General features: G+C 59.0%; 56 protein-coding genes and 1 tRNA gene (2 of these 57 only partly in view). 46 read left to right on the top strand and 11 right to left on the bottom strand.

Features of this window, described 5'->3' with window-relative positions; genetic code table 11:
- The 11 genes from L6418_RS07985 to L6418_RS07935 all read left to right on the top strand — a co-directional run.
- Positions 1-993, top strand: partial view of a long-chain fatty acid--CoA ligase gene (locus L6418_RS07985; RefSeq protein WP_237246394.1) — the 3' portion only. Its footprint begins 816 nt before the window's first position; 993 of the gene's 1,809 nt are visible here — the last part of the coding sequence; the start codon falls outside the window, past its left edge; its stop codon occupies positions 991-993.
- Positions 993-1,400: an acyl-CoA thioesterase gene (locus tag L6418_RS07980; RefSeq protein ID WP_237246393.1), complete on the top strand. Its 408-nt coding sequence runs from the start codon at positions 993-995 to the stop codon at positions 1,398-1,400. Before L6418_RS07985 ends, L6418_RS07980 begins: the two co-directional genes overlap by 1 nt.
- A gap of 54 nt (positions 1,401-1,454) precedes the next feature.
- Entirely contained in the window at positions 1,455-2,747 is a 1,293-nt protein-coding gene (locus L6418_RS07975; protein WP_237246392.1) for an OmpP1/FadL family transporter, read from the top strand.
- A gap of 69 nt (positions 2,748-2,816) precedes the next feature.
- Positions 2,817-5,315 (top strand): 3-hydroxyacyl-CoA dehydrogenase/enoyl-CoA hydratase family protein, encoded by a 2,499-nt coding sequence (locus tag L6418_RS07970; RefSeq protein WP_237246391.1) that lies wholly within the window; start codon positions 2,817-2,819, stop codon positions 5,313-5,315.
- 22 nt (positions 5,316-5,337) lie between these two features.
- Entirely contained in the window at positions 5,338-5,781 is a 444-nt protein-coding gene (locus L6418_RS07965) for a hypothetical protein (RefSeq protein WP_237246390.1), read from the top strand.
- An 82-nt stretch (positions 5,782-5,863) separates the two neighbouring features.
- A complete protein-coding gene (locus tag L6418_RS07960; RefSeq protein WP_237246389.1) occupies positions 5,864-6,214 on the top strand; it encodes a GFA family protein in 351 nt (116 codons plus the stop codon).
- An 18-nt stretch (positions 6,215-6,232) separates the two neighbouring features.
- Positions 6,233-7,087, top strand: a complete 855-nt coding sequence (locus L6418_RS07955) for a tetratricopeptide repeat protein (protein ID WP_237246388.1) — start codon at positions 6,233-6,235, stop codon at positions 7,085-7,087.
- Positions 7,088-7,121: 34 nt separating this feature from the next.
- The gene (locus L6418_RS07950) at positions 7,122-8,321 is read left to right on the top strand and encodes an acetyl-CoA C-acyltransferase (protein WP_237246387.1); all 1,200 of its coding nucleotides are present in this window, start codon (positions 7,122-7,124) and stop codon (positions 8,319-8,321) included.
- 48 nt (positions 8,322-8,369) lie between these two features.
- Positions 8,370-8,930 carry a chalcone isomerase family protein gene (locus tag L6418_RS07945; protein ID WP_237246386.1) on the top strand — a complete coding sequence of 187 codons (561 nt, stop codon included), beginning with the start codon at positions 8,370-8,372 and terminating at the stop codon, positions 8,928-8,930.
- A complete protein-coding gene (locus tag L6418_RS07940; protein WP_237246385.1) occupies positions 8,923-10,167 on the top strand; it encodes a hypothetical protein in 1,245 nt (414 codons plus the stop codon). Before L6418_RS07945 ends, L6418_RS07940 begins: the two co-directional genes overlap by 8 nt.
- Before the next feature lie 138 nt (positions 10,168-10,305).
- On the top strand, positions 10,306-11,784 hold the full coding sequence (locus tag L6418_RS07935; protein WP_237246384.1) for an HD-GYP domain-containing protein: 1,479 nt from the start codon (positions 10,306-10,308) through the stop codon (positions 11,782-11,784).
- Between the two features lie 32 nt (positions 11,785-11,816).
- Here the strand turns inward: L6418_RS07935 and amrS are convergent, their stop codons facing one another.
- The 3 genes from amrS to amrB are packed head-to-tail and all read right to left on the bottom strand — an operon-like array spanning position 11,817 to position 14,272.
- Entirely contained in the window at positions 11,817-12,911 is a 1,095-nt protein-coding gene (amrS, locus tag L6418_RS07930; RefSeq protein WP_237246383.1) for an AmmeMemoRadiSam system radical SAM enzyme, read from the bottom strand.
- 1 nt (position 12,912) lies between these two features.
- On the bottom strand, positions 12,913-13,479 hold the full coding sequence (amrA, locus tag L6418_RS07925) for an AmmeMemoRadiSam system protein A (RefSeq protein WP_237246382.1): 567 nt from the start codon (positions 13,477-13,479) through the stop codon (positions 12,913-12,915).
- Positions 13,472-14,272 carry an AmmeMemoRadiSam system protein B gene (amrB, locus tag L6418_RS07920; protein ID WP_237246381.1) on the bottom strand — a complete coding sequence of 267 codons (801 nt, stop codon included), beginning with the start codon at positions 14,270-14,272 and terminating at the stop codon, positions 13,472-13,474. Before amrB ends, amrA begins: the two co-directional genes overlap by 8 nt.
- 231 nt (positions 14,273-14,503) lie before the next feature.
- Here amrB and L6418_RS07915 point away from each other — a divergent pair, with 231 nt between their 5' ends.
- The gene (locus L6418_RS07915; protein WP_237246380.1) at positions 14,504-14,896 is read left to right on the top strand and encodes a hypothetical protein; all 393 of its coding nucleotides are present in this window, start codon (positions 14,504-14,506) and stop codon (positions 14,894-14,896) included.
- Between the two features lie 71 nt (positions 14,897-14,967).
- Here the strand turns inward: L6418_RS07915 and L6418_RS07910 are convergent, their stop codons facing one another.
- Positions 14,968-15,960, bottom strand: a complete 993-nt coding sequence (locus L6418_RS07910; RefSeq protein ID WP_237246379.1) for a malate dehydrogenase — start codon at positions 15,958-15,960, stop codon at positions 14,968-14,970.
- 185 nt (positions 15,961-16,145) lie between these two features.
- Between L6418_RS07910 and sdhC the strand changes: the two genes are divergently transcribed.
- From sdhC to L6418_RS07860, 10 genes are all read left to right on the top strand, one after another.
- The gene (gene sdhC / locus L6418_RS07905; protein ID WP_237246378.1) at positions 16,146-16,520 is read left to right on the top strand and encodes a succinate dehydrogenase, cytochrome b556 subunit; all 375 of its coding nucleotides are present in this window, start codon (positions 16,146-16,148) and stop codon (positions 16,518-16,520) included.
- The gene (gene sdhD / locus L6418_RS07900) at positions 16,514-16,861 is read left to right on the top strand and encodes a succinate dehydrogenase, hydrophobic membrane anchor protein (RefSeq protein ID WP_237246377.1); all 348 of its coding nucleotides are present in this window, start codon (positions 16,514-16,516) and stop codon (positions 16,859-16,861) included. The genes sdhC and sdhD overlap by 7 nt, the downstream gene beginning before the upstream one ends.
- On the top strand, positions 16,861-18,624 hold the full coding sequence (gene sdhA, locus L6418_RS07895; protein WP_237246376.1) for a succinate dehydrogenase flavoprotein subunit: 1,764 nt from the start codon (positions 16,861-16,863) through the stop codon (positions 18,622-18,624). The genes sdhD and sdhA overlap by 1 nt, the downstream gene beginning before the upstream one ends.
- 61 nt (positions 18,625-18,685) lie before the next feature.
- Entirely contained in the window at positions 18,686-19,381 is a 696-nt protein-coding gene (locus L6418_RS07890) for a succinate dehydrogenase iron-sulfur subunit (protein ID WP_237246375.1), read from the top strand.
- Positions 19,378-19,611: a succinate dehydrogenase assembly factor 2 gene (locus L6418_RS07885; RefSeq protein WP_237246374.1), complete on the top strand. Its 234-nt coding sequence runs from the start codon at positions 19,378-19,380 to the stop codon at positions 19,609-19,611. Before L6418_RS07890 ends, L6418_RS07885 begins: the two co-directional genes overlap by 4 nt.
- An 18-nt stretch (positions 19,612-19,629) precedes the next feature.
- Positions 19,630-20,916, top strand: coding sequence for a citrate synthase (gene gltA / locus L6418_RS07880; protein ID WP_237246373.1), 1,287 nt, complete (start codon positions 19,630-19,632; stop codon positions 20,914-20,916).
- Between the two features lie 47 nt (positions 20,917-20,963).
- Positions 20,964-23,801, top strand: coding sequence for a 2-oxoglutarate dehydrogenase E1 component (locus L6418_RS07875; protein ID WP_237248714.1), 2,838 nt, complete (start codon positions 20,964-20,966; stop codon positions 23,799-23,801).
- Positions 23,788-24,984 (top strand): 2-oxoglutarate dehydrogenase complex dihydrolipoyllysine-residue succinyltransferase, encoded by a 1,197-nt coding sequence (gene odhB, locus L6418_RS07870; RefSeq protein WP_237246372.1) that lies wholly within the window; start codon positions 23,788-23,790, stop codon positions 24,982-24,984. Before L6418_RS07875 ends, odhB begins: the two co-directional genes overlap by 14 nt.
- 1 nt (position 24,985) lies before the next feature.
- Positions 24,986-25,981: an oxidoreductase gene (locus L6418_RS07865; RefSeq protein ID WP_237246371.1), complete on the top strand. Its 996-nt coding sequence runs from the start codon at positions 24,986-24,988 to the stop codon at positions 25,979-25,981.
- Positions 25,982-26,031: 50 nt separating this feature from the next.
- Positions 26,032-26,116: transfer RNA gene (locus L6418_RS07860), tRNA-Leu, on the top strand.
- A 142-nt stretch (positions 26,117-26,258) separates the two neighbouring features.
- On the opposite strand, the gene L6418_RS07855 is transcribed toward L6418_RS07860, so the two are convergent.
- Positions 26,259-29,069 carry a DNA methyltransferase gene (locus tag L6418_RS07855; protein ID WP_237246370.1) on the bottom strand — a complete coding sequence of 937 codons (2,811 nt, stop codon included), beginning with the start codon at positions 29,067-29,069 and terminating at the stop codon, positions 26,259-26,261.
- Between the two features lie 550 nt (positions 29,070-29,619).
- On the opposite strand from L6418_RS07855, the gene L6418_RS07850 reads away from it, so the two are divergent.
- From L6418_RS07850 to L6418_RS07780, 15 genes are all read left to right on the top strand, one after another.
- Positions 29,620-29,898 (top strand): hypothetical protein, encoded by a 279-nt coding sequence (locus L6418_RS07850; protein WP_237246369.1) that lies wholly within the window; start codon positions 29,620-29,622, stop codon positions 29,896-29,898.
- A complete protein-coding gene (locus L6418_RS07845) occupies positions 29,898-30,356 on the top strand; it encodes a hypothetical protein (RefSeq protein ID WP_237246368.1) in 459 nt (152 codons plus the stop codon). Before L6418_RS07850 ends, L6418_RS07845 begins: the two co-directional genes overlap by 1 nt.
- Positions 30,353-31,192, top strand: coding sequence for a hypothetical protein (locus L6418_RS07840; RefSeq protein ID WP_237246367.1), 840 nt, complete (start codon positions 30,353-30,355; stop codon positions 31,190-31,192). Before L6418_RS07845 ends, L6418_RS07840 begins: the two co-directional genes overlap by 4 nt.
- Before the next feature lie 329 nt (positions 31,193-31,521).
- A complete protein-coding gene (locus tag L6418_RS07835; RefSeq protein ID WP_237246366.1) occupies positions 31,522-31,968 on the top strand; it encodes a hypothetical protein in 447 nt (148 codons plus the stop codon).
- A 47-nt stretch (positions 31,969-32,015) separates the two neighbouring features.
- Entirely contained in the window at positions 32,016-32,243 is a 228-nt protein-coding gene (locus tag L6418_RS07830; RefSeq protein ID WP_237246365.1) for a hypothetical protein, read from the top strand.
- Complete coding sequence (locus tag L6418_RS07825; RefSeq protein WP_237246364.1) at positions 32,240-32,542, top strand: hypothetical protein; 303 nt, start codon at positions 32,240-32,242, stop codon at positions 32,540-32,542. Before L6418_RS07830 ends, L6418_RS07825 begins: the two co-directional genes overlap by 4 nt.
- A 252-nt stretch (positions 32,543-32,794) precedes the next feature.
- Positions 32,795-33,004 carry a hypothetical protein gene (locus L6418_RS07820; RefSeq protein WP_237246363.1) on the top strand — a complete coding sequence of 70 codons (210 nt, stop codon included), beginning with the start codon at positions 32,795-32,797 and terminating at the stop codon, positions 33,002-33,004.
- On the top strand, positions 33,005-33,730 hold the full coding sequence (locus L6418_RS07815) for a hypothetical protein (protein WP_237246362.1): 726 nt from the start codon (positions 33,005-33,007) through the stop codon (positions 33,728-33,730).
- Between the two features lies 1 nt (position 33,731).
- Positions 33,732-34,142: a hypothetical protein gene (locus L6418_RS07810; protein ID WP_237246361.1), complete on the top strand. Its 411-nt coding sequence runs from the start codon at positions 33,732-33,734 to the stop codon at positions 34,140-34,142.
- A gap of 139 nt (positions 34,143-34,281) precedes the next feature.
- Positions 34,282-34,710, top strand: a complete 429-nt coding sequence (locus L6418_RS07805) for a hypothetical protein (protein ID WP_237246360.1) — start codon at positions 34,282-34,284, stop codon at positions 34,708-34,710.
- A gap of 51 nt (positions 34,711-34,761) precedes the next feature.
- A complete protein-coding gene (locus L6418_RS07800) occupies positions 34,762-35,307 on the top strand; it encodes a hypothetical protein (protein WP_237246359.1) in 546 nt (181 codons plus the stop codon).
- 45 nt (positions 35,308-35,352) lie between these two features.
- Complete coding sequence (locus L6418_RS07795) at positions 35,353-36,279, top strand: hypothetical protein (RefSeq protein ID WP_237246358.1); 927 nt, start codon at positions 35,353-35,355, stop codon at positions 36,277-36,279.
- A gap of 127 nt (positions 36,280-36,406) precedes the next feature.
- Positions 36,407-36,736, top strand: coding sequence for a hypothetical protein (locus L6418_RS07790; protein ID WP_237246357.1), 330 nt, complete (start codon positions 36,407-36,409; stop codon positions 36,734-36,736).
- A complete protein-coding gene (locus L6418_RS07785) occupies positions 36,736-37,674 on the top strand; it encodes a hypothetical protein (RefSeq protein WP_237246356.1) in 939 nt (312 codons plus the stop codon). Before L6418_RS07790 ends, L6418_RS07785 begins: the two co-directional genes overlap by 1 nt.
- Before the next feature lie 94 nt (positions 37,675-37,768).
- Positions 37,769-38,056 carry a hypothetical protein gene (locus tag L6418_RS07780; RefSeq protein WP_237246355.1) on the top strand — a complete coding sequence of 96 codons (288 nt, stop codon included), beginning with the start codon at positions 37,769-37,771 and terminating at the stop codon, positions 38,054-38,056.
- A gap of 252 nt (positions 38,057-38,308) precedes the next feature.
- On the opposite strand, the gene istB is transcribed toward L6418_RS07780, so the two are convergent.
- Both istB and istA read right to left on the bottom strand, forming a co-directional pair.
- Complete coding sequence (gene istB, locus L6418_RS07775) at positions 38,309-39,112, bottom strand: IS21-like element helper ATPase IstB (RefSeq protein ID WP_237246354.1); 804 nt, start codon at positions 39,110-39,112, stop codon at positions 38,309-38,311.
- The gene (istA, locus tag L6418_RS07770) at positions 39,105-40,601 is read right to left on the bottom strand and encodes an IS21 family transposase (protein WP_237246353.1); all 1,497 of its coding nucleotides are present in this window, start codon (positions 40,599-40,601) and stop codon (positions 39,105-39,107) included. The genes istB and istA overlap by 8 nt, the downstream gene beginning before the upstream one ends.
- Before the next feature lie 318 nt (positions 40,602-40,919).
- Here istA and L6418_RS07765 point away from each other — a divergent pair, with 318 nt between their 5' ends.
- Both L6418_RS07765 and L6418_RS07760 read left to right on the top strand, forming a co-directional pair.
- The gene (locus tag L6418_RS07765; protein WP_237246352.1) at positions 40,920-41,363 is read left to right on the top strand and encodes a LexA family transcriptional regulator; all 444 of its coding nucleotides are present in this window, start codon (positions 40,920-40,922) and stop codon (positions 41,361-41,363) included.
- A 1-nt stretch (position 41,364) separates the two neighbouring features.
- A complete protein-coding gene (locus L6418_RS07760) occupies positions 41,365-42,639 on the top strand; it encodes a Y-family DNA polymerase (RefSeq protein WP_237246351.1) in 1,275 nt (424 codons plus the stop codon).
- Positions 42,640-42,707: 68 nt separating this feature from the next.
- On the opposite strand, the gene L6418_RS07755 is transcribed toward L6418_RS07760, so the two are convergent.
- The 4 genes from L6418_RS07755 to L6418_RS07740 form a co-directional block, all read right to left on the bottom strand.
- Entirely contained in the window at positions 42,708-43,151 is a 444-nt protein-coding gene (locus tag L6418_RS07755) for a hypothetical protein (protein ID WP_237246350.1), read from the bottom strand.
- A complete protein-coding gene (locus L6418_RS07750; RefSeq protein WP_237246349.1) occupies positions 43,148-43,321 on the bottom strand; it encodes a hypothetical protein in 174 nt (57 codons plus the stop codon). The genes L6418_RS07755 and L6418_RS07750 overlap by 4 nt, the downstream gene beginning before the upstream one ends.
- Before the next feature lie 63 nt (positions 43,322-43,384).
- Positions 43,385-44,386: a site-specific integrase gene (locus L6418_RS07745; protein ID WP_237246348.1), complete on the bottom strand. Its 1,002-nt coding sequence runs from the start codon at positions 44,384-44,386 to the stop codon at positions 43,385-43,387.
- Positions 44,323-44,694 carry a hypothetical protein gene (locus L6418_RS07740; RefSeq protein WP_237246347.1) on the bottom strand — a complete coding sequence of 124 codons (372 nt, stop codon included), beginning with the start codon at positions 44,692-44,694 and terminating at the stop codon, positions 44,323-44,325. The genes L6418_RS07745 and L6418_RS07740 overlap by 64 nt, the downstream gene beginning before the upstream one ends.
- Here L6418_RS07740 and glgB point away from each other — a divergent pair.
- The 7 genes in view from glgB to L6418_RS07705 are tightly spaced (at most 41 nt apart) and all read left to right on the top strand, a layout consistent with a single transcriptional unit that may run on beyond the window.
- Positions 44,677-46,848 carry a 1,4-alpha-glucan branching protein GlgB gene (glgB, locus tag L6418_RS07735; protein WP_237246346.1) on the top strand — a complete coding sequence of 724 codons (2,172 nt, stop codon included), beginning with the start codon at positions 44,677-44,679 and terminating at the stop codon, positions 46,846-46,848. The two genes, L6418_RS07740 and glgB, sit on opposite strands and share 18 nt — an antisense overlap.
- Positions 46,849-46,870: 22 nt before the next feature.
- The gene (gene pgi, locus L6418_RS07730; protein ID WP_237246345.1) at positions 46,871-48,517 is read left to right on the top strand and encodes a glucose-6-phosphate isomerase; all 1,647 of its coding nucleotides are present in this window, start codon (positions 46,871-46,873) and stop codon (positions 48,515-48,517) included.
- Positions 48,514-49,941 carry a glycogen synthase GlgA gene (glgA, locus tag L6418_RS07725; protein ID WP_237246344.1) on the top strand — a complete coding sequence of 476 codons (1,428 nt, stop codon included), beginning with the start codon at positions 48,514-48,516 and terminating at the stop codon, positions 49,939-49,941. Before pgi ends, glgA begins: the two co-directional genes overlap by 4 nt.
- 41 nt (positions 49,942-49,982) lie before the next feature.
- Complete coding sequence (gene glgC, locus L6418_RS07720) at positions 49,983-51,266, top strand: glucose-1-phosphate adenylyltransferase (RefSeq protein ID WP_237246343.1); 1,284 nt, start codon at positions 49,983-49,985, stop codon at positions 51,264-51,266.
- Positions 51,267-51,296: 30 nt separating this feature from the next.
- Complete coding sequence (locus L6418_RS07715) at positions 51,297-53,045, top strand: glycoside hydrolase (protein ID WP_237246342.1); 1,749 nt, start codon at positions 51,297-51,299, stop codon at positions 53,043-53,045.
- Positions 53,046-53,063: 18 nt separating this feature from the next.
- The gene (locus tag L6418_RS07710) at positions 53,064-55,073 is read left to right on the top strand and encodes an alpha-amylase/4-alpha-glucanotransferase domain-containing protein (RefSeq protein ID WP_237246341.1); all 2,010 of its coding nucleotides are present in this window, start codon (positions 53,064-53,066) and stop codon (positions 55,071-55,073) included.
- 34 nt (positions 55,074-55,107) lie between these two features.
- Positions 55,108-57,140, top strand: partial view of a glycogen/starch/alpha-glucan phosphorylase gene (locus L6418_RS07705; RefSeq protein ID WP_237246340.1) — the 5' portion only. The gene runs 472 nt beyond the window's last position; only the first 2,033 of its 2,505 coding nucleotides appear in the window; its start codon is at positions 55,108-55,110; its stop codon lies beyond the right edge, outside the window.

The following is a 57,140-nucleotide window of genomic DNA, read 5'->3' as shown; positions in this document are numbered from 1 at the left end:
ATCCTGATCTCGGTGCCGCGCATCTACGAACGCATCTACGGCTCGATCAAGAACGCCCTGGCCGAAGGTTCGCCGCTCAAGCGCAAGCTGTTCGACCTCGCAGTCGAGGTCGGCTGGGCGCGCTTCCTGCACGAGCAGCGGCGCGGCGGCTGGAAACCCGCGTTCCTGTTGTGGCCGTTGTTGCAGAAACTGGTGGCGCAAAAGATACTGGACCGCCTGGGCGGGCGCCTGCGCACCACGGTGAGCGGCGGCGCGGCGCTGGCGCCGGATATTTCGCGCGTGTTCGTCGGCCTGGGTTTGCCGGTGGTGCAGGGGTACGGCCTCACCGAGACCAGCCCCATCGTGTCCGGCAACAAGCTGGACAACAATTTTCCCGACAGCGTCGGGCAGCCGATACGCGGCGTGCAGGTGAAGCTGGGCGAACAGAATGCGCTGCTGGTGAAGGGACCGAACGTGATGATGGGTTACTGGAACAATCCGGAAGCGACACGGGCCATGATCGATGCCGATGGCTGGCTCAATACCGGCGACATCGCGCGCATCAGCGAGACCGGCCACATCTACATCACCGGCCGCCTGAAGGAGATCATCGTGCTGTCCAACGGCGAGAAGATGCCGCCTGCCGACATGGAAGCGGCCATCCTGCACGATCCGCTGATCGACCAGGTGATGATCTACGGCGAGGGCCGCCCCTATCTGGTTGCGCTGGCGGTGCTCAATCCCGAGGTATGGCCGCAGGTCGCGGCCAAGGTCGGCGTGCGCTCGGACATGCCGGAATCGCTGACCGATACCAACGTGGAAGCCAAGGTGCTGCGACGTATCGCCCGCAACCTGAGCGGTTTCCCCGGCTATGCCAAGGTGCATCGCGTGCTGTTGCTGCGCGAGCCATGGACCATCGATAACGGCCTGCTCACGCCCAAGCTGAGCCTGAAACGCGACCGTGTGGTGGCGATGTACGGTCAACAGATCGAAGACCTGTACCGGGGGCACTGATGAACGAAGAGAACATTTCCCTGCCCGACCGCCAGCCCACCTTGCGCATGGCGGCGATGCCGTCGGATGCCAATTACACCGGCGACATCTTCGGCGGCTGGCTGATGGGGCAGGTGGATATCGCCGGCAGCATCCCCGCCGTGCACCGGGCCAGGGGCAGGGTGGCGACCATCGCGGTGAATTCGTTCGTGTTCAAGCAACCCATCTTCGTCGGCGATGTGGTGAGCTTCTATGCCCGAATCGTTAAGGTGGGGACGACCTCGATCACCGTGGACGTCGAGGTCTTTGTGCAGCGCGACCCGGAGAATCCCACCTGCCACAAGGTGACCGAAGCGACGCTGACCTATGTCGCCGTCGGCGACGACCGCAGGCCGCGGCCGGTGCCACCCCAGGAACAACCAGTTTGATGTAGCTGTTTGTTGTGCAGTCGGAGCATTCATTTATTACTCAGGGAGAAAAACATGAAATCATACAAATCGTTGATCGCCATCTCGGTGGCGAGTGCGTTGCTGGCGATATCCGGCAATGCGGCAGCATCCGCTTTTGCCCTGATCGAGCAAAGCAGCGGATTGGGCAACGCATTCGCCGGCGGTGCAGCGGGCGCTGAAGATGCAGCCACCATCTTCTTCAACCCGGCCGGCATGACCCGGCTCAAGGGGGACCAGGTGACGGTGGCGGCCAGCTTCATCCAGCCCTCGATCAAGTTCTCCAATACCAACTCGACCGGCGCAGCCTTGCAAACCCCGGGCGGCAACGGCGGCGATGCCGGCGGCATGGTGGTGGTGCCCAACACCTACCTGGTGATGGAACTGCAGCCCGCGCTGCGCTTCGGTCTGGGCATCAACTCGCCGTTCGGTCTGCAGACCCAGTACGACCCCACTTGGATCGGCCGCTTCCAGGCGATCGATTCGCAGATCAAGACCGTCAACCTGAACCCTTCTCTCGCCTACGAGATGAACGACAAGATCAGCCTGGGCATCGGGCTGGACTACCAGCACATCACCGGCACCCTGACCAGCGCGGTGAACTACAGTGCACTTGCGGGCGGCGCTTTGGGTACGAACCTGGAAGGGGTGAGCGCAATCAACGGCAGCGACTCGGCATGGGGCTACAACTTCGGTGCCCTGTTCAACCTCACGCCCGATACGCGCGTCGGCGTGTCATACCGTTCCAAGATCAATTACAACCTGACCGGCACGGTCGCCTTCAGCAACGTTCCCGGCGCATTGGCGGCGCAACCGGCACTGCAGAACGGCAACGTGACGCTGCCGATCTCCATGCCCGACACGTTCTCGATCAGCGGCTTCCAGCAGGTGAACGACAAGTGGGACGTGATGGCCGATGCCACGCGCACCGGCTGGAGCGCGCTGCAGCAACTGGTGGTCAGTCGCACCAACGGCAGCGTGCTGCAGTCGACACCGGAAAACTGGACCAACACCTGGCGCTATAGCGTGGGCACGACCTATCACTACAACGAGCAATGGCTGGCCCGCGCCGGTGCGGCCTATGACCAGTCGCCGGTCGCCGATGCGTACCGTACCGCGCGTATCCCCGACAACAACCGCACCTGGTTGACCGTCGGCGGCCAGTACAAGGTGTCGGCCGCCAGCAAGATCGATTTCGGCTATGCCCACCTGTTCGTCAAGGACACCCCCATCGCCAACAACCAGACCGCAACGGGTGGCGGCAATCTGGTGGGTATGTACAGCAGCAGCATCGATATCGTGAGCCTGCAGTACGCCTATAACTTCTAACTGTCCGTTGTCGGCGGCGGGGGTTGAACCCTGCCGCCTGTTTTGCAATTCTTGAGTGGGAGTATCGCGATGAGCAGTCATCTGAAGGTTCGCAAGGTTGCCGTGCTCGGTGCAGGCGTGATGGGCGCGCAGATCGCCGCGCACCTGGTCAACGCCAATGTCGAGACGCTGTTGTTCGAATTGCCCGCGAAGGAGGGCGACCCGAACGGCAACGTGAACAAGGCGCTGGACGGCCTGAAGAAACTCGAACCGGCTCCCATCTCAAGCCCGGCCAGGATCGCTTACATCCAGCCGGCCAATTACGATCAACACCTGGAGAAGCTGCGCGAGTGCGACCTGATCATCGAGGCCATCGCCGAGCGCATGGACTGGAAATCCGACCTGTACCGCAAGGTCGCGCCCTATGTCGGCGCGCATGCCATCTTCGCCAGCAACACCTCCGGACTCTCCATCAACCAGCTGGCGCAGGCGTTCCCCGAGAACCTGCGTCACCGTTTCTGCGGCATCCACTTCTTCAATCCGCCGCGCTACATGCACCTGGTGGAGCTGATCCCCTGCACGACAACCGAAGCGTCGCTGCTCGACCAACTGGAGACCTTCCTCGTCTCCACACTGGGCAAGGGCGTGGTGCGCGCCAAGGACACGCCCAATTTCATCGCCAACCGCGTCGGCGTGTTCTCCATGCTGGCCACCAAGCATCACGCGGCAGCGTTCAATCTCGGCTTCGACACCGTGGATGCGCTGACCGGCCGTTATCTCGGCCGTCCCAAGAGTGCCACCTTCCGCACGCTGGACGTGGTCGGACTCGATGTGTTTGCGCATGTGGTCAACACCATGCGCGAGAACCTGACCGAAGACCCGTGGCACAAGCACTTCGAACTGCCAAGCTGGTTCCAGTACCTGGTCGACCAGGGTTCGCTGGGACAGAAGACCAAGCGCGGCGTCTACCAGAAGATCGGCAAGGAGATCCACGTGCTGGATCTGCACACGCGGGAATATCGCCTGTCCGATGCCAAGGTGGACGACGGCGTGAAGGACATCCTGCGCGAGCGCGACTGGGCCAAGAAGCTCGCCGGATTGCGCAGCAACCAGCATCCGCAGGCACAGTTCCTGTGGGCGGTGTTCCGCGACGTGTTCCACTATTGCGCGCTGCACCTTGAGGCCATCGCCGACAACGCGCGCGATTTCGACTTCGCCGTGCGCTGGGGCTTCGGCTGGGACAACGGCCCGTTCGAGATCTGGCAGGCGGCGGGCTGGCAGCAGGTGGCCGGCTGGATCGCCACCGACATCTCCGCCGGCAAGGCGATGGCCGCCACGCCGCTGCCCGCATGGGTCACCGATCCGGCCCGCCTCGCCGTGCACGGCATGCATGGCTCCTATGCGCCGGCAAGCAACACCTACCAGCCGCGCTCCGCCTTGCCGGTGTACCGGCGCCAGCTCTATCCCGACCGCTTGCTGGGCGAGGTCAGGGTCTACGGCGAAACGGTGTTCGAGACCGACGAAGTGCGCCTGTGGCACAACGGCGACAGCATCGCCATCCTCAGCTTCAAGAGCAAGATGCACACCGTCAGCAACGAAGTGCTGGACGGCATTCTGCGCGCGGTGCACGAGGCCGAGGCGCATTTCAGCGCGCTCATCCTGTGGCAGACGGAACCGCCGTTCTCGGCCGGGGCCAACCTGCTGCAACTGATGCAGGGCATGCAGGAGCCGGCACCGGACGAAGGCCTGTTCGGCCGCTTCAAGCAGGCGGCCAGCCGCGTCAAATACACCATCGCGGGCGGCGGCGGCCTGGGCGAGATCGTCAATGCCGCCACCGGCAACGTGCCGAAAGTGGAAGCGGTGGTGGCCAAGTTCCAGCAGGTCTCGCAGCGCCTCAAATACGCGCAGGTGCCCACCATCGCGGCGGTGGACGGCCTGGCGCTCGGCGGCGGCTGCGAATTCTCCATCCACTGCACGCGCATCGTCGCCACGCTGGAAAGCTACATCGGCCTGGTCGAGGTCGGCGTCGGGCTATTGCCCGCCGGCGGCGGCTGCAAGGAGATGGCGCAGCGCGCAGCGGCGGAAGCACAACGCTTCGCCAACGACAACCGCGTCGACGTCTTCCCCTACCTGCGCAAATATTTCCAGAACATCGCCATGGGCGAAGTCGCCAAGAGCGCCGAGATGGCGCGCGAGATGGGCTACCTCAGGCAGTCCGACCGCATCGTGCTGAACCGCTTCGAGCTGCTGCACATCGCCAAGGAAGAGGCGCGGGCGCTCAACGCCACCGCCTACCGCCCGCCGCTGCACCAGCGCCAGATCGCCGTGGCCGGCCGCACCGGCATCGCCACCCTGCAGGCCGCGATGATCAACATGCTGGAAGGCAACTTCATCTCCGAGCACGACTACAACATCGGCAGTCGCGTCGCTGAGACCCTGTGCGGCGGCGATGTGGATGCGGGCAGCCTGGTGGACGAACAATGGCTGCTCGACCTGGAGCGGCGCAATTTCATGGAACTGCTGGCGCACTTCAAGACGCAGGATAGGATTGAGTACATGCTGAAGAACGGGAAGCCGTTGAGGAATTGAGTGTGACTATATGGGGCAGCAAATGAGCGATACAGACGACTTCTACCTGCAAGTGGCTTACGCTCTTTCTGGTTGCCAGCTTGTTGAACAGGAATTGAAACTATATATATCTGAAGCACTCGAGTATGTGCGGAAATGTGTTGGCAAGAGGTTGCCGTTCAAGATGGTTGGTCAAGACTACGAAGATGCCTCGTTAGAGCGCCTCATTCAAGCATTTCGTAAACTGACGAACAATGATGAGCTTGTTGATGAACTCAACAAGTTCAAGACCGAACGCAATTTTATTAGCCACAAGGGAATAGCTCATTGCCTCGATCCGATGGGGGATTTAGGAGACATTTGGGTGGCTGAGTTCATGCCACGTCTGCAAGCAGTTCAAGTGGAGGCAGAGCGTTTACGTCGAGCAATTCGCGAAGAAGGTGGTTCCTTCAAATGCCATCTCTATTTTGGGGAATTTCAGGAGTGATATGGAGTTGGCATCGCAACTGTTTTTGAAAGGCAGCGCATGGCGCTCGAGAGCCTGATTCGGAGGTGAAAGAAGAATGGCAATGCAACCATACAAAGGCAGCTGCCACTGCGGTGCGATCCAGTTCTCGTTCGAGGCCGAGCCTTTCATACACGGGATACGCTGCAACTGCTCGTTCTGTGCCAAACGGGGAACCATGATGCATCTGGTGCCGGGGGCGAAGTTCGATATCAAAGCGCAGGAAGGCTCGCTAGGTCAGTACCAGTGGGGCGCGAAGACGGCGAAGCATTATTTTTGCAGGAACTGTGGCGTCACCACTTTCAGCGAAGCGAGCAAATGGCCGGGGCAATACATCGTGAACCTCGGCTGCGTGGATGGCGTGGATACCTTTGCGCTGGAGACGAAGGTGTTCGATGGCAAGAATTTGCTGTAGGCAGGAAAGGAAGCAGGGATGCATGCGCTGGATGTAAGCGAAGCGGATTTTGAAGAGAAGGTGGTGGTGGCCTCGTACAAGCTGCCGGTGGTGATCGATTTCTGGGCGCCGTGGTGTGCACCGTGCAAGGTGCTGAAGCCCATCCTGGAAAAGCTGGCGGGTGAATACGGCGGCAAGTTCCGCCTCGCCAAGGTGAACTCGGACGAGAATCCGAATATCTCGGCCAGGTTCGGCGTGCGCGGGATTCCCGCGGTGAAGGCGCTGATGAATGGCAAGGTGGTGGATGAATTCACCGGTGCCTTGCCGGAAGGACAAGTACGCGAATGGCTGGAGAAGATCATTCCCAGTCCTTCCGAGGAATTGCGTCTTGCAGCGCAGCAACTGGCGGCGGCGGGGGAGGTGGATGGCGCGTTGCAGAAGCTGACCGAAGCCTCCGCGCTCGACCCGGCCAACGAGTGGGTGCGCGTGGATGCGGCGGAGCTCCTGCTGCACAAGGGCGAGATGGATGAGGCGCAGCGCCTGCTCGACAGCCTGAAGGATACGGATGTGCTGAAGGATGCGCGCGTGCTGCAGCTGAAGGCGCAGACCCGGCTGGCCGAGATGAGCGCGACCGGCGAGAGCGAGGCGGAGCTTGCCGCCGCGGTGGCTGCGGATGGCAACGACCTGGAAGCGAGGTTGAAGCTGGCCAACGTGCTGATCGCCGGCAACCGTCCTGCCGAAGGCATGGACCAGTTGCTGGAGATCGTTGCGCGCGACCGTACATTCAAGGACGACATCGGGCGCAAGACACTGCTCGATGTGTTCAACCTGCTGGGCGGCGGCGGGATCGTGCCGGAGTACCGGCGCAAACTTTCGGGGCTGTTGAACCGTTGAAGTACATAATGCAATCCAATCGTGAGGTAAAGCCATGAGCAAGCAGGTACAGGAAGCCTATATCGTTGCCGCAACGCGCACGCCGGTCGGCAAGGCGCCGCGCGGCATGTTCCGCAACACCCGTCCGGACGACCTGCTGGCGCATGTGCTGAAGAGCGTGCTGGCGCAGGCGCCGTCGCTCGATCCGGCCAGCGTGGGCGATGTGATCGTCGGCTGCGCGATGCCGGAGGCGGAGCAGGGCATGAACGTGGCGCGCATCGCCTTGCTGCTGGCCGGGCTGCCGAACACGGTGCCAGGCATGACCGTCAACCGTTTCTGTTCTTCCGGCGTGCAGGCGGTGGCGCTGGCGGCGGACCGCATCCGCCTCGGCGAGGCCGATGTGATGATCGCGGCGGGCACCGAGAGCATGAGCATGGTGCCGATGATGGGCAACAAGGTGGCGTTCAATCCGGCCATCTTCGAGAACAACGAGCATTACGGCATCGCCTATGGCATGGGGCTGACGGCGGAAAAGGTGGCGGAGCGCTGGAAGGTGAGCCGCGAGGCGCAGGATGCCTTTGCCCTGCAGAGCCACCTGCGCGCCATTGCGGCGATCAACAACGGCGAGTTCGAGGACGAGATCACGCCGTACCGCATTACCGACAATGTGCCGGACATGGCCACGCGCGAGGTGAAGATAAAGGTGCGCGAGGTCTCGCAGGACGAGGGCCCGCGTGCCGATACGTCGCTCGAAGCGCTGGGCAAGCTGAAGACGGTGTTCATGCAGAAAGGCTCGGTGACGGCGGGCAACAGTTCGCAGATGTCGGACGGTGCCGGTGCGGTGCTGCTGTGCAGCGAGGCGGCGCTGAAGCGCTACAACCTGACGCCCATCGGCAAGTTCCTCGGTTTCAGCGTGGCGGGCGTGCCGCCGGAGATCATGGGCATCGGCCCGAAGGAGGCCATCCCGCGCGTTCTGAAGCAGGTGGGGCTGAGCCTGGGCGACATGGGCTGGATCGAACTCAACGAAGCCTTCGCCGCGCAATCGCTGGCAGTGATCAACGATGTGGGACTGGATCCGGATATCGTCAACCCGCTCGGCGGTGCCATCGCGCTGGGTCATCCGCTCGGTGCGACCGGGGCGATCCGCACCGCGACGTTGCTGCACGGATTGCGTCGCCGCAAGCAAAAGTACGGTATGGTGACGATGTGCATAGGGACGGGCATGGGGGCGGCCGGGGTGTTTGAGGCGTTGTAAACCTGCCGCGCAACGATTTCCCGCCGTGTTTTCTTGAAAGCTCAGGACATGAAAAAGATATTGCTGATGGTTGGTTTGCTGTTGAGCTGGAACGCCAGCGCACTGGAGGTCGCCGGCGTGCAGCTGGCGGACAAGGTGCAGCTGGGCACCGCGAACCTGCTGCTGAACGGCGCCGGTGTTCGCACCAAGTTCTTCTTCAAGATCTATGTCGGGGCGCTGTACCTGCCGCAGAAGCAGACCTCGGGTGAAGTGATCATCGCGGACGAGCGCGAACACCGGATGGCACTGCATATCCTGCACGAATTGAGCAGCGAAAAATTCTCCAGCGGTTTCAATGAGGCGATCAGATCTAACCACACGCCGGCGGAGCTGGCTGCACTGGATGCACAGCTGAAGCAGATGGCACAGATCTTCGAGGCGATGAAGGAGATCAGGCCGGGCGACGTCGTCACGCTCGACTACCTGCCCGGCATCGGTACGCAGATCGGCGTGAACGGCAAAACGTTCGGCAGCGTTCCCGGGGCTGCGTTCAATCGCGCCTTGCTCGATATCTGGATCGGCAGCAAGCCGGTGCAGGAAGACCTTAAAAAGGAGTTGCTGGGTGGCTGAATCGATCGAACCTGCAGGGGCGAGAGAGCATTTCGATGTGGACCATGATTTCATCGCCCACCTGAACGGGGAATGCCTCGAATGGGCCTGGATGGACGGCGAGGCCTTGCAGCGCGCCATGCAGGCGCAGGGGGCGGACTGGTACGAGCTGGTGCAGCAGCGTTGCCCCTACCTGTTTGCGGCCGGCCCGGTCTTTGTCAGCGAGCTGCAGCTGCGGCAGATGTGCGAGGTGATCGCTGCGGTGCAGGAAGTGGTCGGCAAACCCGAGCCACATACCGAGCATGGCGTGTTCTACGGCTACGATTTCCATCTCAACGAGCAGGGCGTGCATCTCATCGAGGTCAACACCAACGCGGGCGGCGCCTTCCTCAATGCGCTGCTGATCGACAGCCAGCACGGCCTTTTCCTGTACGGTTCGGCAGTGGCCGAGGGACACCTGGAGCAGGTGTTCGTCGAGATGTTCCGCAACGAATGGCGCGTGGTGCGCGGCGATGCGGTGCTCAAGACCATCGCCATCGTGGATGAGCAACCGGAGTCGCAATATCTCTATCCCGAGTTCCTGCTGGCGCAGAAGATGTTCGAGAAGGTGGGCATCGCGGTGCATATCGTCGATCCCTCCGCGCTGCAGGCGCAGGGCGACGGCCTGTATCACGATGGCCAGCGCATCGACCTGGTCTATAACCGCCTGACCGACTTCGACCTGAAACAGCAGCCGCATATCCGCGCTGCCTGGGAGCAGAAGCAGGTGGTGCTGACGCCCAACCCGATGCATCACCAGCGCTATGCGGACAAACGCAAGCTGGCGCTGTTCACCGATGCCGATGCGCTGCGCGCGAAGGGCGTCTCGCAGGTCAGCATCGATGCGCTGCTGCGCGGCGTTCCGCAGACGCGCCTGGTGCAGGTCGGGGATGCCGCGCAGTGGTGGGAGGAACGCAAGCAATGGTTCTTCAAGCCGGTCAGCGGCTACGGCAGCAAGGGGGCGTATCGCGGCGAGAAGCTCACCAGGCGCGTGTTCGACGAGATCATGCAGGCCGACTACGTGGCGCAGCGGCTGGCCTTGCCCGACGAGCGCAAGGTCTGTGCCGCAGGGATCGAGCCGCAGTCGCTCAAATACGATGTGCGCTGCTATGTGTATGACGGAGAGATCCAGCTGGTCGCCGCGCGCCTCTACCAGGGGCAGACCACCAACTTCCGCACCCCGGGCGGCGGTTTCGCGCTGGTGCGCGAAGTATCCTGATTGTTACAGCGCTTATCTTCACAAGCGGTCGGGTTATCTAGATAGCTATCTAGATAGCCCGGCATATTGCGGTAGCGCCAGCATCGTCGCAGAATGGCTGTCCGACCTTGAGGTATCGGGTTGTCCTGGAAGAGGGCGATGATGATTGCGATTCCCAATCTGGCTTCACTGCGGCTCAATCTGGATGATCTGCTTTTCCATATTGATGAGGAGAACCTGCGCGTTCGCGCCGAGCAGCTCCGCACACGGATGACCGTGTATCTTCCGCTCGTGTTGAGCCAGGTCGCTTTGCAATTCCTGCTGGTCGTGTTGTTCTGGGAACATGCACCCCATCATTGGCTGCTTGCCTGGCTGGCTGTTTTCTATGCCTTGCACACCGTCGAGATCGTCAAGTGGGCCTTGCATCGAAAACGGTTGAATACGCTGCAGGAATGCCGCGACTGGAACATCCATTTCTCCGTCATTTCGCTTGCCGCCGGGGCCCTGTGGGGAACCGCCGCAGTGGCCTTCTTCCCCGACGACATCGGTTATCAGAGCCTGCTGATCTGCATCATGCTCGGGTTGGTGGCCGGTGCGGTCACCATGAATCCGGTGCACCCGCCGGCGATGTACGGCTATTTCTTCGGCATCATGATCCCGCTGATGGGGCGCGTGGCGTTCGAGAACGATACCATCCACTGGATACTGGTGCTGATGCTGGGCATATTTGCCGTCGTGGTGCTGCTCTCCGGGCGCGGGCTGAACCGGACCTTTTTATTGACGCTGCAGCAAGGGTTCGAGAATCTTTCCCTGCTGCAGCAACTGACGGCGCAGAAGCAACAGACCGAGGAGGCGCGCAGCCAGCTGGAGCGGGCCAATGCCATCCTGCAGGGCAACGAGCACAGGCTGGAGCAGATGGTGCAGGAACGCACGGCCCTGCTGCGGCAAAGGACCGAGGAGATGGTGGCGATCAAGGATACGACCATCCTGGCGCTGACCTCGCTGGCGGGAACGCGTGACAACGAAACGGGCAACCACATATTGCGCACGCAGCGCTACGTCCGCAACCTGGCAATACATTTGCGCGACCACCCGCGCTTCCGCGATTTCCTGACCAGCGAGAACATCGAGATGTTGTACAAGATCGCTCCGCTGCACGATATCGGCAAGGTGGGCATCCCGGACCACATCCTGCACAAGCCGGGCAAGCTGACGCCGGAAGAGTTCGAGATCATGAAGACGCACACCACGCTCGGCGGCAATGCGATCTCCGGTGCGGAGAACCTGACCAACGTGCGCAATAGCCCGTTCCTGATCGCAGCACGCCAGATCGCCATCGGGCATCATGAGAAATGGGACGGCAGCGGTTATCCGTTCGCGCTGCGCGAGGAGCATATCCCGCTGCCGGCACGGCTGATGGCGCTGGCGGATGTCTACGATGCGATGACATGCCGGCGCGTGTATAAATCGCCCATTGCCCACGATGAGGTGGCAGACGTGATCATCGACGGTAAAGGGAAGCACTTCGATCCCGATGTGGTCGATGCATTCATTGCGGCGATGGACGAGTTCCAGGAGATCGCCGCGCAATACCGCGACCGGGAAGTCAGTGCGGCGATCGCGCAGGCGGCCGTCTAGGGCAATCTCTCCGGCCCGCAAATCCCAAGTTTTCAGTTGTTGCAGATCACCAGCGGTATGCGTTGCCGACCGAACTGGCCGGTGAACTTGCCGAACTGTCCTGCCAGGGGCGTTCCGCAATGCGGGCATGTGCCGTTCTCGGTGAGCGCATAGTCGTTGATCCGGTGCCAGTCGCGCACGATGAGCGGGTGCTGGCAGCCGGAACAATAGGTGGTGCCTCCGCTCAGGTCGTGCACGTTGCCGGTATACACGTGCAACAAACCGGCAGCCTGGGCGATCCGGCGCGCTTCGGTGAGCTTTCCCGGGGGCGTGGGGGGGATGTCGGTCATCTTGTAGTCGGGATGGAAGGCGGTGAAATGCAGCGGCACATCGGTGCCAAGCTCGCGGGCGATCCATTCGCTCATCTGGCCGATCTCGTGGGCGCTGTCGTTGTAGCCCGGGATCAGCAACGTCGTCAGTTCGACCCAGACCGAGGTTTCCTGGCGCAGGTATTTCAGCGTATCCAGTACGGGTTGCAGGTGGGCGCCGGTCTGGCGGAAATAGAATTCGTCGGTGAACGCCTTCAGGTCGACATTCGCCGCATCCATCCTGGCATAGAACTCGCGCCGCGGCTGGTCGTGCATGTAGCCCGCGGTGACCGCCACCGTCTGGATGCCCAGTTCGTGGCAGGCGTCGGCGACATCCATCGCATATTCGGCGAAGATGACCGGATCGTTGTAGGTGAAAGCCACGCTCTTACACTCCAGTTCGGCTGCCGTGCGTGCGATTGCTTGCGGCGATGCCTGATCGGCGAGCTTGTCGAAGCTGCGCGACTTGGAGATGTCCCAGTTCTGGCAGAACTTGCAGGCGAGGTTGCAGCCGGCTGTGCCGAACGACAGGATGCTGCTGCCGGGATGGAAATGGTTGAGCGGCTTCTTCTCGATGGGATCGACGCAGAAGCCGGAGCTGCGTCCGTAGGTGGTCAGTACCATCGCGTCGTCGATGCGGCCGCGCACGAAGCACGCACCGCGCTGGCCTTCATGCAGCTTGCAGTCGCGCGGACACAGGTCGCACTGGATGCGGCCATCGTCCAGTTTGTGCCAATACCTGGCGGGATATCGTTCGGCGATGCCGATCGGCTCGTCCATCTCAGCGCACCCCGGCGAAATCAGCTTCGCGCCACTTGCTCACGGTATAGCGCGACAGCTTCACCTCATCTGTCCAGAAGTCGTCGGGCAGTCCGGCTTTGCGCTTGAGCTGGGCCATGAAATGGCGCGGCTGCTGAAGTTGTTCCCAGACTTGCGGCAGGAAGGTGCTGCGATGGCGGCCGTATTCGAAAATGACCCCGTCCACGCCGGGGCGCAGTTGTGCCAGTGCGTCGTGCTCGCCGCTGAATTTGATTGTTTCGGCCGCCGACAGCAGGGATACCTCGCATTCGGTCGCTTCCAGCTCGTGCCGGGCGAGGGGGTCGAAGCGGGGATCACGAAAGGCTGCGGCGAGGGCATTGCGATAGACGTCCTCGGCCAGCGGACGATGCGCCTGCAGCGAGCCGATGCAGCCGCGCAGCTCGCCATCCTGCGTCAGGGTGACGAAAGTCGCCCCTAATTCGTCCAGCCATTGCGCTTGTGGAACGGGCGCGTGCACTTCGCACAGCGCCTCGGTAATGGCGCCGCGCGCGATATCGATCAGTATTTTGCCGCGAGTCGTATCAGTCATGTTCCTCTCCAGAAATAAAGGCAATGGATGCATATCCAACCACCTTTAAATTAGACCCCGCAGTGTCGCCAGAGTTGCGCAGGTCGAGCAGTTGCGGCTGGAGTCGATGCCTGCGTGCGGCGAGGATCAGCCCGTTGATGGGGGTGGCGCCGCAGGCATGGTCGTGGGAAATGGGCTGCTGCAGGCCGAGGATGTCGTGGACGGTTTCGCGGTCGACGGCCTGTGCCGCTGCGTAGGGTAGGTAATGCGACAGGTCGGAACTGACGACGATCAATGTATCTTCTCCGCCCCAGACCTGTTCCAGCACTTCGGCCACTTCTTCCGCAGTTGCCATGCCGACTGCCAGCGGCAGCAGGGTGAAATCCTTCAGTACGCTTTGCAGGAAGGGCAGTTGCACTTCCAGCGAGTGTTCCTGCCTGTGCGCTTCGCGGCTGACGGTGATCTGGGGCAGGGATGCAAGGGTGCGCATCACATCGGTATCCAGCCGGATCTGGCCCAGCGGCGTATCGAAGGCATCTGCATCAGGTAAAGCCAGGCCGCGTACCGCGACCCGATGGGTGGGACCGAGCAGTACCACACGACGGATGCGCGGTGCGACGTCTTTCAATGCGGCGTAGGCGCTGGCGGCGATGGCGCCGGAATAGATATACCCCGCATGCGGACAGATCAGCGCTTTTGGATTCAGGGCGCGCGGCTGCGCCTCGTGCAGGTATCGCTGCACGTCTTGCGCGAGTTGCCGCGGATCGTCCGGATAGAACATTCCGGCCACGGCGGGTGAACGAACTGCTGGCATGGCTACCTCCAGTTTTCCATCTTTGTAATATGGAGACTGCGCTGGGTTAATCAAGCCATGGTCCTGACTATTCGGTCCGTGTGTCAATTTGCAGACAGTGTGACTTAAATCACTGAAATCGATGCGACGCTGGCGTAGTATCCGCGCATGTCCTCGTAACGGGATGGTATGGGGGCATGAAGCGAGATTCACACCGGGTTTTGAGTCATTCCGTATTCCTTTGGAGGCATTATGAACAAGCATGTCATGTTGTTGGGTTTGTCCGTCGTCGGTTTGTTGTCGGGAGCGGCTGCCGTGGCTGCCGATCAGACACAGACCAGGGACCAGACGCAAACCAGGGATCAGACACAGACGCAGACTCAGGATCGCACGCGGACACAGACGCAGGACCGGACGCGGCAGACCGTCGGCAGGGAGTTGATGACGCCGGAAGAGCGCCAGCAGCAGCGCGCCAAGATGCGCAATGCCAACACACAGGAAGAGCGCGAGCGGGTGCGCTCGGAGCATCATGAGGAAATGAAGGAACGCGCTAGGGAACAGGGCAAGACGATTCCAGATGCGCCCCCGGCCGGTGGTATGGGCGGAGGGATGGGAGGCGGAATGGGCGGAGGCGGGCCGCGCTAGGCTGCCTGTGCGGAATGAAAATGGCCTGCGACAGCGCAGGCCATTTTTTTATCCGCAACGCGAAACGGCGGCTATCGCAGCAGGTGTTTCACCAGCTCGCGTTCGCCCAGCAATTCGTTGTAGCTATCCATCATGTGCTTGCGGCCGAGCTCGCTGATGGGCAGGTCTTTCACGATCTGGTAGTTGCCGTTGCGGCAGGTGACCGGAAAGCCGTACAGCACACCTTCCGGAATCCCGTAGCTGCCATCGGAAGGCACGCTCATGGTCACCCAGTCGTTATGGTGAGAATGCAGCAGCCAGTCGTGAACATGGCCGATGGCGGCATTGGCGGCGCTGGCCGCACTGGAAAGACCGCGCGCCTCGATCACTGCAGCGCCGCGCTTCTGCACGGTCGGGATGAATTCCTTTTCGCTCCATTCTTCCCAGCCGTTCTGGCGCAGGATGTCGATCACCTTGCGCCCGCGCACTTCGGCGTGAGACAGGTCGGGATACTGGGTGCCGGAATGGTTGCCCCAGATCACCATCTTCTTGATGTCCTGGATCGGCTGGAACAGCTTCAGCGCGACCTGGGTGATGGCGCGGTTGTGGTCGAGCCGCATCATCGCGCTGAAGTTGCGCGGGTCGAGTCCGGGGGCATTCTTCATGGCGATCAACGCATTGGTGTTGGCCGGGTTGCCGACCACCAGCACTTTGACATGGCGCGCGGCGACCTCGTCGAGGATGCGCCCCTGCTCGGAGAAGATGGCGCCGTTGGCTTCCAGCAGGTCCTTGCGCTCCATGCCCTTGCCGCGCGGCTTGGCGCCCACCATCAGCACGACTTCGGCATCGCGGAAGGCGACGCGCGCATCGTCGGTGGTGATGACCTGCTGCAGCATCGGGAAAGCGCAGTCTTCCAGTTCCATCGCCACGCCGCGCAATGCCTGCTGTGCGGGGGGGATGTCCAGCAGTTGCAGGATGATTGGTTGTTCGCGCCCGAGCATGTCGCCGTTGGCGATGCGGAACAGCAGGTTGTAACCGATCTGTCCGGCGGCTCCGGTGATCGCGACTCGGATGGGTGCTTTCATGATGCCCTCTCTCGGTTGATGATGCTGTAGGCAGATTATGGACGACAGGATTATTAAATTTTCAGAATCCGATTATTAAATTTTCGTAACCGAAAATTTCACTCTCATCATAGTCCTTTTGCTTTTCACTCGCCAAGCGGAGGTGTACGATTGCGCCATTGGAATTTGGTTGTGGAAAAATAGAAATGAATAAGACACGCCCCAAACACCTGGCTCTGCACAAGATCAAATTACCTCTCCCCGGCTACGTTTCCATCCTGCACCGCGTCAGCGGTGCGGTGCTGTTCATCTCCCTGCCTTTGTTGTTGCTATTGCTCGACCAAAGCCTGCGTTCCATCGAAACTTACACCAACCTGACCGAGCATCTGGCCAGCCCGTTCCTGAAACTGGTCTTGCTCGGCCTGATGTGGGCCTTCCTGCATCACTTCTGTGCGGGGCTGCGCTACCTGGCGATAGATCTGCACCTGCTGCCCAGTCTTGCTGCGGCACGTACCAGCAGCAAGTGGGTGATGGCAGTCAGCCTGACGTTGACCATCGTGTTCGGGGTGAAGTTATGGTGAATCGCGTCGTGACCGGCGCGCACTACGGTCTGCGCGATTGGCTGGTGCAGAGAGTCACTGCTGCGGTGATGGCTATTTACAGCCTGGTTGTCGTGGTCTATCTCCTGCTGCAGCCGTCCTTCGGCTACGATATCTGGGCCGAGCTGTTTTCCGGCAACGTCATGCGCACTTTCTCGCTGCTGTTCCTGCTGAGTTTGTTCTACCACGCCTGGATCGGCGTGCGGGACATCGTGATGGATTACGTGAAGCCGGCGAGCGTTCGCCTGCTGATCCACGTGCTGGTCATTCTCGCACTGGTGCTGTACGCGATCTGGTCGGTGCAGATTCTTTGGGGACTTTGATGGCTTTGGCGAAAAGAACATTTGATGTGGTGGTGGTGGGCGCTGGAGGTGCGGGGATGCGTGCCGCACTGAGCTTGTCCGAGGCGGGCCTCAAGGTCGCGGTACTGTCCAAGGTGTTCCCGACCCGTTCGCACACGGTGGCCGCGCAGGGCGGCATCGCCGCTTCGCTGGGCAACGTCAACGAGGATAACTGGCACTGGCACATGTACGACACGGTGAAGGGTTCGGACTATCTCGGCGACCAGGATGCCATCGAGTTCATGTGCCGTGCCGCGCCGGAGGTGGTGTACGAGCTGGAGCATTTCGGCATGCCGTTCGACCGGCTGGACAGCGGAAAGATATACCAGCGCCCGTTCGGCGGGCACATGCAGGATTATGGCAAGAACCCGGTACCGCGCGCCTGTGCCGCCGCTGACCGCACCGGTCACGCATTGCTGCACACGCTGTACCAGCAGAACGTGCGCGCGAATACGAACTTCTTCGTCGAGTGGATGGCACTCGACCTGATCCGCGACCAGGACGGCGATGTACTGGGCGTGGTAGCGATGGAGATCGAGACTTCCGAGGTGATGATCCTGCAGGCGCGTGCCACGCTGTTCGCCACCGGCGGCGCGGGGCGCATCTTCTCGGCCAGCACCAACGCCTACATCAACACCGGCGACGGGCTCGGCATGGCGGCGCGCGCCGGCATCCCGCTGGAAGACATGGAGTTCTTTCAGTTCCACCCGACCGGCGTGCACGGTTCCGGCGTGCTGATCACCGAGGGCGTGCGCGGCGAGGGCGGTTATCTGGTGAACAAGGACGGCGAGCGCTTCATGCCGCGCTATGCGCCGACCGCCAAGGACCTGGCCAGCCGCGATGTGGTCGCGCGCGCGATGGCGACCGAAATCAAGGAAGGCCGCGGCTGCGGTCCGCACGGCGACCATGTGATGCTCAAGCTCGATCATCTGGGCGACGAGGTGATCCGTCACCGCCTGCCGGGCATCCGCGACATCGCACTGAAATTCGCGCATGTCGATCCGTCCAAGGCGCCGATCCCGGTGGTGCCGACCGCGCATTACATGATGGGCGGCATCCCGACCAACTACCACGGGCAGGTTGTCGCGCCGCACGGGACGGCGCCGGAAGACGTGGTGCAGGGGTTCTACGCGGTAGGCGAATGTGCCTGCGTTTCGGTGCATGGCGCAAACCGGCTGGGCTGCAACTCGCTGCTCGACCTGATCGTGTTCGGCCGCTCTGCGGCACGTCAGATCATCGAGGACCTGAAGAACAATCCGAACCCGAAACCCTTGCCCGCCGATGCGGCGGATCGCCCGCTGGCGCGATTGGCCCGTCTGGACAACCAGAAGAATGGGGAGCGGGTCGCGGAGGTCGGGGATGCGATGCGCAGGACCATGCAGGCGCATTGCGGCGTGTTCCGTTTCCCCGACCTGATGGCCGAAGGCGTGCAGAAGATACGCGAAGTGGCTGAGCGTGTGCGCGTCACCGAGATCAAGGACAAGAGCAAGGTATTCAATACGGCCCGCGTCGAGGCGCTGGAACTGGACAACCTGATCGAGGTCGCCCAGGCGACGATGACCGCCGCCGAAGCGCGCAAGGAGAGCCGTGGCGCCCACGCCAGGGAGGACTTCCCCGAGCGCGACGACAAGAACTGGCTGAAACATTCCCTGTATTACAGCGAAGGCCACCGGCTTGATTACAAGCCGGTACGCCTGAAGCCGCTGACGGTGGAATCGTTTCCGCTCAAGGCGCGGGTGTATTGACAGGACAACTGGCCCCGGCGAACTGATGGGTTTCCGGGGAGCCGGCCACAGGAGCGATGCGATGAAATTCAGGATTTACCGCTACAACCCCGACACGGATGTCTCGCCATACATGCAGGACTATGACCTGCACATGGATGCGGGTGATGCCATGCTGCTGGACGCGCTGATGCTGCTGAAGCAGCAGGACGATACGCTCGGTTTCCGCAAGTCGTGCCGCGAAGGGGTGTGCGGTTCGGATGCGATGAACATCAACGGGCGCAACGGCCTGGCCTGCATCACGTCGCTGTCTTCGCTCAAGCAGCCGATCGAGATCCGGCCCTTGCCGGGCTTGCCGGTCATCCGCGACCTGATCGTGGACATGGCGCAGTTCTTCAAGCAATACCACTCGATCAAGCCTTATCTGGTGAACAACGATCCGCCGCCGGAGACCGAGCGGTTGCAATCACCCAAGGACAGGCTGGAACTCGATGGACTGTACGAGTGCATCCTGTGCGGTTGCTGCTCGACTGCCTGTCCGTCGTTCTGGTGGAACCCGGACAAGTTCGTCGGCCCGGCCGGATTGCTGCAGGCATATCGCTTCATCGCGGATACGCGCGACCAGGACACGGCGGCGCGGCTGGACAATCTGGAAGACCCTTACCGCCTGTTCCGTTGCCACACCATCATGAATTGCGTGGATGTCTGCCCGAAGGAACTGAATCCGACCGAGGCCATCGGCAAGATCAAGGATATGATGGTGAAACGCACGGTATGAAGGAGCTGGAGCGCGTGCGCTGGCGTTGCCGGCGCGGATTGCTGGAACTGGATATCGTGCTGGGGCGTTTCGTCCAGCAAAGATATCCGGTGATGGACGATGAGCAACGCGCGGCCTTTGACGAATTGCTGGATCTGCCGGATACGGAACTATGGGATCTGATCACCGGCAAGAAAGAGCTGGCGCATGCGCATCAGGGCGTGGTGCTGGAGTGGCTGAAGGATGTTTGAACGAATCGAGGATCGAAAATGGAAAGCAAACGCATTGCAACACTGACTCTGGATGATGGACGTAGCGTTGAACTGCCTATTCTGTCCGGTACGCTAGGCCCGGATGTGATCGACATCCGCGCGCTCAGCAAGTTGGGCGTGTTCACTTACGACCCGGCATTCTTTTCCACCTCGAGCTGCACGTCCGAGATCACCTTCATCGATGGCGATGCCGGACTGCTGTATTACCGCGGTTATCCGATCGAACAGCTGGCGGAGAAATCCGATTTCCTGGAGGTCTGCTACCTGCTGCTGAACGGCGAGCTGCCGACGGCTGCCCAGAAGACGGAGTTCTCCAACAACATCACGCATCACACCATGGTGCACGACCAGCTTGCGCGCTTCTTCAACGGCTTCCGCCGCGATGCGCACCCGATGGCGGTGATGGTTGGCGTGGTGGGCGCGCTTTCCGCCTTCTATCACGACTCGCTCGATATCAACAATCCGCAGCATCGCGAGATATCGGCCAAGCGCCTGCTGGCCAAGGTGCCGACCATTGCGGCGATGACGCACAAATACAACGTCGGCGAACCGTTCATGTATCCGAAGAACAAGTTCGGTTTCGTCGAGAACCTGATGTACATGATGTTCGCCACGCCGGCGGAAGAGTATGTGCCGAATCCGGTGCTGGTCCGCGCGCTGGAACGCATCCTCATCCTGCATGCCGACCATGAGCAGAATGCTTCCACCTCGACGGTGCGGCTGGCCGGTTCGAGCGGTGCCAACCCCTTCGCCTGCATCGCTTCGGGCATCGCCGCGCTGTGGGGGCCGGCTCACGGCGGAGCGAACGAGGCGGCATTGAAGATGCTCGAGGAAATCGGCGATGTCTCGCGCGTTCCGGAATATGTGCAGGGCGTGAAAGACAAGAAATACAAGCTGATGGGGTTCGGCCATCGCGTCTACAAGAACATGGATCCGCGCGCCTCGGTGATGCGCCAGACCTGTTACGAGGTGCTGAAGGAGCTGAAGCTGGAGAACGACAAGCTGTTCGGGCTGGCGATGGAGCTGGAGAAGACCGCCCTCAAGGATTCCTATTTCATCGACCGCAAGCTGTACCCGAACGTGGACTTCTATTCCGGCATCGTGCTGCGCGCGCTGGGCATCCCGATCAACATGTTCACGGTGATCTTCGCCGTGGCGCGCACGATCGGCTGGGTATCGCAGTGGAACGAGATGATCGCCGACGCCGAGCACAAGATCGGGCGTCCGCGCCAGCTGTACCGCGGCTCGGTGCGCAGGGATTTTGTGCCGATCGCCAAACGTTGACCCAAGTGAGGTGGACCGTGAACGCACCGGGAAATGACTATCTGCAGATGATGCAGAACACTTCGATGTTATCCGGGGGCAACAATGCCTTCGTCGAGAGCCTGTACGAAGACTACCTCCGGGATGCGGGCTCCGTACCGGCAGAGTGGCGGGCCTATTTCGACAAGCTGCAAGCGGCGAACGCGCAGCACGATGTGGCGCATGGCCCGATCCAGCGGGGTTTCCTGCAACTGGGCAAACGCCAGGCGGAGACGCCGGTGCATGCCGACGAGACGCGTAAGCAGGCCTCTGTGCTGCAACTCATCAATGCCTATCGTTTCCTGGGCGTGCTCAACGCCGATCTCGACCCGCTGAAGCGCCACCCCACGCCGGATGTGGCGGAACTGAACCCGTCCTACTACGGCCTGGGCGAAGCGGACATGGATACTACCTTCTTCACCGGTTCGCTGGTGGGCGGTGCGCGCATGACCTTGCGCGAGATCTTGCAACGCCTGCGCCGCATCTATTGCAGCAGTGTCGGCGCCGAATACATGTATATCAGCAGCGTGCCTCAGAAGCGCTGGATCCAGGCGCGCCTGGAAGGCCCGGCGGGGGAACTGCGCTATTCGAACGAGATCAGGAAGCGCGTGCTGGAGCGGCTGACGGCGGCAGAAGGGCTGGAACGTTACCTGCACACCAAATATGTCGGACAGAAACGCTTTTCGCTGGAAGGCGGCGACACCCTGATCCCATTGCTCGATCACCTGTTGCAGCGTGCAGGAGAACAGGGGGTGAAAGAGTCCGTGATCGGCATGGCGCATCGCGGGCGCCTGAACGTGCTGGTCAATACGCTGGGCAAACTGCCCAAAGACCTGTTCGCCGAGTTCGAAGGCATCCACACCGAGCACCTGGCCTCGGGCGACGTGAAGTATCACCAGGGGTTCTCCTCGGACATCTCCACGCCGGGCGGGCCCATGCACCTCACGCTGGCGTTCAATCCCTCGCACCTGGAGATTGTCAATCCGGTGGTGGAGGGGTCGGTGCGAGCAAGACAGCACCGTCGCCTGGATACCAAGGGCAAGCAGGTGTTGCCTATCCTGTTGCACGGCGATGCGGCATTCGCGGGTCAGGGCGTAAACCAGGAGACCTTCAACCTGTCGCAAACTCGCGGCTACGGCACCGGCGGTACGGTGCACATCGTGGTCAACAACCAGATCGGCTTTACCACCTCCGATCCCCGGGATACTCGCTCATCGCTGTATTGCACCGATGTGGCGAAGATGGTCGAGGCACCGATCTTCCACGTGAATGCGGATGATCCGGAAGCGGTGCTGCTGGTCACCGAGATCGCGCTCGACTATCGCATGCAGTTCGGCAAGGACGTCGTGGTGGACATGGTGTGCTTCCGCAAGCTGGGGCATAACGAGCAGGACGAGCCTCTGGTCACCCAGCCGCTGATGTATCGCAAGGTCAATCAGCATCCGGGCACGCGGGCGCTGTACGCCGGCCGCCTGGTGGAGCAGGGTGTGCTGGCCGCGGACGAGCCGGATGCCATGGTCGCCGAGTATCGGCGCGCCATGGATGAGGGGCGCAATCCCATCCAGCCGGTGCTGACCGGGTTCAAGCAGGAATTCGCCGTGAGCTGGTCGAAATTCAAGGGCGGGGTCTCGTGGCGGACGCCTGCCGTGACCAGCCTGCCGCGCGAACGCTTGCAGCAGCTGGCGGAACGCCTGGTGGCGCTGCCGCAGAACTTCAAACTGCACTCGCGGGTGGAAAAGATCATTGCCGACCGCATCGCGATGGGCAAAGGAGAGCTGGCGCTGGATTGGGGGATGGCCGAGAACCTGGCGTATGCCAGCCTGGTTGCCGAAGGCTACCCGGTACGGCTGTCGGGCGAGGATTGCGGACGCGGCACCTTCTTCCACCGCCACGCGGTGCTGCACGACCAGAACCGCGAGCAATGGGACAAGGACCTGTTCATCCCGCTGCAGCATATCGTGCCGGATCAGGCCGACTTCATCGTGATCGATTCCATCCTGTCGGAAGAGGCTGTGCTGGGTTTCGAATACGGCTACGCCACCGCCGAACCGAACACGCTGACCATCTGGGAAGCGCAGTTCGGCGATTTCGCCAACGGTGCGCAGGTCGTCATCGACCAGTTCATCGCTTCCGGCGAAGCCAAGTGGGGCCGGTTGTGCGGCCTGACCATGCTGTTGCCGCACGGTTACGAAGGGCAGGGGCCGGAACACTCGTCCGGCCGCATTGAGCGCTACCTTCAGCTCTGTGCCGACTACAACATCCAGGTATGCATCCCCTCGACTGCTGCTCAGATATTCCATCTGCTGCGCCGCCAGATGCTGCGTCCCTACCGCCGGCCGCTTGTCGTGTTCACCCCGAAGAGCCTGCTGCGCAGCAAGGATGCCGCATCGCCGCTGAAGTGGTTCTCCGAAGGCACCTTCCAGACGGTGATGCCGGAAGCCGACACGCTGGATGCCGCCAAGGTCCGGCGCATCATCGTGTGCAGCGGCAAGGTGTATTTCGATCTGGTCAAACACCGCAGGGAAAAGGGCCTCGACAATATGGCCATCATCCGGCTGGAGCAGCTCTATCCCTTCCCGCACGACGAGTTCGCGGCACAGGTCGCGGCGTATCCGAATGCGACCGAAGTGGTGTGGTGCCAGGAGGAGCCGGGCAACCAGGGAGCCTGGCACCGCATCCAGCACTACCTGCTGCGCCACATGCGTGCCGACATGCGCCTGGATTACGCGCTGCGTCCGTCTTCGGCCTCGCCTGCCGCCGGCTATCTGGCGACCCATAACGAACAGCAGAAAGCGGTGATCGAGGCGGCCTTCCGTCCCGATCTCGATGTCAAGAACAAACCAGGAGCACACCATGAGCATCATTGAAGTCAAAGTCCCGCAGCTCTCCGAATCGGTCTCCGAAGCCACGCTGCTGACCTGGCAGAAGAAGATCGGCGAAGCAGTGCGGGAGGGCGAGAACCTGATCGACATCGAAACCGACAAGGTGGTGCTGGAATTGCCGGCCATCAAGAGCGGAGTGCTGAGCAAGATCATCAAGGCGGACGGCGCGAAAGTGGCCAGTGGCGAGGTGATTGCCCAGATCGATACCGAGGGCAGCGTCAAGGCCGCCGCCGCTCCTGCCGCACCTGCGGCGGCAGCGCCAGGCGCTGCCAAGGCACCTGCGCAGGCTGCTGCCGTGTCGCCTTCGGCACGCAAGCTGGCGCATGCGCACGATGTGGATGCGGCGAGCCTGCAGGGCAGCGGCCGGCACGGCCTGGTGACCAGGGAAGACGTGCTGGAAGCAGTACAGCAGACTTCCGCGACCGCGAGCCAGCCGGCTGTCGCGCCGGTGGTGGTGCCTGCGGGCGACCGCCCGGAGCAGCGCGTACCGATGACGCGCATCCGCCAGCGCATCGCCGAGCGCTTGCTGCAATCCCAGGCCAATGCCGCCATCCTGACCACTTTCAACGAAGTGAACATGCAGCCGGTGATCGAGCTGCGCAACAAGTACAAGGAGGCATTCGAGAAGAAGCACGGCGTGAAGCTCGGCTTTTCCTCGTTCTTCGTCAAGGCGGCGGTGCTGGCCTTGCAGAAGTTCCCGGTCGTCAACGCCTCGGTGGACGGAACCGATATCATCTACCACGGCTATTTCGATATCGGCATGGCCATCGGCAGCGAGCGCGGACTGGTGGTGCCCATCCTGCGCGACGCAGACCAGCTGTCGCTGGCGGACATCGAGAAACGCATCGCTGATTTTGCCGCCCGTGCCAAGGATGGCAAACTCACCATGGAAGAGTTGAGCGGCGGCACGTTCTCCATCACCAACGGCGGGGTGTTCGGCTCCATGCTCTCCACGCCCATCATCAACCCCCCGCAGAGCGCCATTCTCGGCATTCATGCGACCAAGGACAGGCCGGTGGCAGAGAACGGCCAGGTGGTGATCCGCCCGATGAACTACCTGGCGCTGTCGTACGACCATCGCATCATCGACGGGCGCGAGGCGGTGCAGTTCCTCGGCACGATCAAGGAAGCGCTGGAGTACCCGGGCCGCGTTTTGCTGGATCTGTAACATGCAGACATTCAAGGCATTCCGTATCTTCGACGACAACGGCAAATCGCAAGGCCGTTTCGTCGACCTGTCGCTCGACGACCTTGATCCCGGCGAAGTGGTCATCCGCACCCATTATTCCGGTGTCAATTACAAGGATGCGCTGGCCGCAACCGGCGCGGGCAAGGTCATCCGCCGTTTCCCGTGCGTGGGTGGCATAGATGCCGCCGGCGTGGTCGAGTCCTCGCATGACGCGCGCTTCAAGGTCGGCGACCAGGTGCTGGTGACCGGTTATGACATGGGGGTTGCGCACGACGGCGGTTTCGCCGAACGGGTGCGTATCCCGGGCGACTGGGTGGTTCCATTACCGGTCGGGTTGTCGCTGTTCGAGGCGATGGCCCTGGGGACGGCCGGCTTTACGGCGGCGCTGGCCATCCATCGCCTGGAGCAGAACGAATTGACGCCCGACAAGGGCAAGGTCGTGGTGACCGGAGCCACCGGCGGGGTCGGCAGCCTGGCGATACGCATGCTGTCGCAGCTCGGCTACCGCGTGGTTGCACTGACCGGGAAGGAACGCGAGCAGGAATACCTGAAATCGCTGGGCGCGAGCGAGGTGCTGCTGCGCAGCTCGGTCGACCTGAAGAGCACCCGCCCGCTTGAGAAATCGCAATGGGCTGGCGCACTGGATGCGGTCGGAGGCGACACGCTGGCATGGCTGGCGCGCACCATGCAGCAGGACGGCGCCATCGCAAGCTTCGGCAATGCGGGCGGCATCGAGCTGCATACCACGGTGTTCCCGTTCATCCTGCGCGGCGTGAAATTGCTGGGCGTGGATTCGGCAGCGACGGCCATGCCATTGCGCAAACAGTTATGGCAACGCCTAGCCGGCGATCTTCGCATCGACCGTTTCGACCTGGTCGCCCACCGCATCCCTTTCGCCGAACTGCCGGCGGCATGCTCAAGACTGATCGCCGGCGAGGCGCACGGACGCTCCGTCGTGGAATTTGCGCCGAACTAGAAACCGCTCGGTTATAATGCGCGCCCCTTGGGGCTTCCACGGCTCCATATGCGAAAGTGGCGGAATTGGTAGACGCACTGGATTTAGGTTCCAGCGCCGCAAGGCGTGAGAGTTCGAGTCTCTCCTTTCGCACCAAGGACTTACGATACTTTTCCATACCTCCGAATACCTGAAAATACCTCAAAAACGAGGCCATTTTTGCCGGATTTTGCCGGATCAAAAATCTTAAAAAGTATTAAAAGGTAGTTGCCTCAAGTCCGTCAAAAACTGGTGATGTTCATTCTTTGGGTTTGCGGCTTTTCTTGGCAGGAGCCGCAGGCAAAAGGCTGGTGATTTGCTGGTAACGCTCAAACAGGAAGGTGACGCGCGCAGCATCATCCTTGCCGCCTTTGTACTGGTAGGCGGCATCCACGGCCTTGTCGAGTGCGGCGTGCGCTTTAACCAATTCGGGTGGCATGGAGAGCGGATCGTACAGGTCGGCAAGCGAGGATTCTGGATAGAGGGCGCGGGCATCGAGGATGGCCTGCGCGGCAGCTTCAATGGCTGCATTGTGTTTGTCAGTCGGTGTATTCGGCCAAGGGAAGTTGTTATAGACGATCCCAATGGAATACTGGTAATCACTTTTCATTCGCCCGCAAACAGCTCTCATCCAGGCCATGTGCATTATCGATTGTAGTAAGCCAAAATCATAAAGCGAACCGTTTGGTATGAACTGCAATGTATTGTTGACGATGACATCGTGAGTTTCAAAACCTAACGGCATATAGATTCGTTTCTCGGAGGATACCTTCGGAATAACGATATAACTACCTTTAGTCGGTTGCCGGTTTTCTCCAAACAGCCAAGGCGATTTGGCTTTTTCGATAGTTGCCGATTTTGGGCTTGCAAGGCGAAAGTCTCGAACGGCTTCAACGCGTTTCAAAACAGCAGTCATTGCCCGAAGTTCGTTCGGTGCAATGCCTTCCATCCATAAGCACCAGCGCTTGCCGTTATTCAGGAAGTCATCTCCACCAAGGAATGGGCGAATCCATTTCTTTGCACTAGGTTCCTCTCGAATAAGTATGCGTTTATCTTCTTCGTTTAGTACAAGATTTCCATCATCAGTGGCTTCGTTTCCCTTTACCATTTCTGCCGCATCGCAGAAGGGCTTGGTGCGTTTCTCCAGCAGTACATTTTGCGCTTCCACAAGATATGGATTGATGCGTCTCAACGGCAGTGTGACAGGTTCGCCTTTGATATTGTTACCGTAATCAAAAATTGTGCACTGCCTGGGTTCAGTTAACCCGAAACCGACGATGACGCAATGCACGGCGGCCACGCCCTTACCTTCATTGCTCCACTTGAAAGTCCGATGGGCAAAACGGATTTTGATCCCCTGCGCCAAAAGGTAGCTCCACAGGATGCCGACTTGTTCCCCTTGGGTGATGCTATTGGTGGAGACGAAGGCGACCTCAATGGAGGGATTTCCTTGAATGTAGTTCGCCGCTTTGGCATACCAGCATGCCACATAGTCCAACACGCCCGCGCCTTTGACCTTGCCGAAGATGAGTTCCATATCGCTCTTTTGTTCGGCGTTTTGTTCCTTCTTGCCGACGAACGGTGGATTTCCCAGCACATAACTGCATCGCTCAGCCGGGATGACGGTATTCCAGTCGATTCGTAGTGAATTGGCGCAAGCGATGGTAGCGCTGTCGGTGAGCGGAATGGAAGGGCGGGTGGTGCCGAAGCGTTCAGCGGCTTCCATATTCATCTGGTGGTCGGTAATCCACAGTGCGACCTTGGCAATGTGTGCGGCGGCTTCGTCGATCTCGATGCCGTAGAACTGATTGACCTTGACGCGGCAGAGGTGCGACACATCAAGCAGTCCACCGCGACCCACGTTAGTCATGCCGATCTCGCTCATGGATTCGATGGTGTCCATTTCGAGTTGGCGCAGTTCGCGGAAGGCGATGACGAGGAAGTTGCCGCAGCCGCAAGCGGGGTCAAAAAATGTCAGCGTGGGCAGTTTGTCGTAGAAGGCTTCTAGCAGTTTTTTATTCTTCTTGACCTTGTTCAGTTCGGCACGCAGATCGTTCATGCAAAGCGGGTTGATGACGCGAAGAATGTTGCGCTCGCTGGTGTAGTGCGCACCAAGTTCGCGGCGCGATGCCTTACGATTGCTGCTGTCTGCGCCGTCCGGGTTGTGCTCTTCCAGGACACCCTGGAACATCGCGCCAAAGATGGCGGGGGAAATGCCGCTCCAATCCAGCTTGGCACAGGCGCTAAGTTGCTCGTGCAAGTCTGAATCGAATGAGGGGATGCGGGTGTTCTCGGCAAACAATGCGCCGTTTACATAGGCAAAAGCGGCAAGGGCTTCGTCGAGATTTTTCTGGCGCTGATCCTCCGGGGTGTTCAACACCTGGAACAGCTCGGCCAGCATGCGTCCGGTATCGCTTCCATCCTTGCGAGTGGCTTCAAGCAGTCGAAGGAAAATGCCGTTCTCGCCGAAGATGCCAGTATCCTCGGCAAAAAGGCAAAACAGCAGGCGGGTAAGCAGAACTTCGAGATCGCGGCCCTTGAAGTTGGAACGCAGCAGGGCTTCGTGAAATTTGCTGATGGCGTAGGCAGCGTTGCGGTCGGCTTCCGACTCTTCGATGTAGTCAGTCAGTTCGCTTTCAAGCAAGAACATGAACCAGTCAGCCTTCTTTGGCAGTTCTGCCAGTTTGCATTGGTGGTAACCACCGCCCGCTTGCAAGTCGTAAAGCCGGATGCGGGCGAAGTCGCTGGTGATGATGTAGCGCGGGCGCTCTTCTTCCTTGAGCGACAGAAAATATTCGCTGGCCTGATCGAACGCGGCATCGAGGTCTTTGCCTTTGCTCTTGTGTTCGATGATGAGCTTGCCGGGGATAAAGCTGTCGATGAAGCCCTGCGCGCCGCTGAGCTTCTTTACCGATTGTTCGTAGATGGTTGCGCTCTCTGCGCGAATGCCGAAGCACTCATAAAAACGCAGCCAGAAGGTTTGGGCTTGGCTGCGTTCATTGCTGGCGTGCTGCTGTTCCTTGGCGAATGCGGATAGTCGTTTGCGTATTTCGTTGCGGGTGAGTGCCATGCCTGCCTCGTTGTTATTTGAATTTTGCAGCAGGATTCTACGTGAACGCCTATCAATGCGCACCATCGACCGCCTGCCAGCCTAATAAAATCAGTGCTGCGCAGCATGGCTACCCGCAAGCCCAATAAAATCAGGGGCTGCAGCAGGGTGCGCACTGCGCAGATTTGCGCACCAGCAGCGCGCAATTAAGCAGTCGATGAAAATATTTTTTAGACAGGCAAATCGCTCTGGAAGCCCTGAAAAATAAGGCTGTTTTGATTCATACAGACAATTCAAGACATTGAATCTAAACGAAATAACGTTAAAAAGGTATTGACAGGGAGCTTGAGGGAATCTATACTGCGAACCAATCAAGTACCTCCGTTCCCAATTTAAATTCTTCGCCCGGCAATCCGGCTCGGCGATTCGGCAGTCGTAGCGACGGTACGACGAACGGCTTGATAGCGGCACTCTTTATACGGAAGCATTTATAAAAGAGTGCGAGTGCGGGGGTAGTAAATCCAAAAAGGCATACCGGGAAGTTGCCTGATTTTCTGAAAGGAAATCAGGCATGACCGTTTCTGACATTTTTAAAGGCCGCATCGCGGTCACACCTACGGAAGCTGGCTACGCAATTTTCGGCCAAGCTCGCCAAACCACAAACAACCAGCTTTGCAAAGGCAGCTTTCCACTGCCCGTCACCGTGATCTCGGGCAAGCGCATTGTGCTGGTTGATGACATCCAAAAATTTATCGATGAAGCGCGAGAAAAATCGTTAAAGCCCCGTCGTGGCCGCCCGTCCAAGGCCAGCAAAATTGCCGCAGCAGCGCAGCAAGAAGGGGGTGTTTAATGGACGCCGCCACCCTTCTCAAAATCATGCAGCTGCCCGCCAGCCTGTCCGGCGCGGCCTACCTCGAAGCCGTGAAAGGCACAAAAATCCGCAACCCGCGCGGCCTCGCGCTTCACGTCATCAAGCGTGAGGAGCGGCCAACGGCATACGTCAGCCTGGACGAAGAGCGCGATGAGGAAGACGGCTACAGCCTGCACGAAAAGCTTGCCGCGGCCGATCCGGCAGACCTGGTGGACTACATCCGCGCACGCACTGCCGAGTTTGACGATCAGATCGAAAATGTTTTTGACGAAGTGAGGGATGGAGGAAAGCAATACGGAGAGAGCCTCGGCCTGTCCGGCCGCAGGGGGCAGCAGATCATCCAGAAACAGGTCAAAAACATTGAGGAAGCCCGCAAATTCAAGGAAGGCGGCAAGGGGCAGGGTGGGTTGTTTGGCTTCGACGGGGAGGTGGTATGAAACAGAAGGGTTCTATCAATCGTAATTTCTATCGTCAGCCGCGTGTTCGCGCACTGGTGCCCGACTTGAAGCTTCTTTTGTCGGTTCTTTTTGTGAGTTGCGAAAGTCATATTGGTTGTTGGTTGCCTGCCGGGCTGGCCGACGATTCGGGTCTGTCGGACGAGGCATTGGCCGGTGGTCTGGCCGCGCTCGAAAAAGAAAAATTTATAGAAATCGACCAGGAAACCGGCGAGATTTTTTTGAACGATTTTTTCCGGAACAACACTTTTAAGACACCTCAGCGGGTAGGCCAGGCGCGGTCGGACTTCAATGTAATTGAGTCTGAAAAGTTGCGTAAAAAGGTGCTTGAAAAAATCGAGCTTTCCCCCGAATGTGGCCTCAAAAAATCTCATTTCGAAAATAATCAGCAACTTAACTTCCAAGGGGAAGGGGAAGGGAAAGAAGAAGGAAAAGGAGAAGAGAGAGAGCGTACGCGCGCGCGCGGGAGCGATCATGTTTCTTTTTCAAAAAACCAAAAGCAGTCATCAGCGGCGGCAATAAAAGAATCGGTTGAGCAGGCCGACGTGAAACAGATTCACGAAACTGGACTGACCATTAAAACAATAGAAGATCAATTATTGTCTGAAAAATTGGTCGAACAATATGGATTCGAAAAGGTTAAAGAGGCTGCAGTTCAAGTATTGATCGAGCAGGGTGCGGCTTGGCCGTCAGTTGCTGCAAAAAAGTTGAGCGGATTTAATCCGAATGAACGCGGCTCAAAAATAACAAAAGGAAAATGGGCGGGGTTTAACGATAAGAATTATTTAGAGGGGATCGGTGATAATTATTCTTTTTAATTTAATCCTGCGCTGACCGACTCCCGGCGCACAGCCCTCAGGGCGCCCGTGCGCAAGGGTGGTTCTGTACTTAGTCATCCGCACATCACCAAACCCGCCAAAACCTCGTTGGCGGGTTTTTCTTTACCTCACCAATACCAACCCCTCAACCGCGCTCCCCAGCTCTCCAAATCGCTTTGCTGAGGATGAGTTTTTGAGTTAACGCAGGTGCGTACGCAGGTGCGTTCGCATGTGCGTCAAAAGATTCGCTGCGCAAATTTCGCACCCCTGCACCTGTGAAACAGGTCGATCAAATTTCTGATCTTCCCTAACTTAAAGGAGCTTCAAAAATGAAAATGAATAAGACGGTTGTTGCATCGGCAGTTTTGGCAGGTCTTGTGGTTGCGAGCGGTGCGGTGCACGCCGCTGATCTGGGCGCGTATGCCGGTTGGGGCCTGGCGGCTGGGGACGGTGGTACATCCCAGCAACTGACGGTCGGGACCGGTATTGGCTCGGTCGGCGAGCGCGACACGATCACTTTTGCTACTGACGCGCGCCTGCTGAGTGCCGATGCCAAACACAATCGCGTCGGGAACGTCGGCCTGTCGGCCTTCCTGTCTACCGACTCCAGCGTCACCCCGTACATCCGCGTGTCCGGCGGTGGAACTGGAGCCGGGGTCGGGATGGGCGCAGTCGCACCAATCGGCGCGGGCTTCTATCTCAACTCCGAAGTGGCGGGCTACAACAACAGCCAGGTGCGCGGGATGCTGAGCTTTAGCGTGATCCGCCACTTCTAACCCCACAGCCCACCCTTCGGGGTGGGCGTCTCCAGGAGAAAAAAATCATGTTTGAAAAAGTAAAAAGCGGGCTCGAAAAAGGAGAGGTCGAAGTCTCCGAAACCCGGCAGCAGGTAATCGGGCTCGCCATCCTGCTGATCGTCGTCGTCCTGGCCTATTTAACCGGTCGCGGCGACGGGATCGAGGCTGCGCAGCGCGACAACGCCAATCTGCAACAGCTCACCCAAAAAGTCGAAAACCTCAAAAAGATAGTGGAAGAGGGGTGTCCGCGATGATCGTGCGCATCACTCAAATCGTCTTTCTTGCACTGGTCGTGTACTTCTTTGTCCACTCCACCAAGGCCAGCGCAGAGCCAATTCCAGCGGGTTTTGAATCGGCCTGCCGCAGCGTTGGCGGCGAGCCTTGGCAGAGCCGGAACGGCGAGCGGGTGGGCTGTCTGTTCGGTCGTGACTCGACTTTTATTAAAACCATCGAGTCTTTGAACCAGGCGCAGCAGCAGGCCGGGGAAGCGGCGGCATCGCTGGTATCTGCCGGGGCGGCGAGCATCAAAGAAGGCATCGCCGGGGGTAAGTGATGAGCGTCTGCATCAACTGCCAATACTCCATCGTCCCTGCGCAGCCCGTGCCCCAGGCCAAGTGCTGGAAGACCGGCCAGGTCGTGCAGATGTGGAAGCCGCACAACTGCACGCTCTACATTCAATCGCCAATCTTCCTGATTCGGGCGAGGCACAAGTCAAACCCGAAGCCGATTTGAATTTCGCAACCACCAACCTGTGAAACAGGTGGATCAAACGGATCCACCAAAACCAAAACAAGGAGCTTCAAAAATGAACACCGTTTCAAAAATCAAAGAGATCAACGACAACTACCAAGATCGTTTGTCCGAGTTCGAGAAGAATTTCATCGCGGACAACATCGCGCGCATCGGGAAGTGGGGCGACGACACGCGCTTCAGCGAGAAGCAGGTCGGCCTGGTGGATCGTATCTACAAGGAGCGCGTCGAAGAAGGCCGCGCGCCAGGCGCGAAGGGGGGTTAAATGACTAACCCCGCTCTCAAAATGTCACCCCAGGAGCGGCAGCAACGCAGCGCAGAAAAACGCGCTGCGGTGTTGGGCTTCCTCGCCAGCGGCGAGCAGTGGTCTACCCTCACCGTGCTGTCCGAGCTTTTGCGGACGAGCGAGCGGAACGCCCTGCGGCTGCTGCAAAAGCTGAACGAAGAGAAGCTGATAAAGGTGGACGACCGCGTGCTGCCGCACTTGCGGTTGAAGCTTTACGGCATCACCGATCATGGCCTGGCCGTGGTCGGCGCGGACGTGGATATGAAAGCGTTCGCCATCGGTCGGACCAATCCCAGCTTCGTTCAACACCACCTGGAATCGCAACTTGTTCGGATTCGCGCGGAGCAGACGGGCTGGTCCAATTGGACGCCTGGTAAGGTCTTGTTCACCGACAACTCAACCCGCCTCAAAAAGCTGCCCGATTCGCTCGCCAACAGGCCGGACGGGCGCAGGGTGGCCGTCGAAATCGAGAGGTTCGTCAAGTCGCCAAAGCGTCTGACCGACGTGGTGGGGCTGCATTTGCAGCAGATCGTGGCCGGGAAATACGACCTGGTGTACTACTTCACGCCTCATCCAGAAGCGCAGATGAGGGCCTTCAACAAAATCCAGTTCGTGACCATGGAAAATCAAAAAGTGAAGCTGAATGATTCGCACCGTGCCCGGTTTAAAGTCTTTAATTTAAGTGAATGGAAAGGAGAAATGTAAAATGCAAATCTCAGCGTCAGCACTGTTCTTTGCCCTCGTCACCGGCCTTTTGGGCGCGTGGCTCTTCCTGTGGCAGACCGATAAGCAACACCAGGATTTCCGCGTCACAGAAAGCCGTGTCGCCTGCGACAAGGCCCGATTTGATTCGGACTTTGCCGGAAGTTTTGGGCACGCTTCCCAGCAACAAAAGGACCGCGAGCGTGCGGCCTGCGGTGATGAGGCCGCAGTAGTCGCGGACAGGTCGAAGTCGGAAGAAGAAGCCCACAAACAAGGCCAGGAGCTCAAGAAATCCATCGAAAATGCATTGACCAACGACCAAGCCCAAGCGCAGGCGCAGCAGCAGGCAACACAAGCGGCGGCGTCGGCGGTGGCCGCAACAACCAAAGCTGCGGTGGCCGAGATCAAAAAATAATCCAGCTGGTAAGAACCTTCACGCCCAGGTCTTTCGACTTGGGCTTTTTTTTGCCGCTGCTTTTCAAATTTCGCCCCCCTCAACCTGCTCAGCAGGTCGATCAATTTTGATCCTCCGCAATTGAAAAAAGGAAATGAAAATGAATCTGAAAATGCTTATTGCCGCGCTTGCGCTGCTTGCTGCACTGACCGGTTGTGCCACGTCCAACCCGGTCGATCCTCACTTCGGAAATGTAAACGTCGACGGGACGGTGTCCAAAATCGCGGTTGGCCGTCAAAAAATCTCCTGGCCGGGTATGGATCATGCACGGTTCGATTCTCTGGAAATGACCATTCGACCGGGAGTGAGCTACGTAGTCCGTCCGTCCGTCCGCGGATTTTATACGGTTGCAGCTTGCGAAAATCCGAAATGCCAGGCTGATGTGCGAGGGTACTACTCAGTCGATGCCTGTCTCGGTCGCCACGAGTGCCAGGTGATGCCGCCCCGCGATCCCATCCGTCCAGAGCCTCGCGTTCAGAACTTTTATTTCTTTGACGAGCTGAATCCTACGAACGGACTGCCAAGGTAAGACCACCCACCGGCTCGCGCAGAGCCGGTGCCCAAATAAGGAGATTTGCAAATGAATAAGCTTTTGATGATCTTGCTGGCGCTGCTTGTTTCACAAAGTGCGCTTGCTTTCGATCAATTTTATGATCGTAAAACGCCGACCGGTACGGATCGCATTTGCATGGATCCCAAAAATAACGGTGGGGATCCAGCCGTGAATTCGATGAAGTATTTGGACTTCCTTGTGATTTTCAAACAATCAGATGACGACGGTTCATACACCCAGCGACTGGAAAACATTCGTCAGCTGGTGGGGCGGCGGCAGGCTGCAATCGAAGCAAGAAGGGCTGGCGGGAGCGCACAAACTGTACTTCTTCCCTACCAAAAAATGGATGGAGTTTGGGAAGTGCAAATCATCGGGAACGGACTAGAAGCCGGAATCACGGGAAGTATCCAAACCGCATCTTCATTCTATTTTAAATTCGCCGGGGATGGCGTCATGTTGGTTACTACCGAGCCTCCAACGAGGTTTTCCTGCTGGAATTTTGTCCATACGGAAGAAGAAGCGGAAGCCATGAAAAGATTCGGGCCACATCAACAAAAGAACAAGCTGGATTAATTGATAAAAACCCCGGCCACTCGTGGCCGGGAATGGAGATAGGAAATGATGAAAAAAATTCTGTATGCACTTTTGCTCTTGCCATCCGTTGCGCTTGCCTCGCCGCCCGGTGACTTTGGTCGTGAAATGAACGATCCACAGTCAAGCCTAAGCCACACCAGACAGGGGACGATTGACAGCTCGGGAGAGCGTGCCCGCGAGAAGTCGCGAAGTAAATCTCATGCCGAGCGCGATTCCACTTCGCGCGACCATCAAAAGTCGTTTAGTCGCGAGGTCAATATCAATTCTTTGCTGATCCAGATGTTTACCGCTCGATACGAGCAGCAGCACACCGGAACGGGTGAGGCGGGCGAGTATTTTGGACTTTGCAATACCTTTACAAAGATGATCTCCGACTATCCTACGGTCAATGAAACCGAGGGTGAGGTGGCAGGGCGCGCACAGGTGAATGAAGATTCAGGCAGAAGTGGTGGTTTGATGAGCAGACCTGCAGCCGGCCTGCAGGACGATCAATTAGCCCAAACGCCTTACGTCCGCCGCTATATCCAGTGTCGCATCACGGCAGGTGGATGGCTGGCCGAAGCTGGGAACCGGGCAGCCAGAACTCCTGCAAAAAGCGATTCGGAAATCCGCCAGATCATCGGCCAGGTATTCGCCCAAATGGACTCAGATGACCAGCTGTTTGAGCGTGTGCGTCAGCATGCACGCGATGTTTGGTCGAGCGTGAGCTGCACGAACTGGGTCGATGATTTTATTTTTTATAAAGGGCCGGACATCCAATGCGGCACGGTCGTTTTTGATTCCCACGGCTGGCAGATCGAGAATCGGCAAACCCTGTCTGCCGAGGCTATCGATGGGACCGCATACAAAATCAGCTTGAGCGACTCCGATAGCACGTCAACCAGCTCGGAAAACTCCCGCAGCCGAGAAGCCAAGGCGAGCGAAGGCAACCGATACACCACCTCCCGCTAGTCCAGCAGCATCCACAGGCCGGTTTCGACCGGCCTTTTTTTGCCTCTGCTTTTCAAATTTCGCCCCCCTCAACCTGCTATGCAGGTCGATCAAATTTCTGATCTACCAACCAATAAGGAGCTTAAAAATGAATCTGAAAAAAGTGTTTGCCGCCGCTGCTGCTGCTGTTCTTATTTCCCCTGGTCTGGCATGCGCCTCATGCGCCTCGGATGCTTTCGCGGATAGAGCCGTGGCGGTCTGCCAGAAGTCAATCACCGGCTGCGTGGCCGAGGAGAAGCAGGTCCGCAAGGTGGCGGGCTGGGTGGGAATGAGCGGTGAGGATTTTGATAAGCAGATGATCGAGCGTGCAAAAAATCTGAAAAGCAATAGTTTGGGAAGTCGGTTTGCAATTGCGCTCGACATTCTGTCTGAGGCATCCGTTAAGTCGCTAATTTTGGAACGAAAGGAATTTAGATAATGAGCCTGAAATTTTTAGTCGGCGCGCTCGCATTTCTGCTTGCCGCCTGCTCAAATCCGGTCACAAATTCGGCTGGCTCCGACCAGTCCAGCGCCAGCGGTTTCGAGTACATGATTTCCTGGACTAAGAAGCTGGTTCGCAGTTGGTCGGCCAAGGCAAGCCTGCAAGTCCCGGCGGAAGGAATCATCGCAGATGCGCTAATCGATCCTAAATTTGCAGGCGGGCGCATTGATGGTGCCGAGGTGCGCGAACTCGTTTTTAAAAAAGCCCAAAATAATGATTTCCAGAAGTACATGAAAGAGGGCGTCGGGCCGGGCTATGTTGCGACAAATCGTAAGGATTTGAAGCAAATCTTTGAGCCTGGCACGTATCTCCTGCCCGTCAGCGCCATCGTTTCCTCTTACCGCGGCTGGCCAGTCGGCATGATGGACATGAACGAGTTTGGTGAGCGCGGAGCGTCCGAAAACGAGAAGCTTTTTTACCTTGGATTTCAGGAAGCCGCTGTCGAATACACGAACTCTTTGTTCACCAAAATCGCGATGGAACTCAACAACGACGTTGGGGTATTGGAAGACCCTCAATCCGCGAAGCAAGCGATTCAGCAAATCTACAAATCCATCCCAAAAACCACGTTGGACAAGCTCTGGGTTGATGCTGTGGATCATGCAGCCGGCCGTGGGAGCCGTACAGTCGATTTGAACGGGAACAAGGGGGTGGATTGGATCGCAGGCGGCTCAAGCTACTCCGGCGGCCCGGACGGCCTCACCTGGGCAAAAAATGGTGTCGCATGGTTCGGTAAAGGGGCGCTGAGCGGCAAGCAATGGACCATCGGCCTTGAGTCTTCAATCAGCAAGTCCACCGATAAATCCAGCAGCGATTCGGAAAATGTTGGCGGCCAGACTGGCGAGAAATCTTCGGCAGGTGCTCAGCCCAAGTAACTGAAAAACTCCCGCCCTTTGGGGCGGGAATTTCGCCCCCCACCACCTGATAAACAGGTGAACGGTTCACCGAAAAACGAAAAGGAAAAATCGTATGACGTTGCATCAAATCTTGAAGCGTCGGGAAGAGGAAAGTGCGAAAGCTTGGGAGCGTATTTTCACCAAAAACAAACCTGATTTTATTGTTGCGGTGGGGGTGATGTTCTCTATTCTGGTGGGCTTTCTTTTTTACAAGTTGGCCTGCATTTTCGTCGAGCCGACCGACGAAGTTTTAATCGGTTCGATTGCATTCGCTCTGCTTTTTTTCGTAGTAATTTTGACCGACAGGTATGAGAAGTTTCGCAAAAACCAACGTGAAAAAATTGAAAGGAATTACCAATGAGCATCGAAAAACTGTTGAAGCAAAAAGAAGAGCTGGAAGCCAAAATCAAGGCGCACCAGCGCGTTCAAAAACTGAAGCTGTTGGCGCGCGTTTAAAATTACCCAGCCCTGCGCGTTGAATTTTACCCAGGCACTTTAGCCGCCGTTTTGGGCGGTGGCTGCGGATTAGTGTAGCTCAGTTTCACTGCTTTTGACTTCCGAGATGGCCGCGAAGGAATGTGGCCAACAGTACATTCCTTCACGGCTGGTTTCTTCAGATCGTCTCATCCTCAACGACAGCTTTCCCCCGCTTGCTTTGCTCCCTGGCCTTGATGCGCGTCTTGGCCGTTGCGCTGCTGTGCCGGAACCGATAGGACTCATTGCCGGTTTCGACGATATGGCAGTGATGGGTCAATCTGTCCAACAGTGCCGTGGTCATCTTCGCATCGCCAAATACACTCGCCCATTCGCCGAAGGTCAGATTCGTCGTAATGATCACGCTCGTATGCTCGTAGAGTTTGGATAACAGATGGAATAGCAAGGCACCTCCAGACTGACTGAAGGGCAGATACCCCAGCTCGTCAAGAATGATCAGATCCAGTCGCATCAACGCAAAGGCCAGTTTCCCGGCTTTGCCTGCGGCCTTCTCCTGTTCCAGCATGTTGACCAGATCAGCCGTCGAGTAAAAGCGCACCCGCTTGCCGTGCTGTGTGATGCCCGCAATACCGAGCGCGGTTGCCAGATGGGTCTTGCCAGTCCCCGTCCCGCCAATCAGCACGACGTTATGCGCCTGTTCGGTGAAGGACATGCCGGCCAGATCATCGATCAGGCTCCGATCCACCTTCGACTGCTCGAATTCGAAACCGGCCAGATCGCGATGCACCGGGAATCTGGCGGTATGCATCTGGTAGTTGATCGAACGCATGTGACGATCCGTATGCTCGGCCTGTAACAGGTGTTCGATCAGCCAGCGCGAGGTTTGCATGCCAACCGAATTGCTATCGGCGGCAATTTCTTCCCAGGCACTCATCATCCCGTACAGGCGCAAGCTTTTGAGTTCAGCGGCAACATCACGCATGATGCACCTCCACACCCAGGCGCAGACCGTCATAACGAACCGTGTCGGCAATCGGAGCCTCGTTCACCTCAAGGTGCGTTTCAACCTGCACCGGCGGCGGCGATGGCTTGAGCCGGTTCAGCACATTCTCGATATGCTCGACGCTGAAGTTGCCAGACTCCAGCACCAGTTCCACCGCAACAAGAACAGCCTCCAGTCGGTACTTCGGCACGACCGCCAGCACCTTGGCCATCACCCGGTCGCCGCCTTCGCGCTTGAGCAACAAGCCGCGCAATCGTTGCAGTGGCTCCGGCATATCGGCAAACGGTGCACCATTCCGCAGCGCGCCGGGCTTCCTTTCGATGATCGGAATGTAATGCTGCCAGTCGTACCGCGTCTCTTTGCGCCCGAAGCAGCGCGTATGGCTCGCCACCACCGCGTCATGGGCCACGAAGTCGATCCGTTCCGGGTAGGTACGGATGCTCACCATTTGTCCGACCAGTTCGCACGGCACAGAGTAACGGTTGCGCTCCTCGATCACCAGGCAGGTGCTGGCCACTTTGCCGATGGTCTCGACGTAGCCGTCGAACGGGGTAATCATGGGCATCAGGCTGGGTTGTTCCTGTTCAAGCATTTCCGCCAGTGTCAGGTCGAACTCCGGGTGCTTCAGCTCGCCCCAGAGTGACCGGCATTTCGCCAGTAACCACAGGTTGAGTTCGGCAAAGGAACCAAAGCGTTCTTCAACCGCTTCCTGCCAGATGCGCCGCCGGCTGTCCTGTACGTTCTTCTCGACGACGCCTTTCTCCCAGCCGGACGCGACGTTGCAGAAGTCCGGATCAAACAGGTAGTGCGAGGCCATCGCGGCAAAGCGCGTGTTGACGATGCGCGACTTGCCTTTCTTGACACGGTCCACCGCCGTCTTCATGTTGTCGTAAATGCCCCGGCGTGGAATGCCGCCCAGCGCGGTAAAGGCCCGCGTATGGGCATCGAACAGCATTTCGTGACTTTGGGTGGGGTATGCCTGCACGACAAATGCACGACTGAAGCACAGCTTGAAGTGGGCCAGCAGTATCTTGCGATAGACGCCGCCTATGACGATGTGTTCTTCGCTCCAGTCGAACTGGTGTGCTTCTCCCGGTTCGAATTGCAGCGGCACGAAGGCTTTCACTACTGCGGCACCTCCGTTTACCCGCCAGCGCCGGATGAATTCAGTGACTCGGCTATAGTCGCCATCAAATCCCAGCGTCTGCAGTTCGGCATATAGCTTCAAGGCCGTGCGACGCTCCCGCTTTGGCCTTCTGGCATCGACCTCCAGCATCTTCAACAACCGCTCGGCATACGGCGCGATCTTGCTGTCACAACTCACTCTGCGGTACTTCGGCTCAGTACCCTCCGGTGCCTTGAGCCACTTACGGATCGTCTTGCGCGTCAGGCCCGTACGCCTCTCGATTTCCGATAACGACAGCCTGTCCCGGTGATACAAACGCCTTACTTTACCCAGTATATTCATGGTGATCATCTCCTTGGTTTCTCCATTCCGAAAATCGGAACGGAGGAGGTTAATCACCTGGGTAATTTTCAGCGCGCAGAGGCTAGGTTTTCTGGGGAATATTCATCGCGTACCAACAAAGAAGAGACCTCCGGTAGCGATCAAACCGCTGCCTGGCACTGTCCGCTGCTGAGCGGGAAGCGGACATCCTCCCAACCTGCGCAAACAGCACTTCTAGCAAATCACCGCAGTCCGCTTTGGCCGAACAACAGTCCGCCAATTTGACAACAGAACGAACGTTCTCTAACATCATGCAAACCTCGAAACACTAGGTTTGCCATGAATCACCCCGTTTCCATTGAAGTGTCTCGCCCGGCAATTGGCTTGCAGCCAATCCGGCTGCCTATCTTTAGCCATAAGGTTGCGGCGGGCTTTCCATCCCCGGCCGACGACTACATTGAAGGCCGATTAAGCCTCGATGAGCACCTGATCCAGCACAAGGACTCGACATTCTTTGTCCGTGCCAAGGGCAACAGCATGACCGGTGCAGGCATTTTTGACGGCGATATTCTGGTCGTGGATAAGAGTCTGGATCCTTCAGCTGGAGACATCGTCGTGGCCGTGGTCGATGGCGAGTTCACTGTGAAATATCTCATCAAGCAAGGCGAGACCGTGATCCTCAAGCCTGCCAATGCTCGTTTCAAGGACATTGAATTTTCGGACGGGCAGGAGCTTCAGGTGTGGGGAGTGGTGACATCCACAGTGAAGCAGTTCCGGCGCTGATATGCCCTTAGCCCTGGTCGACTGCAACAACTTCTACGTCTCTTGCGAGCGGGTGTTCAACCCCAAGCTCGAAGGCCAGCCGGTCGTCGTGCTATCCAATAATGATGGCTGTGCTGTTGCGCGCTCCAATGAAGTGAAGGCGCTCGGAATCAAGATGGGTGAGCCGTGGTTCAAGATGAAGGATATAGCCGAGAAGCACGGCATCATCGCGCTATCCAGCAACTACACTCTCTATGGCGACATGTCCGCCCGGGTGATGTCCATTCTCTCCAACTTTTCGCCCGACCAGGAGATTTACAGCATTGATGAATCCTTTCTCGACCTGGCTGGCTTCAGGCCAGAGTCGCTGCAAGACTACGGCCAGCAAATCCGGAAGGCGGTAAGGCAAAGTGTTGGGATACCAGTATGTGTCGGCATAGCCGACAGCAAGACCTTGGCCAAGCTCGCCAACCATTGCGCCAAGAAAGGACTTGCCGGAAAAGATGGAGTATGTGACTTCGGACGGCTGGACAAAAGGCAGCTATCAAGTCTGTTTGCCGGCATTGAAGTTGGAGAGGTGTGGGGCATAGGCCGACGCATTAGCGCCAGATTGAGCGAGCTGGGCATAGAGACGGTCGAGGACCTCCGGCAAGCAGACCCGGAATACATCCGGCAGCAGTTCTCGGTCGTGGTTGAGCGCACGGTCAAGGAGCTCAACGGCATCCCATGCATCGAGCTGGAAGAGGCCAGCGCACCGCGTCAGCAGATCATGGTATCCAGATCGTTTGGCCAGCCGGTGACTACACTGGACGACCTTTCCGAATCGATTGCCTACTTCACCACACGCGCTGCCGAGAAGCTTCGGCATGATGGATCTGTAGCGGCCAATCTGTGTGTCTATATCCGGACCAACCCGTTTAAACCTGAAGAGCCTCAATACAGCCGCTCATTGATCGTGCCTTTGATTCAGCCGACAGATGACACCACCAAGCTGGTGCGTGCAGCGCTGGAAGGGCTCAAGGCTGCATTTCGCCCAGGCTTTCGCTATAAGAAGAGCGGGGTCCTGTTGATGGGCTTGCAGCCGAAGGGAGCGATTCAGGCCACCCTGTTTGATGATCCAGTCGCGCAGGCCAAGTCAAACTCCATGATGAAGGTCATGGACCAGATCAACAGGAAGATGGGGCAGGGGAGTGTTGCTGTGGCGGCTAGTGGCATTCAGAAGCGCTGGGCGATGAGGCGAAAGAACAAGTCGCCTGCATATACGACTGAATGGGGTGAGTTGCCAACGGCGAAGTAGAGCTACAAGGAATTCACTAGGGCAGCAAAACGGGGCAATCGATCTTACAGGTCGGCTGTACGTCAGATTCAAAGTGACTCGACCGATAGGTCGAGCCCCAAGCGCTCTCCCTCGCCGAGAACTGCTTTCCGAAGGCCTTTTTTGTATCGTTGCGCTGCCTCAAGGGGGCAGACAAAGCAGAATGAACGGAGTTTCGGAAGACCGTTGTCGCGTGCAACTAGCACTTTGAATATGTCACGATAAAACTCAAAGTGATCGTTGTTTGGCGACACCTTTAGTTCGTACGCAATACCATCAATTATATCGACGAGGTCGATGCGCTCGCGCAGTTGCCCGACCGGGTGCTCACGGACAAAGCGCCCCGGAAATGCCGCCTCAACTGCTGATTGCCAATCCGCAGTGATGATTGCTGCCAATTTATCACCAGTTCCCGCATCCCCGGTCATGCGCCAGTGTTTCTTGTGTACCTCTTGAGCGAAGTGAATTACTGAACTGCGAATAATCTGATTCATTTTGCGTCAGGTTCTTTTAACTTACCAAATGCAACGTTGTCTTTCACGTTCCACTCGTATTTATCGATAAGAGCATCTTTGATTGCATCATCAATCAGAACTATTAACCTTTTTGGTAAATTGGCGAAGTATAGCAAGCCCCACTTCTCGAATGCGTCTGTAGCTTCCATAAAGGCTAATCATCTGCCGAGCCCCAGGCAAATACTGCAATAGGAAGTCGCAACTAAAACACGTTACCCCAGCTTCTTTGCGATGTCAGTCGGGTTGAGGTGGGTGTACTTCCGCAATTCAGACAGCGTTTTGTGACCGGTGATGGACTGGACTTCAAACACGTTCAAGCCCTTCTCGAAGAGCCTGGACGTGCCCTCATGGCGCAGATCGTGAAAATGCAGGTCGGCGGCCCCAATGTCTGCGCGAGCAGCTTCCCAATCCCGGCGCAGCTGGGACTCGGTGATCGACCAGACTTCCCCCTTCTTCTTCCAGCCAAGCCCTTCAAGAGCCCGCATCGCAACGGATGAGAATAGGGTAGTGCGAGACTCGCCGTTCTTGGTGTCGCGCAGGATCGCCGAACAAGCTTTCTTGTTGATGTTCTCCCAGCGCAGTCCGAATATCTCGCTGCGCCTCATGGCGGTCTCTATGGCGATGATGACGAACGCCTTAGACTCACCCATCAATGTCTTCATCAAAGCCTCGTATTCGCCTTCGTGGAGTCTTCTCTCGCGTGGCTTGCCGTTCGATGGCAAGTCAATCTGGCCGGATACCGGGTTGGTGACCGGCAACCGCCATTTTCGAATCGCAACGCGGTACAGGTGGGAAATCAGGCTGGCGTATTTTCTTTGATTGTTTTCGCTGCCGCCTATCTCATCCAGGAATGCGAGCGCGTCATCGGGCGTTACTCCGTGGAACGGTTTCTTGGAAAGCGCGGTTCGTCTCGCTTTGCCAATCCTGAATTCTTCTGTCGATGCGCCTTTTTTGGCAGGGGTGATTTCTTTCAAGTAACGATCAAGAGCGTCATCCACCGTAAAGGACTTGATCGATTGTTTTTGGATGCGCGCTTTGAGAATGGCGGTCTCATGCACATCTAAAGATTGCGACAACTTGTGAGAATCGCGATAGATGCGTGCCTCTGATAGACTGTCGAGCGTCTTATCAAGCTTGTGCCCCTGCACCATCATCCGCACTCGAAACGAGTAGGGGCCTTCTTGATAAATTCCTTTTTCAATTCGTTTTGCCATGATGGATTTCCTGGTGGATTTGCCGGATTTTGCCGGGAAATTATTTGGAAATCAACCGAAAACGCCGCAGGCAATGGGTTTGGTGGCTTTTGCACTATGGATTTAGGTTCCAGCGCCGTAAGGCGTGAGAGTTCGAGTCTCTCCTTTCGCACCAGATCCCAGCAAATTTTCTCGGAAAAGCGTTTGCCATTGCTGCGCCAGATGAATTTTTTGTTATATGCGGGGTTTTCTTCGCATTTGAATTGCTGCCCCGGCGCTAAAGGGCTATATTGCCCTTCAGGAGCCCCAAGATGCCCAGCGATATACAAAACAAGCGCTCCATTCTAGACGCGCGTCACCACGACCCCTTTTCATACCTGGGGTTGCATCAGAACAGGTCCGGCTGGATCCTGCGGGTTTTTCAACCTCATGCTACCGAGATTGCCGTTTACGACGGCGAAGCGTGGCAGTCGCTTGAGCGCGATCCGTCCAATGGTTTCTATCACTGGCAAGGCAAGCGTGCACTACCGGTCCCCTGCCGCTTGAAAGTGAATTTCTTCAACCATGTCATCGAAGTGCACGATGCCTACAGTTTCGGCAGCAGCATCAGTGAGCACGACCTCTATCTTTTCTCGCAAGGACGCCTGGAGCAGGCGTACCGCATGCTCGGCGCCCATCACTTGGAACTGCAGGGTGTATGGGGAGTGCGCTTCGCGCTGTGGGCCCCCAATGCCGAGCGAGTCAGCGTGGTGGGGGACTTCAACGGCTGGGACGGGCGCATCCACCCGATGCGAGCCCTGGGCAGCAGCGGGGTGTGGGAAATCTTCGTGCCAGACATCGGGCTGGGCGAGTTCTACAAGTTCGAGATCCGCAACCGCCATTCCGGCGAGGTGTTCGTCAAGACCGATCCTTATGGCCTGAGCTTCGAGACGCGCCCCGGCACTGCAGCCAGGGTCGCGGTGCTGGATGGGTACCAGTGGCGGGATTCGTCATGGCAGGAGCATCGCGCCGGCCGCGACTGGATCCATCAGCCCTTGAACGTGTATGAGGTGCATGCCGGTTCATGGAAGCGGCATTGGGACGGGCGTTTCTACAATTTCCGCGAACTGGCGGACAGCCTTGTGCCCTATGTGCAGGAGATGGGGTTCACGCATATCGAACTGATGCCGATCAGCGAGCATCCGCTGGACGAATCCTGGGGATACCAGACGACCGGCTATTACGGCGTGACCAGCCGTTTCGGCACACCGGACGATTTCCGCTACCTGGTGGATTCCTGCCATATCGTCGGTATCGGCGTGATCCTCGACTGGGTGCCTGCGCATTTCCCCAAGGATGCCTTCGCGCTGGCGCGTTTCGATGGCACGGCGCTGTATGAGCACGAAGATCCCAGGCTGGGCGAGCACCAGGATTGGGGCACGCTGATCTTCAATTACGGCCGCAACGAGGTGCGCAATTTCCTGCTTGCCAATGCGCACTACTGGCTGAGCGAGTTCCACATCGATGGTTTGCGCGTGGATGCGGTGGCATCGATGCTGTACCTCGATTATTCGCGCAAGGCGGGAGAATGGTTGCCGAACAAGTACGGCGGCCGCGAGAACATCGACGCGGTGGACTTCTTCCGCGAGCTGAACGTGATGACCCATGAGCGATTCCCCGGCACCCTGACGCTGGCCGAGGAGTCCACCTCGTGGCCGATGGTGTCGCGGCCCACCTATCTCGGCGGGCTGGGATTCAGCATGAAATGGAACATGGGCTGGATGAACGACACGCTGGATTACATCGAACACGATCCGGTGCATCGCCGCTATCACCATAACAGGCTCACGTTCGGCCAGCTCTACAGTTACACCGAGAATTTCGTGCTGCCGTTCTCGCATGACGAGGTGGTGCACGGGAAGAAATCCCTGCTCGACAAGATGCCGGGAGATGCCTGGCAGAAATTCGCCAACCTGCGCCTGCTGTTCACCTACCAGATGACCTATCCGGGCAAGAAGCTCAATTTCATGGGCAACGAGTTCGCACAGGGGCACGAATGGAAGGTCGGTACGGAACTGGACTGGTATCTGCTCGGACGGGGCGAGCACAGCGGGGTGCAGTCCGCATTGCGCGATCTCAACCGCCTGTATGCCGGGGTCCCGGCACTGCATGAACTGGATTTCTCGCCGGAAGGCTTCGAGTGGCTGGATTGCAACGATGCCGACCAGTCGGTGTTGAGTTTCCGCCGCATCGCACGCGACGGTTCGTATGTGATCGTGCTGCTCAACTTCACCCCGGTGCCGCGTGTGGGCTACCGTGTCGGGATGCGGCACAAGGGATGCTACCGCGAGATATTCAATAGCGATTCGCATTATTACGGCGGTTCCAACATGGGCAACGGACTGGGGCTGGACACCTCGGACATCGCCTGGAACGGCGAAATGCAATCATTGGCGCTCACGCTGCCGCCGCTGGCCGGCATCGTGCTGCAAAGGACATATTGACGGACGACACCAAGGGGAGCTCATGTCTGCATTGACTCAATCCGCCGCCTGGCAAGCGTTGCTTGCACACCATGCCGCCAACAGGCAGCTTTCCATGCGGCAGCTGTTCGGCGACGATCCGCAGCGTTTCAGGCGCTTCTCGGTGCGTCTCGATGACATGCTGCTCGACTACTCCAAGAATCTGGTGACTGAGCAGACGATGGCGCTGCTGTTCGCTCTGGCGCGCCAGGCGGATGTCGAAGGCTGGCGCGACCGGATGCTTGCCGGCGAGAAGATCAACTGCACCGAGCACCGCGCGGTGCTGCACACCGCTTTGCGCGCAGCGGTGGATCCCCAGCATGCGCCCATCCTGGTCGACGGCCGGGATGTGCTGCCGGGGGTGCGGAGCGTACTGGAAAAGATGCGCGTCTTCAGCGAGAGCGTGCGCAGCGGCGCCTGGCGCGGGTATGGCGGCAAGGCCATCACCGACGTGGTGAACATCGGCATCGGCGGTTCTTTCCTCGGCCCGTTGATGGTGTGCGAGGCGCTGAATTCATATTCCGGCAGTCTGAAAACGCATTTCGTCTCCAATATCGACAGCACCGACCTGCTCGAAAAACTGGAGCCGCTCGATCCCGAGACGACGCTGTTCATCGTCGCCTCCAAGACCTTCACCACGCAGGAAACCCTGATGAATGCCCGCTCGGCGCGCGACTGGTTTTTGCGCAGCGCCGGCGATGTGAAACACGTCGCGAAGCATTTTGTGGCGCTGTCGACCAATGCGAAAGAGGTGACGGCGTTCGGCATCGATACCGCCAACATGTTCGAGTTTTCCGACTGGGTCGGCGGGCGATATTCGCTGTGGTCGGCAATCGGCCTGTCCATCATGCTGGCGGTGGGGATGGACAACTTCGAGGAACTGCTGCGCGGTGCCCATGAGATGGATGTGCATTTCAGCACTGCGCCGCTGGAACAGAACATGCCGGTGATCATGGCGCTGCTGGGGGTCTGGTACAACAACTTCCACGAGATCACCAAGCAGGCGCTGCTTCCGTATGACCATGCGCTGGAACATTTCGTCCCGTACTTCCAGCAGGCGGACATGGAGAGCAACGGCAAACGCGTGGATCGCAACGGCGTGCCGGTGGATTATTCGACCGGTCCCATCCTGTGGGGCGGCGTCGGCACCAACGGCCAGCATGCCTACTTCCAGATCCTGCACCAGGGGACGCAGATGGTCCCGGCCGATTTCATCGCCTCGGTGCAGACCCACTACCCGCTGGGCGAACATCATGCCACGCTGCTGTCGAATTTCTTTGCCCAGACGGAGGCGCTGATGCGCGGCAAGAACGAGGCCGAGGCGCGTGCCGAGCTGCAGGCGGCCGGCATGGACGAAGGGGCCATCGCCGCACTGCTGCCGCACAAGGTGTTCGAGGGCAACAAACCGACCAATTCCATCCTGTTCAGGCAACTGACGCCGCGCACGCTGGGGCGGCTGATCGCGCTGTATGAGCACAAGATCTTTGTGCAGGGCATCATCTGGAACATCAACTCCTTCGACCAGTGGGGCGTGGAGCTGGGCAAACAGCTGGCCTCGCACATCCAGGCCGAGCTGCGCAGCGGCGCCGAGATCACCGCGCACGATTCCTCCACCAACGGACTGATCGCCCATTACAACGCACTTAAATGAAGATACTTTTCGTCACCTCGGAAGCCCATCCACTGATCAAGACCGGCGGTCTGGCCGATGTCAGCGGTGCGCTGCCGGCCGCGCTGCAGGCGCTGGGGCAGGATGTGCGGCTGCTGCTGCCGGGCTATATCCCGGTGCTGGATAAACTGGACAGCAAGCGCACGGTCGCCAGCTTCGGGGTATTCCCCGGCCAGCCCGAGATAAGGCTGTTGAGCGCGAAGATGCCGCATACCGAAGTGCCGGTGTATGTGCTGGATGCGCCGCAATACTTCTGCCGCGTGGCCGGGCCATACCAGTACGAGCTGGGGGGCGACTGGCCGGACAATCCGATGCGTTTCGGCATGTTGTCCAGGGTGGCGGCGATGCTGGGCAGCGCGGATTCGCCCATCGCCTGGCGTGCCGATATCGTGCACTGCAACGACTGGCAGAGCGGCCTTGCGCCGGCGTATCTGCAACTGAACCGGGGCTCGCACGCCAAGAGCGTGATGACCATCCACAACATGGCGTTCCAGGGCAGCTTCGATCGCGACTGGCTGGCGCCGCTCGATCTCCCGCAATCCTGTTTCGATATGCATGGCGTGGAGTTCCACGGCTACTTGTCCTTCCTCAAGGCCGGGCTGCATTATGCCGACCGTATCGTGACGGTCAGTCCGACCTATGCGCACGAGATACAGACCACCGAGATGGGCTACGGCATGCAAGGCCTGCTTGCGGTACGTAACGGGGACGTGAGCGGTATCCTGAACGGCATCGACGAGCAGGAATGGAATCCCGCCACCGATCGGTATCTGGCAGCGCATTACGACAGCAGCGACCTCGCACGCAAGGCCGCCGGCAAGCTGGCGCTGCAACAACAGCTCGGGCTGGAAACGGATGCAAAAGCACCTTTGCTGGGCGTGGTCAGCCGCCTCACCTATCAGAAGGGGCTGGATATGCTGCTGGAAAGCCTGCCCAGATTGCTGGACGGCGGGGCGCAACTGGCGGTGCTGGGGAGCGGCGAGAGCGAACTGGAACGGCGCTTCCAGCAATTGGCACAGCGCTATCCCGAGCGCGTTTCGGTCACCTTGCGCTTCGACGAGGGATTGTCGCACCGGATCATGGCAGGAGCAGACATCTTCCTGATGCCGTCCCGCTTCGAGCCCTGCGGGCTGAACCAGATGTACGGGATGCGTTACGGTACGCCACCGGTGGTGCGCAAGACCGGCGGCCTGGCGGATTCGGTGAGCGATGCGCAGGAGAGCGACGGCACCGGCTTCGTGTTCGATGAGGCGGATCCGGCGATACTGTACCGCACCATCGTGCGTGCCATCGAATGTTACCGGGACGAAAAGAACTTCCGGCGGATACAGCTCAACGGCATGCGCCGCGATGTCGGGTGGGCAGGCAGTGCGCAGCGTTATCTCGATCTTTACCGGACGATGTGATGAAGAGGTGTTTGTTGGCTGACTAAAGGGGAGGAAGCATCATGGTTCAGGAAATGCGTTCACCACGATTCATCAGTGCTTTGACAAAGAATACCGTGGCTTTGGTGCTGGCGGGAGGACGCGGTAGCCGCCTGCATAACCTGACGGACTGGAATGCCAAACCGGCGGTGCAGTTCGGCGGCAAGTTCCGCATCATCGATTTTCCCCTGTCGAATTGCATCAATTCCGGCATCCGCCGCATCGGCGTGGTGACGCAATACAAGGCGCATACGCTGATCGAACACATCCAGAAGGGCTGGGGTTTCCTGCGCGGCGAGTTCAACGAGTTCCTGGCCTTGCTGCCGGCACAGCAGCGCATCCAGGAAGAGTGGTATCGGGGTACCGCAGACGCGGTATTCCAGAACATCGATATCCTGCGCGGCTACAATCCGGAATATATCGTGATCCTGGCAGGCGACCACGTCTACAAGATGGACTACGGCGAGATGCTGGCTTACCACGTGAGCAGCGATGCCGACATGACGGTCGGCTGCATCGATGTGCCGGTGGCCGACGCATCGTCGTTCGGCGTGATGACGGTCGACGACAAGGACCGTATCGTCAAGTTCGCCGAGAAACCAAGGAATCCCGCCGAGATTCCGGGCAAGCCCGGGCGTGCCCTGGCCAGCATGGGGATCTATGTGTTCAACGCCAGGTTCCTGTACGAACAGCTGATCCGCGATGCCGACACCAAGAAATCGACGCACGACTTCGGCCACGACATCATCCCTTACCTGATCGACCGCTATCGCGTTTATGCGCACCGGTTCGAAAAGAGTTGCGTCGGCATGAGCGACGGCGGCGGGGCCTACTGGCGCGATGTGGGAACCATCGATGCGTATTGGGAGGCCAATATGGAGATGGTCAGCGTGACACCGGCGCTGGACCTGTACGACAAGAGCTGGCCGATCTGGACCTACCAGGAACAATTGCCGCCGGCCAAGTTCGTCTTCAACGACGACGACAGGCGCGGCGTGGCGATCGATTCCATGGTGTCGGGGGGCTGCATCATCAGCGGTGCGAGGGTGCAGCATTCCCTGCTGTTCTCGGATATCCGGGTGGGCGCGCGCAGCGAGATCACCGATTCGGTGATCCTGTCCGGCGCGCGCATCGGCGAAGATGTGAAACTGGGCCGGGTGGTGTTGGACAATAATTGCGTGATACCGGACGGCATGCGGATCGGTTTCGATCAGGAGGAGGATGCGCGCCGCTTCCACGTATCTCCCGGCGGGATCACCCTGGTGACGCCGGACATGCTGGGCCAGTCGATCCACCATATTAGATGAGACTCTTCCGGGAAGGTCGAATGAACCGCCATGCCACAAAGTGACGCACTGCAGGCAGCAAGCAGGAAACTCCAGCTCATTCTGTGCTGGCACATGCACCAGCCGGATTACCGCGAATATCAGCGCGGGGAATACGTGCTGCCGTGGACATACCTGCATGCCATGAAGGATTACACCGACATGGCCTTCCATCTGGAGCAGCATCCGCAGGCCAGGGCGGTGGTGAATTTCGTGCCCATCCTGCTTGAGCAGCTGCACGACTACGAACAGCAATTCCGGAGCGGCGAGATCCGCGATGCATTGCTCAAGATGCTGAAGCATGAACGCCTGGACGAACTGGGGGATGAGCAGCGTCTGCACATCCTGGACAGCTGTTTCAAGAGCGACCATGCCAAGATGCTGAAGCCGTACCGGGCCTATCAGCACCTGTTCGACCTGCTGAAAGTGCTTGAGGGGCACGGTCGCGAGAATGTGACGTACCTGTCCGGGCAATACCTGGCCGACCTGCTGGTGTGGTACCACCTGGTGTGGATGGGCGAGAGCTTGCGGCGCAGCAGCGAACTGGTGGCGCGGCTGATGACCAAGGGCAGCCAGTTCACTTATGCCGAGCGCATGGAACTGTTCGGCCTGATCGGGGCCGTCATCGCCGACATCGTGCCGCGTTACCGCAAGCTGGCCGAGCGCGGGCAGATCGAGATATCTTCCACGCCCTATAACCATCCCATCATGCCGCTGCTCATCGATTTCACCGCGGCGCGCGAGAGCGAGCCGAATGCGCCTTTGCCGCAGGCGGTGCAGTACCCCGGCGGCCTGTCGCGTGTGCACGCGCACCTGGCCAACGCCATGGAGGGCCACCGGCAGAATTTCGGTGCGCCCCCCCATGGGATGTGGCCATCCGAGGGCGGCGTGTCGCGGGCCACACTGAAGCTGCTGGCGGAGCATGGCTGCGAATGGACGGCGACGGGGCAGGCGGTGCTGGCCAACAGCCTGTTGCGCGAGATGAACGACCATCCCTTGCCGGGCAGTTCCGGCTACCTGTACAAGCCCTACCAGGTCGACACCGGCGGTGCGCCGATCTACTGTTTCTTCCGCGATGACGGCCTCTCCGACAAGGTCGGCTTCGAATATGCCAAATGGAAAGGGGACGATGCCGCCGCCGACTTCGTCCACCACCTGGAAGAGATATTGCGGCATGCGCCGGATGAGGAGGAACCGGTGGTGACCGTGATCCTGGATGGCGAGAACGCATGGGAATACTACCCCTACAACGCCTATTACTTCCTGTCGGAATTATATGCGAAGCTGGAGAACCATCCCGACATCCGGACTACCACGTTCCATGAATGCGTCCAGAGCCTGAACGATCCGAAATCGAAAGTGACGGCGAGCAAGCTGCACCAGATGGTGGCCGGAAGCTGGGTGTACGGGACGTTCAGTACCTGGATCGGCTCTCCCGACAAGAACCGCGGCTGGGACCTGCTGTGCGATGCCAAGCGCAGCTACGATATCGTCATGGCGAGCGGGCGCCTGACCGACGAGGAGAAGCGCCTGGCCACCCTGCAGCTCGCCGACTGCGAAGGGTCGGACTGGTTCTGGTGGTTCGGCGACTACAATTCGGCACTCAGCGTCGCATCGTTCGATAACCTGTTCCGCCGCAACCTGTCCAATCTGTACCGCCTTCTCAAATTGCCGCCGCCGCTTGAGTTGCAGCATGTTATCAGTGTCGGCAGCGGCGATCCCGCCATGGGAGGAACCATGCGCCGATCCGATGGTATGTGATCATTGATGGAGTAGAGCATGGCCAAATCGATTTCGTTGTTACTCGGAGTACATGCCCATCAGCCGGTGGGCAACTTCACCTCGGTGCTGGACGAGGCGCATGTCCGTTGTTACGGGCCGTTCCTGCGCGTGCTGCATCGCTACCCCGCATTCAGGTTCGCCATCCACGTCAGCGGCTGGCTGCTCGATTACATGCTGGAACGCTACCCGGACGACATGGCGCTGTTGAAGGAGATGGTGCAACGCGGGCAGGCCGAACTGGTGGGGGCGGGTTATACCGAGCCGGTGCTGGCGGTGATCCCGGAGGCCGATCGACTCGGGCAACTGCAGCGCATGTCGAGCATGCTGGAGCACACCCTCGGGCAGCGCCCGCAAGGCGCATGGCTGACCGAGCGCGTGTGGGAGGCGACCGTGGTCCCTTCGCTGGCGGATTCGGGCATCCGCTATTCCACGGTGGACGATTACCATTTCCTGTGTGCCGGGAAAGAGGGAAAGGAGCTGGACGGCTATTACACCACCGAAGAGAACGGGCGCCAGCTCGACCTGTTTCCGATTTCGGAGGCACTGCGCTACCGCCTGCCGTTCTCGCCGGCGCAGGAGGTGGTGAGCTACCTGGAAAGCCTGGCGAAAGAGGAGGGGGAACCGGCGGCAATCTATTTCGACGACATCGAGAAGTTCGGCATCTGGCCCGAAACCTATCAATGGGTGTACGAGCGAGGCTGGCTCACCCAGTTCATCGAAGGCGTGCTGGCATCCGACATCATCAGGACGGAGCGTTATTGCGACTATCATGCCCGCGCAAAGACGCACGGCGTGGTTTATTTGCCCACCACTTCCTATATTGAGATGAACGAATGGACGCTGCCGGTTCCTGCGGCCCATCACTATGCCGACCTGGTGCAGGCGTCGAAATCGTCCGGCGATTTCGAACGCAACAAGGCATTCCTGCGCGGCGGCATCTGGAAGAACTTTTTCATGCGCTATCCGGAGTCGAACTGGATGCACAAGCGCATGCTCAGCCTGTCGCGACGCCTGCATGCCTTGCCGCAAAACGCGCAGACAGCGGAGATGCTCAATGCGTTGTACGAAGCGCAGGCCAACGATGCCTATTGGCATGGCTTGTTCGGTGGGCTGTACCTGCCCCATCTGCGCCGCGCCATCTACAATGCGATCGTCAAGCTGGAGGGATTGCTGGACGCGGCCGAGCCACGCCAGCCAATGCTGGCCACCGATCTCGATCTGGATGGGGACGACGAGATATTCCTGCAGAACGGCGTGTTGCAGGCGATCCTGCGCCAGGACGGCAATGCGGCATTGTGCGAATTCGACGCCTACCGCCTGAACCATAATTTTGCCGATACCCTGGCCATGCCGCAGGAGCATTATCACCGCAAGGTGCATGCCCAGCCGAGTGCGCATCCTGGCGGCGAAGGGATCGCCAATCCGCATGAACGCATGAGCAGGAAGCATGAGATCACCCCGGAGGACATGGCGATCGACGGACAGCAGAAGTCGATGTTCCTGGACAAGTGGCTGGCAGACGGTGCCGAGACCAGGCCGCAATACGTGCTGTCGGAGAGCGCCGGAACGGCGTCCGCAGCAACGTTCGAGGCAACCCTGGGCGACGGCAGGGTGCGCAAATCGGTGGTGCTGGATGGCTCACGGCTGTATGTCGCCTATCGATTCTTCGGTGTAGCGCGCGGTGTGTTCCAGGTGGTGGTCAATCTTGCCATGCCGAGCTGCGACGGTCCTGCCGGCCGGTTCAGGGTGGGCGGGGAGATCCAGGGCGGCTTCGGCCAATTGCTGCAACTTGCCGGGATGCAGCATGTCGTACTGGAGGATGCGGTGCTGGGCGGCAGACTCGAGGTTTCGGTGAGCCGTCCTGTTGCGCTCCATTCGCTGCCCAGTTTCAGCGTTTCGCAATCCGAGGCCGGGTTCGAGAAGATCATGCAGGCTGTCGTGCTGACATTCGATTGCATATTGACGAGCCAGACCGATACGCTGGAGTTCTGCATCGACGTCGCCTGAGCGGCCTGCCGATATTTTCACACTGGAAACGTAAATGAATACCGTCAACAAACCTTTCATTGCCAAGCATCCGAGTGTGCTGAAGATCCCGCCCCTGGGCATGGATGCCGGCGGGCTGGAAGAGGATTTCTGCCGTTACTTCAACCACACATTGGGTTGGGACAAAGCGATCGTCTCGTCGCACCATGTCTATTCCTCCTGCGCGCTGGTGTTGCGCGACCGCCTGGTGGAACGCTGGCGCCGGACCCAGCGGGCTTATGACGAATCCGGTTGCAAACAGGCGTATTACCTGTCGCTGGAGTTCCTGATGGGGCGCGCACTGGGAAACGCGCTGCTTAACCTGGAGTTGACGGGGGCTGGTGCCGAGGCGATGCGCAATCTGGGACTGGACCTGGAAGAGGTGCAGGAACTGGAGAGCGATGCGGGTCTGGGCAACGGCGGCCTGGGGCGGCTGGCCGCCTGTTTCCTGGATAGTTGTGCGACGTTGCAGTTGCCGGTGACCGGTTACGGCATCCGCTATGAGTATGGCATGTTCCGCCAGAAGATCGAGCAGGGGCGCCAGGTGGAAGAACCGGACCACTGGTTGCGCAACGGCAATCCGTGGGAGATCGAGCGGCCGGAATACGCGGTCAGGATCAAGTTCGGCGGACGCTCCGATTTCTATACCGATCCGGACGGCGATCTGCGCGCGCGCTGGATCGATACGCAGGACGTGGTGGCTGTTCCCTACGACATGCCCATCCCCGGCTATCGCAACGGCACGGTGAATACCTTGCGTCTGTGGAAGGCGGCAGCGACGGAAGAGTTCGACCTGGAAGAGTTCAATGCCGGCAGCTACACCGAGGCAGTCGCGGCGAAAAACGCAGCGGAACATATCACCATGGTGCTGTACCCGAATGATGCGAGCGAGAATGGCAAGGAGCTGCGTCTGCGCCAGCAATATTTCCTGGCGTCGGCGAGCTTGCAGGACGTATTGCGGCAATGGGTGCACAAACATGGCGACGACTTCTCGGATTTTGCGGAAAAGAGCTGTTTCCAGCTGAACGATACCCATCCGACCTGCGCGGTGCCGGAATTGATGCGCCTGCTGATGGACGAACATGGACTGGGCTGGGACGAGGCGTGGCACATCACTGCGGGCACCATGGCCTATACCAACCATACGCTGCTGCCCGAGGCATTGGAGCGCTGGCCGGTGGGCATGTTCGGACGCTTGCTGCCGCGCCTGCTCGATATCATCTACGAGATCAACGCCCGCTTCACGGAAGAGGTATCGCTGCGCTGGCCTGGCGATACCGATCGGCAGCGCCGCATGTCGATCATCGAGGAAGGCGATATCCCGCAGATACGCATGGCCTATCTGGCCGTGGTGGCGTGCCATTCGGTTAACGGTGTGGCGGCCCTGCATTCCGAGTTGCTGCAGCAGCATCTGTTCCGTGATTTCTTCGAGCTGTGGCCCGGGAAATTCAACAACAAGACCAACGGGGTGACGCCCCGGCGCTGGCTGGCTTCGAGCAATCCGCTGTTGAGCGCACTGATCGACCGCAGCATCGGAGAAGCATGGCGCACCGACTTGTCCGCTCTGGCGGCGTTGCGCGAGTTCGCCGACGACAGCGAGTTCCGCGCCGAGTGGCGCCAGATCAAGCAGGCAAACAAGCGGCGGCTGGCAGACACGGTCGCTCGCGATTGCGGCGTGGAGTTCGATCCGGCGGCGATGTTCGATGTGCAGGTGAAGCGCATCCATGAATACAAGCGCCAGTTGCTCAATGTGCTGCATGTGATCCATCTATATGATCGCATCAAGCGCGGCGATGTCGCCGACTGGACGCCGCGCTGCGTGCTGATCGGCGGCAAGGCCGCGCCTGGCTATGCCATGGCGAAACGCATCATCAGGCTGGTCACGGCAGTGGCTGAGGTCGTCAATCACGATCCCGCCACGCAAGGGCGGTTGCGACTCGCCTTCCTGCCCGATTATTGCGTCTCGGCGATGGAGGTCATCTGCCCGGCGGCCGACCTGTCCGAGCAGATATCGACGGCAGGCAAGGAAGCGTCGGGTACGGGCAACAT

This window comes from Sideroxyarcus emersonii (genome assembly GCF_021654335.1).
GTDB lineage: Bacteria > Pseudomonadota > Gammaproteobacteria > Burkholderiales > Gallionellaceae > Sideroxyarcus > Sideroxyarcus emersonii.
This window is presented reverse-complemented; position numbering and strand designations above follow the sequence as displayed.

Coding starts and splice junctions, on each gene's coding strand:
- L6418_RS07980 (WP_237246393.1), top strand. CDS start 993: ATGAACGAAGAGAACATTTCCCTGCCCGACCGCCAGCCCACCTTGCGC.
- L6418_RS07975 (WP_237246392.1), top strand. CDS start 1,455: ATGAAATCATACAAATCGTTGATCGCCATCTCGGTGGCGAGTGCGTTG.
- L6418_RS07970 (WP_237246391.1), top strand. CDS start 2,817: ATGAGCAGTCATCTGAAGGTTCGCAAGGTTGCCGTGCTCGGTGCAGGC.
- L6418_RS07965 (WP_237246390.1), top strand. CDS start 5,338: ATGAGCGATACAGACGACTTCTACCTGCAAGTGGCTTACGCTCTTTCT.
- L6418_RS07960 (WP_237246389.1), top strand. CDS start 5,864: ATGCAACCATACAAAGGCAGCTGCCACTGCGGTGCGATCCAGTTCTCG.
- L6418_RS07955 (WP_237246388.1), top strand. CDS start 6,233: ATGCATGCGCTGGATGTAAGCGAAGCGGATTTTGAAGAGAAGGTGGTG.
- L6418_RS07950 (WP_237246387.1), top strand. CDS start 7,122: ATGAGCAAGCAGGTACAGGAAGCCTATATCGTTGCCGCAACGCGCACG.
- L6418_RS07945 (WP_237246386.1), top strand. CDS start 8,370: ATGAAAAAGATATTGCTGATGGTTGGTTTGCTGTTGAGCTGGAACGCC.
- L6418_RS07935 (WP_237246384.1), top strand. CDS start 10,306: ATGATGATTGCGATTCCCAATCTGGCTTCACTGCGGCTCAATCTGGAT.
- amrS (WP_237246383.1), bottom strand. CDS start 12,911: ATGGACGAGCCGATCGGCATCGCCGAACGATATCCCGCCAGGTATTGG.
- amrA (WP_237246382.1), bottom strand. CDS start 13,479: ATGACTGATACGACTCGCGGCAAAATACTGATCGATATCGCGCGCGGC.
- amrB (WP_237246381.1), bottom strand. CDS start 14,272: ATGCCAGCAGTTCGTTCACCCGCCGTGGCCGGAATGTTCTATCCGGAC.
- L6418_RS07915 (WP_237246380.1), top strand. CDS start 14,504: ATGAACAAGCATGTCATGTTGTTGGGTTTGTCCGTCGTCGGTTTGTTG.
- L6418_RS07910 (WP_237246379.1), bottom strand. CDS start 15,960: ATGAAAGCACCCATCCGAGTCGCGATCACCGGAGCCGCCGGACAGATC.
- sdhC (WP_237246378.1), top strand. CDS start 16,146: ATGAATAAGACACGCCCCAAACACCTGGCTCTGCACAAGATCAAATTA.
- sdhD (WP_237246377.1), top strand. CDS start 16,514: ATGGTGAATCGCGTCGTGACCGGCGCGCACTACGGTCTGCGCGATTGG.
- sdhA (WP_237246376.1), top strand. CDS start 16,861: ATGGCTTTGGCGAAAAGAACATTTGATGTGGTGGTGGTGGGCGCTGGA.
- L6418_RS07890 (WP_237246375.1), top strand. CDS start 18,686: ATGAAATTCAGGATTTACCGCTACAACCCCGACACGGATGTCTCGCCA.
- L6418_RS07885 (WP_237246374.1), top strand. CDS start 19,378: ATGAAGGAGCTGGAGCGCGTGCGCTGGCGTTGCCGGCGCGGATTGCTG.
- gltA (WP_237246373.1), top strand. CDS start 19,630: ATGGAAAGCAAACGCATTGCAACACTGACTCTGGATGATGGACGTAGC.
- L6418_RS07875 (WP_237248714.1), top strand. CDS start 20,964: ATGATGCAGAACACTTCGATGTTATCCGGGGGCAACAATGCCTTCGTC.
- odhB (WP_237246372.1), top strand. CDS start 23,788: ATGAGCATCATTGAAGTCAAAGTCCCGCAGCTCTCCGAATCGGTCTCC.
- L6418_RS07865 (WP_237246371.1), top strand. CDS start 24,986: ATGCAGACATTCAAGGCATTCCGTATCTTCGACGACAACGGCAAATCG.
- L6418_RS07855 (WP_237246370.1), bottom strand. CDS start 29,069: ATGGCACTCACCCGCAACGAAATACGCAAACGACTATCCGCATTCGCC.
- L6418_RS07850 (WP_237246369.1), top strand. CDS start 29,620: ATGACCGTTTCTGACATTTTTAAAGGCCGCATCGCGGTCACACCTACG.
- L6418_RS07845 (WP_237246368.1), top strand. CDS start 29,898: ATGGACGCCGCCACCCTTCTCAAAATCATGCAGCTGCCCGCCAGCCTG.
- L6418_RS07840 (WP_237246367.1), top strand. CDS start 30,353: ATGAAACAGAAGGGTTCTATCAATCGTAATTTCTATCGTCAGCCGCGT.
- L6418_RS07835 (WP_237246366.1), top strand. CDS start 31,522: ATGAAAATGAATAAGACGGTTGTTGCATCGGCAGTTTTGGCAGGTCTT.
- L6418_RS07830 (WP_237246365.1), top strand. CDS start 32,016: ATGTTTGAAAAAGTAAAAAGCGGGCTCGAAAAAGGAGAGGTCGAAGTC.
- L6418_RS07825 (WP_237246364.1), top strand. CDS start 32,240: ATGATCGTGCGCATCACTCAAATCGTCTTTCTTGCACTGGTCGTGTAC.
- L6418_RS07820 (WP_237246363.1), top strand. CDS start 32,795: ATGAACACCGTTTCAAAAATCAAAGAGATCAACGACAACTACCAAGAT.
- L6418_RS07815 (WP_237246362.1), top strand. CDS start 33,005: ATGACTAACCCCGCTCTCAAAATGTCACCCCAGGAGCGGCAGCAACGC.
- L6418_RS07810 (WP_237246361.1), top strand. CDS start 33,732: ATGCAAATCTCAGCGTCAGCACTGTTCTTTGCCCTCGTCACCGGCCTT.
- L6418_RS07805 (WP_237246360.1), top strand. CDS start 34,282: ATGAATCTGAAAATGCTTATTGCCGCGCTTGCGCTGCTTGCTGCACTG.
- L6418_RS07800 (WP_237246359.1), top strand. CDS start 34,762: ATGAATAAGCTTTTGATGATCTTGCTGGCGCTGCTTGTTTCACAAAGT.
- L6418_RS07795 (WP_237246358.1), top strand. CDS start 35,353: ATGATGAAAAAAATTCTGTATGCACTTTTGCTCTTGCCATCCGTTGCG.
- L6418_RS07790 (WP_237246357.1), top strand. CDS start 36,407: ATGAATCTGAAAAAAGTGTTTGCCGCCGCTGCTGCTGCTGTTCTTATT.
- L6418_RS07785 (WP_237246356.1), top strand. CDS start 36,736: ATGAGCCTGAAATTTTTAGTCGGCGCGCTCGCATTTCTGCTTGCCGCC.
- L6418_RS07780 (WP_237246355.1), top strand. CDS start 37,769: ATGACGTTGCATCAAATCTTGAAGCGTCGGGAAGAGGAAAGTGCGAAA.
- istB (WP_237246354.1), bottom strand. CDS start 39,112: ATGCGTGATGTTGCCGCTGAACTCAAAAGCTTGCGCCTGTACGGGATG.
- istA (WP_237246353.1), bottom strand. CDS start 40,601: ATGAATATACTGGGTAAAGTAAGGCGTTTGTATCACCGGGACAGGCTG.
- L6418_RS07765 (WP_237246352.1), top strand. CDS start 40,920: ATGAATCACCCCGTTTCCATTGAAGTGTCTCGCCCGGCAATTGGCTTG.
- L6418_RS07760 (WP_237246351.1), top strand. CDS start 41,365: ATGCCCTTAGCCCTGGTCGACTGCAACAACTTCTACGTCTCTTGCGAG.
- L6418_RS07755 (WP_237246350.1), bottom strand. CDS start 43,151: ATGAATCAGATTATTCGCAGTTCAGTAATTCACTTCGCTCAAGAGGTA.
- L6418_RS07750 (WP_237246349.1), bottom strand. CDS start 43,321: ATGGAAGCTACAGACGCATTCGAGAAGTGGGGCTTGCTATACTTCGCC.
- L6418_RS07745 (WP_237246348.1), bottom strand. CDS start 44,386: ATGGCAAAACGAATTGAAAAAGGAATTTATCAAGAAGGCCCCTACTCG.
- glgB (WP_237246346.1), top strand. CDS start 44,677: ATGCCCAGCGATATACAAAACAAGCGCTCCATTCTAGACGCGCGTCAC.
- pgi (WP_237246345.1), top strand. CDS start 46,871: ATGTCTGCATTGACTCAATCCGCCGCCTGGCAAGCGTTGCTTGCACAC.
- glgA (WP_237246344.1), top strand. CDS start 48,514: ATGAAGATACTTTTCGTCACCTCGGAAGCCCATCCACTGATCAAGACC.
- glgC (WP_237246343.1), top strand. CDS start 49,983: ATGGTTCAGGAAATGCGTTCACCACGATTCATCAGTGCTTTGACAAAG.
- L6418_RS07715 (WP_237246342.1), top strand. CDS start 51,297: ATGCCACAAAGTGACGCACTGCAGGCAGCAAGCAGGAAACTCCAGCTC.
- L6418_RS07710 (WP_237246341.1), top strand. CDS start 53,064: ATGGCCAAATCGATTTCGTTGTTACTCGGAGTACATGCCCATCAGCCG.